43 protein-coding genes are annotated in these 52579 nt (G+C 38.7%); 29 read left to right on the top strand and 14 right to left on the bottom strand.

The annotated features are described in order from the left end of the window. Positions 1 to 247: 247 nt before the first annotated feature. The 6 genes from ung to ACRD69_RS22135 all read right to left on the bottom strand — a co-directional run bounded on the left by ung (position 248) and on the right by ACRD69_RS22135 (position 12158). On the bottom strand, positions 248 to 919 hold the full coding sequence (gene ung, locus ACRD69_RS22160) for a uracil-DNA glycosylase (protein ID WP_430817346.1): 672 nt from the start codon (positions 917 to 919) through the stop codon (positions 248 to 250). A gap of 128 nt (positions 920 to 1047) precedes the next feature. Then, a complete protein-coding gene (locus tag ACRD69_RS22155; protein WP_430817345.1) occupies positions 1048 to 1434 on the bottom strand; it encodes a VOC family protein in 387 nt (128 codons plus the stop codon). Between the two features lie 203 nt (positions 1435 to 1637). Next, complete coding sequence (locus ACRD69_RS22150; protein ID WP_430817344.1) at positions 1638 to 4310, bottom strand: alpha-L-rhamnosidase-related protein; 2673 nt, start codon at positions 4308 to 4310, stop codon at positions 1638 to 1640. A 381-nt stretch (positions 4311 to 4691) separates the two neighbouring features. After that, positions 4692 to 6677 (bottom strand): hypothetical protein, encoded by a 1986-nt coding sequence (locus ACRD69_RS22145; RefSeq protein ID WP_430817343.1) that lies wholly within the window; start codon positions 6675 to 6677, stop codon positions 4692 to 4694. A gap of 40 nt (positions 6678 to 6717) precedes the next feature. After that, positions 6718 to 9468: a TonB-dependent receptor gene (locus ACRD69_RS22140; RefSeq protein ID WP_430817342.1), complete on the bottom strand. Its 2751-nt coding sequence runs from the start codon at positions 9466 to 9468 to the stop codon at positions 6718 to 6720. Positions 9469 to 9875: 407 nt separating this feature from the next. Then, entirely contained in the window at positions 9876 to 12158 is a 2283-nt protein-coding gene (locus ACRD69_RS22135; RefSeq protein ID WP_430817341.1) for an inorganic phosphate transporter, read from the bottom strand. Positions 12159 to 12486: 328 nt separating this feature from the next. Here ACRD69_RS22135 and ACRD69_RS22130 point away from each other — a divergent pair, with 328 nt between their 5' ends. From ACRD69_RS22130 to ACRD69_RS22120, 3 genes are all read left to right on the top strand, one after another. Then, positions 12487 to 13524 (top strand): sensor histidine kinase, encoded by a 1038-nt coding sequence (locus ACRD69_RS22130; protein WP_430817340.1) that lies wholly within the window; start codon positions 12487 to 12489, stop codon positions 13522 to 13524. A 78-nt stretch (positions 13525 to 13602) separates the two neighbouring features. Continuing rightward, positions 13603 to 14301, top strand: a complete 699-nt coding sequence (locus tag ACRD69_RS22125) for a response regulator transcription factor (protein ID WP_430817339.1) — start codon at positions 13603 to 13605, stop codon at positions 14299 to 14301. A 112-nt stretch (positions 14302 to 14413) separates the two neighbouring features. Then, a complete protein-coding gene (locus ACRD69_RS22120) occupies positions 14414 to 14845 on the top strand; it encodes an SPOR domain-containing protein (protein ID WP_430817338.1) in 432 nt (143 codons plus the stop codon). A gap of 67 nt (positions 14846 to 14912) precedes the next feature. On the opposite strand, the gene purE is transcribed toward ACRD69_RS22120, so the two are convergent. Beyond that, positions 14913 to 15419 (bottom strand): 5-(carboxyamino)imidazole ribonucleotide mutase, encoded by a 507-nt coding sequence (purE, locus tag ACRD69_RS22115; protein ID WP_430817337.1) that lies wholly within the window; start codon positions 15417 to 15419, stop codon positions 14913 to 14915. Positions 15420 to 15658: 239 nt separating this feature from the next. Here purE and hpt point away from each other — a divergent pair, with 239 nt between their 5' ends. The 15 genes from hpt to ACRD69_RS22040 all read left to right on the top strand — a co-directional run bounded on the left by hpt (position 15659) and on the right by ACRD69_RS22040 (position 34805). Then, positions 15659 to 16195, top strand: coding sequence for a hypoxanthine phosphoribosyltransferase (gene hpt, locus ACRD69_RS22110; RefSeq protein ID WP_430817336.1), 537 nt, complete (start codon positions 15659 to 15661; stop codon positions 16193 to 16195). A gap of 35 nt (positions 16196 to 16230) precedes the next feature. Then, positions 16231 to 16803, top strand: coding sequence for an adenylate kinase (locus ACRD69_RS22105; protein ID WP_430817335.1), 573 nt, complete (start codon positions 16231 to 16233; stop codon positions 16801 to 16803). 232 nt (positions 16804 to 17035) lie between these two features. Then, on the top strand, positions 17036 to 18034 hold the full coding sequence (gene obgE / locus ACRD69_RS22100) for a GTPase ObgE (RefSeq protein WP_430817334.1): 999 nt from the start codon (positions 17036 to 17038) through the stop codon (positions 18032 to 18034). Then, positions 18004 to 19839, top strand: coding sequence for a MutS-related protein (locus tag ACRD69_RS22095; RefSeq protein ID WP_430817333.1), 1836 nt, complete (start codon positions 18004 to 18006; stop codon positions 19837 to 19839). The genes obgE and ACRD69_RS22095 overlap by 31 nt, the downstream gene beginning before the upstream one ends. A 123-nt stretch (positions 19840 to 19962) precedes the next feature. Then, positions 19963 to 21819, top strand: a complete 1857-nt coding sequence (locus ACRD69_RS22090) for a DNA topoisomerase IV subunit B (RefSeq protein WP_430817332.1) — start codon at positions 19963 to 19965, stop codon at positions 21817 to 21819. 14 nt (positions 21820 to 21833) lie between these two features. After that, entirely contained in the window at positions 21834 to 24470 is a 2637-nt protein-coding gene (locus tag ACRD69_RS22085; protein ID WP_430817331.1) for a DNA gyrase/topoisomerase IV subunit A, read from the top strand. A 6-nt stretch (positions 24471 to 24476) separates the two neighbouring features. Continuing rightward, positions 24477 to 25004: a shikimate kinase gene (locus ACRD69_RS22080; RefSeq protein WP_430817330.1), complete on the top strand. Its 528-nt coding sequence runs from the start codon at positions 24477 to 24479 to the stop codon at positions 25002 to 25004. 242 nt (positions 25005 to 25246) lie between these two features. Further along, on the top strand, positions 25247 to 26515 hold the full coding sequence (hemA, locus tag ACRD69_RS22075) for a glutamyl-tRNA reductase (RefSeq protein WP_430817329.1): 1269 nt from the start codon (positions 25247 to 25249) through the stop codon (positions 26513 to 26515). A gap of 56 nt (positions 26516 to 26571) precedes the next feature. Further along, on the top strand, positions 26572 to 27510 hold the full coding sequence (gene hemC / locus ACRD69_RS22070; protein WP_430817328.1) for a hydroxymethylbilane synthase: 939 nt from the start codon (positions 26572 to 26574) through the stop codon (positions 27508 to 27510). Between the two features lies 1 nt (position 27511). Next, positions 27512 to 28264, top strand: a complete 753-nt coding sequence (locus ACRD69_RS22065; protein WP_430817327.1) for a uroporphyrinogen-III synthase — start codon at positions 27512 to 27514, stop codon at positions 28262 to 28264. Positions 28265 to 28279: 15 nt separating this feature from the next. After that, on the top strand, positions 28280 to 29260 hold the full coding sequence (gene hemB / locus ACRD69_RS22060) for a porphobilinogen synthase (protein ID WP_430817326.1): 981 nt from the start codon (positions 28280 to 28282) through the stop codon (positions 29258 to 29260). Between the two features lie 92 nt (positions 29261 to 29352). Then, the gene (gene hemL / locus ACRD69_RS22055; protein ID WP_430817325.1) at positions 29353 to 30645 is read left to right on the top strand and encodes a glutamate-1-semialdehyde 2,1-aminomutase; all 1293 of its coding nucleotides are present in this window, start codon (positions 29353 to 29355) and stop codon (positions 30643 to 30645) included. An 83-nt stretch (positions 30646 to 30728) separates the two neighbouring features. Then, a complete protein-coding gene (gene hemE, locus ACRD69_RS22050; RefSeq protein WP_430817324.1) occupies positions 30729 to 31763 on the top strand; it encodes a uroporphyrinogen decarboxylase in 1035 nt (344 codons plus the stop codon). Positions 31764 to 31874: 111 nt separating this feature from the next. Beyond that, positions 31875 to 33254, top strand: coding sequence for an oxygen-independent coproporphyrinogen III oxidase (hemN, locus tag ACRD69_RS22045; protein ID WP_430817323.1), 1380 nt, complete (start codon positions 31875 to 31877; stop codon positions 33252 to 33254). A 315-nt stretch (positions 33255 to 33569) separates the two neighbouring features. Beyond that, on the top strand, positions 33570 to 34805 hold the full coding sequence (locus tag ACRD69_RS22040) for an OmpP1/FadL family transporter (protein WP_430817322.1): 1236 nt from the start codon (positions 33570 to 33572) through the stop codon (positions 34803 to 34805). A 124-nt stretch (positions 34806 to 34929) separates the two neighbouring features. Here the strand turns inward: ACRD69_RS22040 and ACRD69_RS22035 are convergent, their stop codons facing one another. Next, entirely contained in the window at positions 34930 to 35694 is a 765-nt protein-coding gene (locus ACRD69_RS22035) for a hypothetical protein (RefSeq protein WP_430817321.1), read from the bottom strand. Positions 35695 to 35923: 229 nt separating this feature from the next. Here ACRD69_RS22035 and hemH point away from each other — a divergent pair, with 229 nt between their 5' ends. The 5 genes from hemH (at position 35924) to ACRD69_RS22010 (ending at position 40695) form a co-directional block, all read left to right on the top strand. Continuing rightward, positions 35924 to 36841, top strand: coding sequence for a ferrochelatase (hemH, locus tag ACRD69_RS22030; protein WP_430817320.1), 918 nt, complete (start codon positions 35924 to 35926; stop codon positions 36839 to 36841). Beyond that, positions 36834 to 38204, top strand: a complete 1371-nt coding sequence (gene hemG, locus ACRD69_RS22025) for a protoporphyrinogen oxidase (protein ID WP_430817319.1) — start codon at positions 36834 to 36836, stop codon at positions 38202 to 38204. Before hemH ends, hemG begins: the two co-directional genes overlap by 8 nt. Continuing rightward, complete coding sequence (locus ACRD69_RS22020; protein ID WP_430817318.1) at positions 38201 to 38644, top strand: hypothetical protein; 444 nt, start codon at positions 38201 to 38203, stop codon at positions 38642 to 38644. The genes hemG and ACRD69_RS22020 overlap by 4 nt, the downstream gene beginning before the upstream one ends. Before the next feature lie 63 nt (positions 38645 to 38707). Continuing rightward, positions 38708 to 39382: a response regulator transcription factor gene (locus ACRD69_RS22015; RefSeq protein ID WP_430817316.1), complete on the top strand. Its 675-nt coding sequence runs from the start codon at positions 38708 to 38710 to the stop codon at positions 39380 to 39382. A 74-nt stretch (positions 39383 to 39456) separates the two neighbouring features. Further along, on the top strand, positions 39457 to 40695 hold the full coding sequence (locus ACRD69_RS22010) for a sensor histidine kinase (protein WP_430817315.1): 1239 nt from the start codon (positions 39457 to 39459) through the stop codon (positions 40693 to 40695). A 46-nt stretch (positions 40696 to 40741) separates the two neighbouring features. Here the strand turns inward: ACRD69_RS22010 and ACRD69_RS22005 are convergent, their stop codons facing one another. Further along, the gene (locus tag ACRD69_RS22005; protein ID WP_262325560.1) at positions 40742 to 41416 is read right to left on the bottom strand and encodes an inorganic pyrophosphatase; all 675 of its coding nucleotides are present in this window, start codon (positions 41414 to 41416) and stop codon (positions 40742 to 40744) included. Positions 41417 to 41544: 128 nt separating this feature from the next. Beyond that, complete coding sequence (locus ACRD69_RS22000) at positions 41545 to 42285, bottom strand: YifB family Mg chelatase-like AAA ATPase (RefSeq protein WP_430817313.1); 741 nt, start codon at positions 42283 to 42285, stop codon at positions 41545 to 41547. A 12-nt stretch (positions 42286 to 42297) separates the two neighbouring features. Between ACRD69_RS22000 and ACRD69_RS21995 the strand changes: the two genes are divergently transcribed. The 4 genes from ACRD69_RS21995 (at position 42298) to ACRD69_RS21980 (ending at position 47006) form a co-directional block, all read left to right on the top strand. Then, a complete protein-coding gene (locus tag ACRD69_RS21995; RefSeq protein ID WP_430817312.1) occupies positions 42298 to 43929 on the top strand; it encodes a recombinase family protein in 1632 nt (543 codons plus the stop codon). 386 nt (positions 43930 to 44315) lie between these two features. Further along, positions 44316 to 45677 (top strand): hypothetical protein, encoded by a 1362-nt coding sequence (locus ACRD69_RS21990; RefSeq protein WP_430817310.1) that lies wholly within the window; start codon positions 44316 to 44318, stop codon positions 45675 to 45677. Between the two features lie 65 nt (positions 45678 to 45742). Then, complete coding sequence (locus ACRD69_RS21985; protein ID WP_430817309.1) at positions 45743 to 46174, top strand: very short patch repair endonuclease; 432 nt, start codon at positions 45743 to 45745, stop codon at positions 46172 to 46174. Next, complete coding sequence (locus ACRD69_RS21980; RefSeq protein WP_430817308.1) at positions 46161 to 47006, top strand: Cfr10I/Bse634I family restriction endonuclease; 846 nt, start codon at positions 46161 to 46163, stop codon at positions 47004 to 47006. Before ACRD69_RS21985 ends, ACRD69_RS21980 begins: the two co-directional genes overlap by 14 nt. Here ACRD69_RS21980 and ACRD69_RS21975 read toward each other — a convergent pair. The 3 genes from ACRD69_RS21975 to ACRD69_RS21965 form a co-directional block, all read right to left on the bottom strand. Further along, positions 46949 to 48232 carry a DNA cytosine methyltransferase gene (locus ACRD69_RS21975; protein ID WP_430817307.1) on the bottom strand — a complete coding sequence of 428 codons (1284 nt, stop codon included), beginning with the start codon at positions 48230 to 48232 and terminating at the stop codon, positions 46949 to 46951. The two genes, ACRD69_RS21980 and ACRD69_RS21975, sit on opposite strands and share 58 nt — an antisense overlap. Before the next feature lies 1 nt (position 48233). Next, complete coding sequence (locus tag ACRD69_RS21970; protein WP_430817306.1) at positions 48234 to 48515, bottom strand: DUF6471 domain-containing protein; 282 nt, start codon at positions 48513 to 48515, stop codon at positions 48234 to 48236. Between the two features lie 281 nt (positions 48516 to 48796). Then, positions 48797 to 49009, bottom strand: a complete 213-nt coding sequence (locus ACRD69_RS21965; protein WP_430817304.1) for an ATP-binding protein — start codon at positions 49007 to 49009, stop codon at positions 48797 to 48799. Positions 49010 to 49072: 63 nt separating this feature from the next. Here ACRD69_RS21965 and ACRD69_RS21960 point away from each other — a divergent pair, with 63 nt between their 5' ends. Together ACRD69_RS21960 and ACRD69_RS21955 are read left to right on the top strand one after the other, a co-directional pair. After that, positions 49073 to 50695 (top strand): recombinase family protein, encoded by a 1623-nt coding sequence (locus tag ACRD69_RS21960; RefSeq protein ID WP_430817303.1) that lies wholly within the window; start codon positions 49073 to 49075, stop codon positions 50693 to 50695. A gap of 68 nt (positions 50696 to 50763) precedes the next feature. Next, positions 50764 to 51618: an LAPAL motif-containing putative phage structural protein gene (locus tag ACRD69_RS21955; protein ID WP_430817302.1), complete on the top strand. Its 855-nt coding sequence runs from the start codon at positions 50764 to 50766 to the stop codon at positions 51616 to 51618. Between the two features lie 55 nt (positions 51619 to 51673). Here the strand turns inward: ACRD69_RS21955 and ACRD69_RS21950 are convergent, their stop codons facing one another. After that, positions 51674 to 51982, bottom strand: coding sequence for a hypothetical protein (locus ACRD69_RS21950; RefSeq protein ID WP_430817301.1), 309 nt, complete (start codon positions 51980 to 51982; stop codon positions 51674 to 51676). Positions 51983 to 52579: the final 597 nt, after the last annotated feature.

Genomic DNA, 52579 nt, shown 5'->3' with positions numbered 1-52579 from the left:
AAAAGACTTAAAACCACCTCCCCTCTCCTTCGTCGAGGTACTCCTCCTTGCCAGGAGGAGAGCTGATTTACAGCTTGCAAAACACTATATATGTGAATGTTTGAATCTTTTCGAACACTCGTGGGCAATGTCCCCGGAAGTTTAGCCCATAATTGGGTGTGCAGTTAGTATTAAGCCAATGGCGGACATATTACAGTTCGATAAACCTGTTGTTTTGAATGCATCCCATCACATGGAATTTATCCAACTACTCAGTTCCCCAACTGATGGCTTCTTTTCCGCTGGCCTGCAAATACTCATTGGCCTTGCTAAAATGTTTAGTACCGAAAAAGCCACGGTGAGCCGAAAGTGGAGAAGGGTGAACTGATTTGAGCACCAAATGCTTGCTGCTGTCAATCAACTGTGCTTTCTTCTGGGCGTAGGCACCCCATAATAAAAACACCACATTTTCAGACTGATCAGCCACTGTTTTTATCACCGCGTCGGTAAACAGTTCCCATCCTTGCTTTTGGTGTGAACCTGCATTGTGGGCAACTACTGTTAAAGTCGCATTCAATAGCAATACACCTTGTTTAGCCCAATGCTCCAGGTTTCCATGATCGGGAATATCAATCCCAACATCGGTATGCAGTTCTTTGTAAATATTGACCAGCGATGGCGGCATCTTGATCCCCTTATTCACAGAGAAACACAGGCCATGAGCCTGATTAGGGCCATGATAGGGGTCCTGTCCAAGTATAACGACCTTGGTATTTTCAAAAGGACATAAGTCAAAGGCATTGAATATTTGTGAAGCAGGCGGATAAATGGTTTTACTCTGGTATTCTGACTTTACAAATTCGGTCAGCTTTTTAAAGTAATCTTTATCAAATTCAGGCTGTAGCACCTGTTTCCATCCGGCTTCTATTTTTACGTCCATTGCAGTGTATTAAAATTTATTGTGCGGGTAAAAATAGTAAAATTAATAAAGCATAAAATCCAGATGAAATAGCAGGTCAGACAGGTCGGTAATCGTGCGGCCACATCAATGGAACTATAGCAACAGGCTTATTCAGTAATTTCTATTAAGTTACCATCAGGGTCTGCTATTACACTTTCATAGTAACCATCACCTGTTGTACGGGGTTCTCCAACAACTGTATAGCCATCTTTTCTGAGTTGATCACTTAGCTTATCAACCTCATCCTTACCACCAACCGAGAGGGCTATATGTGTAAATCCCAAATGCTTGTCTGCTGGTGCATCGGTACTAATATGAATGCTGTGCATGATCTCCAGTCGTGCACCTCCTTCTTCTGAAGACAAAAAATAGGATGTAAAGCCCTTTGATTTATTCTCATACAACTCATTGGCTTTCAAACCAAAATACTGTGTGTAAAAGGTCTTTGAAAGCTCAAGGTCCTTTACCCAGATAGCTATGTGTTCTATTCTCATTTGTTTACAGATTTGTTTGAATACTTAATGTTTGTAAATTGCTATTTATAAGCAATATGAGGTTATATTTAATATCAAACTCAGGTTATTACAGACTCTCTTAGTACATAAAAGAAAAATGTCATTAGCTTAAGAGTATAAATATGTGAATTATATTTCTCACTCTTAAGCTAATGACATTACCAGGTATTAAACCCGACTAATTACTGCATCGGGATGATACTTAACTCATCAAGCAAAGCTGTATTAACCTCTCCATTCATATTTTGGTTATAGTCCATAAACTGAAGATTCAATTTATTGACTCCTTTCTTAAGCCTAACCTTAATCAGGTTGGTATAGCCCCAGTTTGACCACTCATCTTTTCCACGTTGTGGCATTACCATTACCCCGGCTTTATCGCCATTAACGAACAAGGTTCGTATAGCACATTTATTATCGGTGTTATCAGGACCTGAACCATTGCTGTAACGTGCCTTAAAGAGGTATATACCTGCCTTTTTAACCCTTACTTTTGCAGTAACAGATGTGTTATGTTCTTTTGATAATTCGATATAGCCTTTACCGCTATAACCATTGGCTTTGATCTTTCCTTTAGATCCGAATCCAGCAGCATCAATTACCATTGATGAGCCAGGTATAATAGCTATAACATTACTGACAAATGATTCGTTATTGTCTGAAATGGCTTTAACTGTCAACTCCTGGTAAAAACCATTTTCTTCTGCAATAAAATCAGTGTTTGGCGTGCTTGTTACAAGTTCACCGTTATTGTACACCTCATAACTTGTTGCCCCTTCAATGGCATCCCAGTTAAGTTTATTGCTGTTAGCGCTTACACGTGGTGTTTTTAACGAGAACTCATTGGGCACCGCTGTCTTTTCAACACTCAACTGCTGAGGGTTTTCCAGTTGAATTTCAATGACATGATGACCGCTTAATGATTTATCAACCATAGGTTCGGCTTTTTTACCGTCTATGGTAAATGATTTAATGACTGAGCCATTGCCTTTTATGGTGATATCAAGTATAGCATTGCGATATTTAAAATTGGTCAGGTTCATTTGTTGACCATAGGCCTCAGGAACAAATGGTTTGAAATACAAACCATCTAACTCAAACTGCATTCCCGCAAAAACCCGGTATACAGAACTTAAGTAACCGGCCACACTCCACAGCTGGCGGTTTGAATTAACCTCTGTATCTCTGAAATCGCCATTTTCTGCTACCATGTTTTCCTTATTGGTAAGGAATAAGGCCGCAGCGCGGTGCATGGCAGCCAATCCCTGTTCTACCGCCGATGCATTATCAGCTTTAGCACAGGCCCAGTTCCAGTAGGCCTGCACAAAAGGCCAGATACCATTGTTGTGATAGGGAGGAATTTCAGGTATTTGCGGATAAATACAAGGCACACCATAATCAACCACCGGCGTATTAGCCACCACCTGTTTTGCCCTGCTGACATCGGCAATATCAAATAGAACGGTAAAGGCTTCTCCCAAAGCTTCACTACGTGGTGAAAGCATTAGATTGTTACGCCCATATAAATACTGCGCATAATAGCCTTTCTCTTCAAGCCATAACTCATTATTAATGGCAGCCTGAAGCTCCTGCGATTCGTGCTGATACATCGATGCATCATCACCCATCAGGGCTGCCATTTCGGCTAATATGGCATAGGTTTGCGTATGCACAGCATTGGTTCCCAAACATCTTGATTCAAATATATCGACACCGTTCATCCAAACAGGGTAAGTTTGCTTGCGCCAGTCTAAAAATGATGACTCACCTTTAAGCAAGTTGGAACGTTCATCTTTTAAGGTTTGCAGATCATCTTCCACCGAATTTTTAACGATCTTATAAATGGTCTCCAACCATTGCTGATCACCTGTCACCTTATATATCTCCCAGGCTGCCAGGGTCCATGTGGTGCGGTCAGATGAGACAGGCCATGCACCTCCTGTTCCTGTATCCTGAATGATACGGTCGTTCTTTACTTTACGCATCAGGCTTGTTTTGGCCACCTCGGTATTGGTAAAGGCATAAGACAGCAAAATGGAGTAGCTCACATCGCGGGTCCATACACCTGGCCATTCTTCACCGGTGCGGAACGTACCGTCATTTTCAATGTTCATCTCCGTCTCATCCAAGGCCATGGTATATAGGGCATCTACCAGCGGAGTTGATGAACTAAATTGCGGATAACTACTTACATCGTTCTTAAGTACCCACTCTTTAGCTGTGAAATCATCTGGATTATAAGGATTAAGCGATAGGGTAATTTCGAAAATCCCGTCGCCATTATCATCTTTCAACCGGCGATCGCTGCGGCCATTCAAATTATCAAAATCCCATCCTAATGGCGCTAAGTTACCAGCTATATATATGCCGTTATAGTCTTCTTTATAGATTTTTTGCCCGTTATAAGTTTCGTAATAACCAAGATCATCCATTGACTTGATGATTTGACTGGCGTCGACCTTTATCAATAAAGGTGTGTTGGGCTCAATACTACCAGTAGGTGTAGCTGTAACTTCGTTGGCATGACGCTCACCAAAACTTAAGGTAGGTAATATGATCTTACCTTCATCATTGGCTTCTAGTAAAAAAGTATGATTAATACCTATCGGCAGCTCGTTGTCCTTACCATTGATGGCAAACTTAAACTCAATAAAATTGGGAAATGTCGCATTGGCCGGACTTTGGTAATCAGATGTTATATGCGTTGGAGACTGCACTTGTGCAATGTAATCGCCTTGCACCACCTTATCTTTATAAATGGTGTAATTGTCAGCCTTGTATAAGGGGGTTTCACTGGCTGGTTGACAGGCAAACAAGGTTGCAACGATCAACAATAGATAAAAAGCTCGCATCATGGTATTGTATTTGAATTTGACCATGCAAATTACAGAGTTGCAAAAGGATATGCAATAGCAAAAGTTCATTATACACAGTTAACCAAGAAGATAAGCTCACAAAAATACGCGAGTCCCTATCTGCAAACGATTGAGGAAACCCCTTTTTCAAGGCATGGCACCTTTAAAGCAAACCTGCGGGCTGGATTTAAAAGTTCGCGGCATGATGCTGCCCAATGGAAGTACGGTGATTGAGCATCACGTATCGCTCTACCTGGTGTAAGTATACGTTCCTGCAGACAGGTAAGAACCTGTTATTAGTCTCCCGCAATAAAAGTGTAGATATAAAAAAAGCGGTAAAGAATGTTCCTTACCGCTTTTGTATGTTGTTAGTCTGATAGCTTATAAACCAGCCTCAATCCAGGTCCAACCGGAGATATCAATTGGAGTTGCATCTTTACCTGAGTTAAGAGTGTAGTAATACTTGTCAGCTACATTTTGGTTAGTAGCATCTGGATCAGCACCGGCGATCTGCACGTTAGATAAGGCACCGTTGTCTTTCATATCAAGATCAACAGTGTAACCATCAAGGTGAAGGTTAGTGATCGTAGCACCCGAATCCTTTTTGAACTGAAGAGCAATACCACCGGCAGGAGCTGTACATATAGCAGTTACATTGGTGAATGTAGGATTGCCGTTGACTTTATCACCTTCAAAAGCTGTTGAGAATCCGTCAACGGTATGTGAGATGTAAGTATTTGTAATACTTCCACTCCATCCTTCTGTCCAGTCTACTGCATCATCTTCATTGTTCTCAAGGTAGATATTTTCAACAGAAACAGTTCCACCAAAGAACTCGATACCATCATCTGAACCGTTGATAACAGCCACATTGCCAATAGTGGTTCCAGAACCAACCGAGTAAAGAGAAATACCGTTATATTGTGATTCAGAGTTAATTTGAGCGCCTGTACCTTTAATTACAAGATAATCGATAGAACCTGAGTTATCAGTATCATCAGTTCCACCATACATGAATCCACCAACTTCAGCAGTAATGTCAATCCCGGCAGAAGTAGTTGCCTTACCACAAATAGTTAAACCACCCCAGTCTCCAGGTAGTGCCTGATCCGAAGCTATTACAACAGGAAGTTCAGCAGTACCGTCAATATCGATCATACCACCCATTAAAACAGCGATGTAAACATCAGTACCTCCAGCCTCAGCGTGAATTTTAGTACCGGCAGGTATCGTTAATTTAGCACCATCCTCTACAATATAGGCGCCGGTCAAACGATATGATTTAGAAGGATCTAAAGTAACATCACTTGTTACACTACCCTCTAATTCAATAATTTCAGCGATATCAGCATCAACCCATGTCCAACCTGAAGGATCAACAGTTGCAGGGTTGTTATAGCTCTCTGCAGGATCAGCAGTTACACCCTCGATAATTACATTAGCCAAAGGACCGTCATCTTTCATATCGATTGATGTTTCGTATCCGCTTAATGAAAGTCCGGTGATTGTAGCACCTGATTCCTTTTTGAACTGTAACGCAGTACCGCCAGTAGTAGATACAGCAGTTAAGTTAACAATCTTAGGATTAGCATTGTCTTTATCAGCTTCCACAACAGTAGAGAAATCTGCAATCGTATGCTCAACATAAGCATTTGTTACAGTCCCACTCCAACCTTCAGTCCAGTCAATAGCGTCATCTTCGTTATTCTGCAGGAAAAGATTGGTTACAGATACAGTTCCACCGAAGAACTCAACACCATCATCTGCACCATTGATAACTGCTACATTATTTACGCTTGTACCTGAACCTACCGAATAGAATGAGACTCCGTTATATTGAGACTCCGGATTAATTTGAGCACCAGTACCTTTAATTACCAGGTTACTGATTTTACCAGAGTTATCAGAATCATCGTTACCTCCGTAAAGGAATCCGCCTACTTCGGCTTTAATGTCAGTACCTGCGGTAGTTTTTGCTTTACCACAGATAGTTAAACCACCCCAATCGCCTGGGTTAGCACCCGATGAAGACATAACAACAGGGTTGTCTTCAGTTCCGTTGATGTTGATTTTACCGCCCATTAAAACAGCCACGTAAACATCAGTACCTCCATTATCAGCAATAACCTGAGTTCCTGCAGGAATAGTAAAAGTAACACCTTCACTAACAATGAATGAACCAGTAAGTCTGTACTGAGTAGATGCATTCAAAGTGTAATCTTCAAAAAGAGTACCGTTCATGGTACCATTGTCGAGAGCCTCGATTACATCGTGCCCTGGTTTTGGATCATCGTCATCGTCACAGCTTACTAGGAAAGGCATTGCTAAGATTGCAAGACCTAAAACTTTTAAAACTAATTTTTTCATTTTAAATTAATTTAGGATATTAATCAAGTAGTTAAATAATCTAGTTTAAATTGATACTTACTCCCATACTCAGGCTAAGGCCTTTTTTGTATGATTTAACAACCTCGTTAGTTTGTGAAGCAGCACCTCCTCCATTGAAAGGAACAATCAATTGAGTTTGCTCAATCTCTGGATTCAATAAGTTTTTACCGGTAAATTTCAATGAAACGCGTTCTGATATTTTTTTGCTGACAACAAGGTCAAGTGTAACAAATCCTTTCTCAATAATTTCACTGTTAAAATACTTGTCACTATTGTCAAAATCTTCTGGTGCACCCAGGGCGAATATTTTATCTGAAGAATAATTTCCTGTTAAGGTTGCCATTAATGCTTTGGGCTTATTATTAGAAAATGTCAATGAACCATTAGCGATAAAGTCTGCCGCACCCTGAAGATCTGTTTCGGTTTTGTTATTATACTGAAACTCTTCATGCAGATCCTGGTTAAACCACATCTTAGTTACATTGAAAGAAAGATCAAGGCTTGGCATCTCTTCCATTTCAGCTTTAATAAGTTTAAATCGTGACTCTAACTCAAGACCATAAACATTTGCTTTATCACCTGTATTAGCATATGAGAAATATCCCGATGAACCGTGTAACATACGTAAGTTGATCGGGTCATTGATCATCTTATAAAAACCGGTAAGCGATAATAACTGACCTGCACTTGGGAAAGTTTCCCATTTCAAATCGAAATTATAGTTCTCTGAACTTTGTAAATCAGGATTACCCGTTGTTACACGTCCGGTTGGTGATACATAATCAAATGGAGCCAACTCTTTAAATTCAGGAAGTGTAATGGTTTTGCTGGCAGAAAAACGCAGAGCACTCTTCTCTGTCATTTGATACTTAAGGTGTAATGCAGGCAAAATATTGTTATAGCTTTTGGAAGTACTTCCAACTCGTCCTACATAATTGTCCACATCCCATTCAATGTCAATTTCATCAACCTCATAACGGGCTCCAACATTGGCTGAAAACTTGTTAACATCATAGCCAAAATTCACAAATCCCGAATATACTAACAGATCTGCATCATAAGTATTTGGTCTTCCCTCGCGTATGATCAAAGTACCATCCTGATACAGGCTTTTATCCAGTAAAGCTTCATCTAAATTATCAATCGAAGCTACTTGTACTCCTTTAGCCCTGACACCCATGAAAAGAGATTCGAAGGCCCTGGTCTTAGAACGGAAATTAGCACCTACATCCAATTTGATTTTCTTGTTTTCCTCATCAACGAATTTGATCTCGTCTTTCAAATAACCATTGAATTCAGCATCTCTGATCTCTTGTAATGACTTTCTTTGCTGATAATCACCAACGTGTGCAAACTGAACCGTGTTGGCATCCAGAATATTGACCTCGTTACGAATACGGTTAGGCTCGTCGGCATTCACCATGTTATATGCCATCGCCCATTTTACATGTTGTTTATCATTGAGCTTATGAGAACCTAATAACTGATTTATAAATAAGGTCGTTTCTTTGAGGTTTTGATCGCGTACAAAAGCACCATCTTCCTGCGGGTCCTGATCGAATACATAGCCTTCACCATTACGTCCCTGCTCATACAACTCATCTTTTGTTGTATGAATAAACATACTGTTGAAATTGACAGAGTGGTTAATGTTAAAGTCATAAGCCAGATTTAAGAGACCGGTTGTATTATATTCTGTTATGTACTTTTCAACATCATTAAATGAGTTATCAAGTATATTGGAACGATAACTTTTAAAAATACCGGTCTGATATTCCGAAGAACCAGATTGAGAAAGTGTAGCGAATAAAGTTAATTTTTCACCAATTTTCTTACCTCCTAAAACAGATATACCATAGTTAACAGGCATGCCTTTTGTTTCGGTATTCCAACTCTGGTTATTGATAGCGGTTTTAGTATCATATGGTCGACTATAGAAACCTAAAGTCTGATCATTTATATTCTGTGTAGCTTTGAAATCACCGAAAATACCATCTTTAAGTACATTGGTATTAACACCTGCACTTAGACTTAAACTGATTTTTTCACTGTATGTTTTCGAACTAATATCTACAGCACCCGAACTTTGATCGGCATATGTGCTAACATCATAGGTTTTACTTATTCCGATGTTCTTAATAACATCAGTTGAAAACAAGTTAAGATCAATATTCTTCTTCTCAACATCGTCAGACGGGATAGGTAAACCATTCATTGTAGTTGTCAGATAACGATCACCTAAACCTCGAATATAAACATCACCTGAACCTTCATTTTTGGTAACTCCGGATATTTTTGATGTTGCATCGGCGGCATCAGAAACACCAAGACTTGACATGCGCTTCGCCCCAATACTTTCTTTAATCACTGAAGCCTTTTTTTGCTCTAACATCAAAAAGTTTTCTGATTCACGGTTGGCTTTGGCAACCACCTGTACTTCTGCAAGGTCTAGTTCCGATTCGCCCATTAAGAAGTTAAGAACGGTTTCTTCACCCGCTTTAATAACAACACCTTCTTTAACCTGTGCTTCATATGATATGTACTGGCAACGAATAGTGTAAGTACCTGGTTCTAAAGGAGGCATTGTGTAGTCGCCCATGAAATCGGTAGTTGTACCGGTAGTGGTTCCTTCAACAACAATAGCGGCTCCGATGAGCTCCTCTCCTGTTTTTCTGTCAGTTATTTTCCCTTTTAGTATCCCTGTTTGTGCAAATCCCTGTGTAAGACTTGTCAGACATAGAATTACAATTCCAATTACTTGTCTTTTCATCCGTTTGTAATTAATTTTTTATGGTCGGATGGAACTTACTGTGATTTTAAAACTGATATCGTTATGAGTTTATCATTATTAAAATTCACAGACGTTTCACTTTTCCCTCGCAATAATTCAAATATTTCGAGAGCAAATGTATGGCAAGGTCAAGGGATGCCTGATAAGAGAGAATTAATTGAACTTTAAATGTACGTTAAGCGCAAAACAGTCACATACACCTCTATTTCTGTACGTTATGGGTATAAGCGACAGTCATGGGAAAGTAAATTAGATAAGCGGTTAATGTTCGATTAACAGATGCTTAACATTGACTGATTTTAAGAGGAAATAGAGAAATAATTCTATAAATTTTAGTGGCAAAAAAGGTAAAAAATCAAGCCTCAAATGAAAACTTAATATTGGAATTAGTTATTTGAATTATACGAACTTATAAAATCACGATGCGCTTTAAGCAAATTGATGGAATACAAGAGCACATTCTTTGTTTCGGCTAACACATCCATAAACAGTATGCTAACACGTGTGCGACCTTCGCCTTTTTGAATACGCTTTATCTGGTTACGACGAATACTGTCCTGGAAACTGATCAGGAAGTTTTGCTTACTTATCATTTCATTGATCAGCTCAAACTTCTGCTCCTTTTCCACATGTATAATGTGATTAAAATAGCCCGACATCTCTTCTAATAAATCATGCAGGTCATTACGTTGTGACGCAGTCATACCCTTGTGCTGATTTTCGAGGTGCTCGAATAAAGGCTGTGTAATATTAGTGAGGCAGCCAACCAGTTCGGTCAGGTAATCAAAGGCTTGCACAAAATAGTGTCCTGAATCAATACCCTCTTCTGTAATTTTTGCATAAGCATAGAAGAATTTAGACTTACTGCTGCGGGTATACTTATCCAATAACAGAGCTTTATCATGTGCTTCGTGCAACTGCCTTATATCTTCATCGATGAAACCCTGCAGGCTTAAATAAAATACCTTTGATGCTTCCTGCAGGTGGCGGCGAATCTGTTCGCTGCCCGATTCTTTTAAATGGTCCAGGTTATTATCTATTTCATCCTGAAACTCTTCTTTTAACATGCGCTTTTCTTCCAGCTTTCGCGCATGATATTTACTTGTTAACATAAGTGTGGTTGCAACAGCAGCCGCTAATAGTATAGCAGCAATCCAACTGCCATACCATATAATATAGGTAAAAATAAAGGCGCCTATAAAAGCCATGCAAGCGGTAAAAAACCATCCGCCTAAAATGGATAGCACACCCGAGACCCTGTAAACGGCACTCTCGCGCCCCCATGCCTGATCGGCCAGCGAAGTTCCCATGGCAACCATAAACACGACAAAGGTTGTTGACAAAGGAAATTGCATGTATGTACCCAGAGAAATAAGAATACTGGCTACCACCAGGTTTACGGATGCTCTTACGGTATCAAAATAGATCACACCATCAACAGTACTGCCGTCTACACTTTCGGCCTTTTGATAGCGGCTATTAAAGAAAGTCATCACCTTTTTGGGTAAAATTCCAACAGCCAGGCTATGTATATGTAAAAAATTACGTACAACTACCCTTGATAAATAGGAAGGCTCAAACCGTTCGTACCCGCTTGATTGCCGTCCCAGATACACCTCGGTTTCTGTAACACTTCTGGCCTTCTTTGATTTAAAAAGCGTAATGGTCATAACAAGCGCTGACAATGCAAAAATCAAGGTATGTTCATAGTCACTAAATACATCTTTTTTGATAACATCGTCACTTATAAAAGCCATTGAGAAACCATCAGGAGTTGTTGAACCTGACGCTAAAAACGCCTTAAAACTTTCAACGGCCGTCAGGGGAATTCCAATGAAATTTACCAGGTCATTGGCCGCGAATGACATAGCCAGGGCAAAAGTTCCAAACAATACAACTACCCTCGGAATATCAACGTTAAAAGATAAACCCAGGAACAGGAATATAAAGGTTGAGAAAGCAAATACCCCAAATAATATCTCGGTTTGAAAACGAACGACATATTCAAAGCCAGGGTAAGAATCAAAAATACTGCCGCCACCTAAACCTTTCTTAAAAATCATAAATACAATTGCAGTTATGGCGACACCTCCCACTACAGCGAATAAATATTTAAAACGTCGTTGGTAATTAAAACTAAAAACTACACGTGTGATAAACTGCACCACAATTCCTACTATAAATGCCAGGAATATGGATAACAGAATACCGGCCAGAATAATAAAGGCCTTATCGGTATTGATCATCTGCTCAATTTCAATACCGTCAATTTTAGCCTCGCGATTTTTAATGATAGAAAGTGCCATAGCACCACCCAGCAACTCAAAAACAACAGCTATGGTAGTTGATGTGGGGAAACCAAGTGTATTAAATCCGTCAATAAGAATAACATCGACGAGCATGACCGCAACGAACACAACCATTATTTCGGCGAAAGAAAAGCTTGAGGGGTAAATAACTCCTTTTCGCGCCACTTCCATCATGTTGGCTGACAGTAATGAACCGATAAGTAATCCGATTGCAGCAACCCAATACACGAGTTTACGTCGTGCTGCACGTGACCCGATAGCAGCATTTAAAAAATTAACGGCATCGTTGGATACTCCAATTACAAGATCCACAACTGCCAATGCACCCAATAAAATAACTGCAATCCAAATAAACGTCATATTATTCTTTGTTAATCGCCAAAGATACGCGGATAGCCTCGCGTAACGAGAAAGCAAATGTTAAGTTTATGTTACCATCGCAAAACACGAACGTTATACAAATGTATCTAATATCAGTCATGTAACGAAATAAGCACTTAACATTGTGTTAACATGATCAATAATCCTGTAATTTGGTTATAAAGGCAATAATTACAATAACTTTGTTTGCATCTGAGTGCATGTTTATTGCTGCATTACCTTTTTTGTTTTACACTGGTTGGTCACATATACAATCAGTAAAACAGTTTAAAAATGTTTCAATTGAGCATTTAAAAGTATAATGACTATGAAATCACTGGAACCGCAAAAAATAGCTGGTTTTGTTGCCATCGGCTTTTTATTATTAGCCTTTGTTTTTTTTGGAGTTAATTACTACAGTCCTAATTTATATTATTCATTAGCCATATCCGTACCGGTATTTTTTGCTGTATCATTCGCATTGGTTAATTACTTTATCAATTCATTTATCTACAGTAAAATTAAACCCTTATATCAAACCATATACGGACACGACGATAAGGAGAACATTGAAATAGCGAGTTCAGATTCCGATGACATCTTAACAACAGTGAACCGTGAAGTGGTAAACTGGATGCATGACCGTACACAGGAGATACAGGAGTTAAAACAGATGGAGAAATACCGAAAGGAATACCTGGGTAACGTGTCACATGAATTAAAAACGCCAATTTTTAATATACAGGGCTACATTTTAACACTGCTCGACGGAGGCATCGAAGATCCAAATATCAATATGCGATATTTAACGCGTACCGAAAAAAGCATTGATCGAATGATCAGTATTATTGAAGATCTGGAAGCCATTTCCAAGCTGGAAGCAGGAGAATTACAACTACATCCTGAAATATTTGACCTGCATCAGTTAACTGATGATGTTATTGAACTGCAAGAGATAAGGGCAACTAAAAGAAAGATAAAACTAAGCTATGGAGAAGGTGCTGATAAACAACATTTTGTTATAGCCGATAAACAACGCATCTTTCAAGTTGTTAGTAATTTAGTAGTCAACTCAATCAATTATGGCAAAGATGGTGGAAAAACGGAGATAAGTTTCTTCAACATGGACAACCGGATATTGGTGGAAGTAAAAGACACAGGCATTGGAATAGCAGAGGAAAATCTGCCGAGGGTATTTGAGCGTTTTTACCGTGCTGATAAAAGCCGAAGTCGTGAACATGGCGGAACAGGTCTTGGTTTAGCTATTGTTAAACACTTGATCGAAGCGCATGGTCAGCGTATTAATGTAAGAAGTACATTGGGACAGGGAACGGTATTTTCCTTTACACTTGAAAAAGCAGATTAACATTTAATTAATGCAACTATAACCTATACGAAACTATTTGTTAAACTCATTACTTACTTTCGTGTAAAACTTTTTATAATGAACGTAGAAAATTACAAAGTTCTTTTAGTAGATGATGAGCCTGATATCCTTGATTTCATTAGTTATAATATGAAAAAAGAAGGCTTCCAGGTTTTAACCGCCACTAACGGACAGGAAGCCATTGGCATTGCCCAGGCAGAGGTTCCGGAATTGATCATTCTTGATGTAATGATGCCCGAAATGGATGGCATTGAAACATGCGAAGAAATTAAGAAGATTCCTGCCCTTAAAAATTCTATTGTAGCTTTTCTAACAGCCCGCGGTGAAGATTATTCTCAAATTGCCGGTTTTGAAGCTGGTGCCGATGACTACATTACCAAACCAATTAAACCTAAAGTTTTAATCTCAAGAGCTAAAGCTTTGTTGAAAAGATATCGTTCAGAAGGCGCGGTGGCAGAACCGGAAGAAAGCAATATCATTAAAATTGGTGACCTTGTTATTGACAGGGAAAGGTACCTGATCATTAATGCCGGAGAAGAGCTGATTCTTCCAAAGAAAGAATTTGAATTGCTTGTATTACTGGCCTCGAAGCCTGAAAAGGTATTTACCCGCGATGAAATTTACAATTCAGTATGGGGCGATAATATTATCGTAGGCGATCGTACAATTGATGTCCATATCAGAAAACTACGTGAAAAAATAGGACAGGATCATATCAAAACGATAAAAGGCGTAGGATATAAGTATGTAATATAATTAATATACTCGTCTTAAATATTGCTAAGCAGAACCAATTTCCTTACATTTATGCTTGCATTAAATAGTTGAACCCCTAAGTTGTTCATTATAATAACGCAAACTACTTTTTATGAGGAAATTAATTACTGCTCTGGCCATCGTTGCTCTTTTAATTGGAGCAGGATGTAAAAAGAAGCCAGCAAAAAAGCCACAGAAGCCTGTAAAAACAGAGGTGGTTCAGAAGAAAGTCGAGAAGGATACTGTAAAAAAAGAGGTTAAAACTCCAGAAGTTAAAGAGGTAATACCCGAGCCTCCTAAACCTGCTGATAAGTATTTTTTAATTGCAGGCAGCTTCGAAAACCAGCAAAATGCTGAGTTATTTAAGGCCAAATTAGTAGCTGACGGCTATGATGCCAGGGTGATTGAAAGACCTGCCGGCCCTAATGGTGAATTTTACAAGGTAGCCTACAAATCTTTTTACGATCGCAATGAAGCGTATGCTGAGCTGCGTACAGCGCGTAACAACGAAGGCCGTGATGACGTTTGGCTACTCGTTAAGTAATAAGTAATTAACACATAAAAAAAGAGCTTGCGTTGGCAAGCTCTTTTTTTATTCTTAGAATACAAGCTTAGTTAGTTTTAAACTCATATTTTACTTCTTTTAGCTCTTCGTTTGCCTTAACAATTTTGTCTTTCAGGCTCTCCTTGAATTCAGCCAACTTTTGAGAAGTCTCCGCATCACCTGTTGCAATCATTTGAGCAGCCAGAATACCTGCATTCTGAGCACCGTTGATACCAACTGTAGCCACTGGAATTCCCGGAGGCATTTGAGCGATAGACAATAAAGCATCCATTCCATCAAGACTGGCATTGATAGGCACACCAATAACTGGAATTTTTACCATTGAAGCAATAACACCTGGCAAGTGAGCAGCCATACCTGCAGCTGCTATAATTACCTTAACACCACGGTCTTCAGCACTTTTAGCAAAAGACTCCACCTGAGCTGGCGTTCTGTGAGCCGATAGAGCGTTTATTTCGAATGGAATCTTCAGATCATTTAAAAAATCAGCCGCCTTCTTCATCACTGGAAGATCAGACGTGCTACCCATGATAATACTAACTTTTGGTTGCATAGTTATTAATTTATTTTAGTTATGAAATTCTCTGTAAGAACCTTTCGTTAATTTTTTCCCGCCACAAAAATAGTTAAGAAAGCATTATAATCATGTGGTTATCTTTATTTTTTATACTTTTGCAGCTTAAAATCCAGATTTTTATTGATTTATTGAATAATTTGCAAATGTAATCATCTTTATTTCAGACGGTAACATAAGCAATTGGTATTTTCAAACCAAAATAAAAAAAAGAAGCAATGAGCCGAGTTAAGTTGTTAGATAGAGAATTTGAGTTGTCAATCCCTGAAGAAAAGCTTTTAAAGGCAGTTGACAAAGTGGCTGAACAGATGAATAAAGACCTTGAAGGAAAAAATCCTTTAATGGTATGTGTGTTGAATGGCTCTTTTATGTTCGCATCTGACTTAATGAAACGATTAACTATTCCATGTGAGATCAGTTTTGTAAAATTATCATCATACTCAGGAACTGGTTCAACAGGAACAGTAAAAGAACTAATTGGTTTGAATGAAGATATCTCAGGACGTACCATCGTATTATTGGAAGATATTGTTGATACAGGCCTGACAATCATCAATACAGTAGAACAGGTAAAACAAATGGGTCCTGCAGATGTTAAAGTAGCAACAATGTTATTTAAACCAGAGGCCTGCAAGCGTGATGTAAAATTAGATTACGTTGGCATGGATATCCCTAACGATTTTATCGTCGGTTACGGACTGGATTACGATGGATACGGAAGAAATCTGAAAGACATATATACAGTAGTAGAATAACATCTATTTTATTCATTTTTTAAGGAGTAATAAACATGCTCAATGTTGTCATCTTTGGCGCACCCGGATCTGGAAAGGGTACGCAAAGCAAATTAATTGCAGAAAAATTTAATTTAGCTCATGTTTCTACCGGGGAGTTATGTAGAAGAGCTATTCATAATAACACGCACGAAGGTGTAATTGCTAAAAGCTACATTGATAAAGGCGAGTTGGTTCCTGATGAAACCATTATCGATATGCTGGATGCCTTTTTGGAGAAATTGCCTATTGATCAGGGAATTATTTTTGATGGTTTTCCAAGAACAGTTGCTCAGGCTGAAGCTCTTATTGAGATTATGAAGGAACACGGCACAAAAGTGTCTGTCTTGTTAAATCTTGAAGTAGAGAAAGATGAGTTGATGACTCGTTTATTGAAACGTGCAGAAACAGAAGATCGCTCAGACGATAATATGGAAACGATTAAAAAGCGCCTGGAAGTATATGAAGAACAAACTCTTCCTGTAATTGAATTTTACAGAAAGAAACGTTTATACAAACCTATTAAAGGCGTTGGAGATATCGATGATATTTTTGGTCGTATTTCTGAAGTATTAAATAGTCTGAAGTAATATAAATTGACGATATTAGAGCCACGGTAATTATTTGCCGTGGCTTATTGTGTTTAAAACCTAAAATCTGTAAGAAACTTATCTATTGCGGGTCAAGATACTTTCAAATCAATCAGCGAGTCTCACTAACCATAGCAACAGCTATGCTTATCTTTTCTCTCCAATTGATTTCTTGTTACTTGCACTCTCATGACGATAATTCCTAACCGAATTTAGGTATAATGATTTAGGTATGGCGAGTTCAAACTTTGTTGATTACGTAAAAATATTCTGTCGCTCTGGAAAAGGTGGTGCAGGATCAACGCACTTGCGACGAGAAAAATTTGTTGCAATGGGCGGACCTGATGGCGGTGACGGCGGTCGTGGTGGACACATTATTATACGTGGCAACCGCAATACCTGGACTTTATTACACCTCAAATACAAACGACATGTCTTTGCCGGTCATGGTGCAAATGGGAGTAAACAACGATCTACAGGTGCCGATGGTGAAGATCGTTTAATTGAAGTTCCGTTAGGGACCATAGCCAAGGATGCCGAAACAGGAGAAGTTCTTTGTGAAATTACAGAACATGATCAGGAAGTTATTCTTGTAAAAGGTGGCCGTGGTGGCCTGGGTAACTGGAACTTTAAATCAGCGACCAACCAAACGCCGCGTTATGCTCAACCCGGTGAGGATGGAATTGAAATGGCTGCTATTTTAGAGCTTAAAGTATTAGCTGATGTAGGTCTGGTAGGCTTTCCAAATGCAGGTAAATCAACTTTATTATCTGTTGTATCTGCTGCTAAACCAGAAATTGCCGACTACCCTTTTACAACCCTTGTTCCTAACCTGGGTATTGTTTCCTATCGTGACCATCAGTCATTTGCAATGGCCGATATTCCGGGAATCATTGAAGGAGCAAGTGAAGGGAAAGGATTGGGAATTCGCTTTCTGCGACATATTGAGCGCAACTCCATCTTACTATTCCTGGTCCCTGCCGATGCGGAAGACATCAAAAAAGAATACCAGATATTGCTAAACGAACTCAAGCAATACAATCCTGAATTACTGGATAAAGGCCGCATGCTGGCTATTTCAAAATCAGACATGCTTGATGAGGAATTGATCGAGGAAATTAAAAAAGAATTACCCGATCTGCCTTATGTTTTTATATCTTCGGTTGCCAATAAAGGCATCACAGAACTGAAAGATATGATATGGGAGCAATTGATGGCAGCCAACGACTAAAAGAAATACAGAGAGAATACCAGGAAAGTAAAAAGCAATGGGAAGAAAAAGAGGATAAATTAAAAAAACGATTTATCCTGAACGCCTGGCTGCGTCTGATTGCTTTTACCTCTGCCTTTGCATTACCATTCACCTTTCTATCACATTGGTCTTACGAGTTTTTTGCTTGTTTTATCGCTTGTTTCTCATGTTTTCTATGGCTCGTATGGCGAGCAAACAATATTGCCTATAAACGGGCTTATATCAGTCATCGAATAAAACTACTCACTAAAGAGCTGAACTACAGCACTCAAAATTGGTTAAGCGAAACCGATGGCTCAGAGTTCATTGAACCTGATCACGATTACGCGCATGACCTGGACCTTTTTGGCAAGGGGTCGCTATTCCAGTTTATAAACCGGACATCTACTGTCGGTGGCTTAAAACAATTAGCACATAAACTCAAAAGCATTTCATTGTTTAAGAGTGATATCCTTTCAAAACAAAAGGCCATAAAAGAACTGGCCGAACAGAATGAATTCAGGCAACATTTTTATGCTCTTGGAGCACTGGTAGCTGCAGCTAATAAAAAAAATCGTAAGATTGACTTAAACAAGCAACCCGCTCTTAACTTTATCTCAAAGTCAAGCCAAATTGCGATGGCTGTATTTTGGATCGCTTTGCTCACAACAATTACCTTAATTTCCTTTGGTATTATCAACAGCATAGCTATTGTTTACTTGTTTTTCATTGGTCTGGGAATAGTGGGCGCACGTTTAAAAAACATCAACAAAGTGCATAACGAGGTCGCATCATTGGGCAACTACCTTCAACGATATGCAAAGATGATCAGGCATATCGAGGATAGCGACCTGCATGCGAATTACCTGCTTACACTAAAAAGCAAATTGCAGAGCGATGGTAAAACCGCCAGTGAAGTAACAGCACAATTAGCCGGTCTCATCAAACAGTTTGACCAGCGCTTAAACATGCTGTTGGGAGTTATTCTGAACGGTTTTTTTCTGTGGGATCTATTGATTTGCATTCGCCTGAAAGCATGGTATAATAAATATGGCAGACAGTTGCAGAAGTGGATCGATACCTTGCATGAATTTGAAGCACTAAACAGCCTTGCTACTTTTTCATACAACCATCCACATTATGTATATCCTCAAACATCAGATAAAATTATTTTTGAAGCCAATGAATTAGGTCACCCTTTAATTCCGGGAGAAGAAAGAGTTAGTAATAATTTTTCTTTTAGCGATCAACAACGAATATGCGTAGTAACCGGCGCCAATATGGCAGGTAAAAGCACCTTTTTGCGCACAGTTGGAGTAGCTCTTGTCCTTGCAGGCAATGGTTGTGCTGTTGCAGCCAAAAGTTTTCAATACAAACCATTGCCATTTATAACCAACATGCGGGCCATTGATAATTTACTTAAACACGAATCATACTTCTTTGCAGAGCTAAGTCGCTTGCAAATGATCCTGGAGCGATTAAAAGAGAAAGGCGAATTATTTTTCATCCTCGATGAGATATTAAAAGGCACCAATTCACTTGATAAATACCAGGGTTCAATGGCCTTAATTAAGCAATTACTAAAACACAATGGTTGCGGACTGGTTGCCACCCATGATTTAGAGCTGGGAGAATTAGCTAAACAAACCGATGGACAAGTTTTCAACAACTGCTTTGAAGTAAGCTTTAATGATGAGGGATTAAGTTTTGATTATAAACTCAGAACAGGCGTTACCGAAAGTCATAATGCAACCTATTTAATGGAACAAATGGGGCTTATACCTAGCGAAAACGTGAGGCTTTAAAGGCGTTTTGAACTGCAATTGTTGATAAAGAAATTACGAAACAATTCTTGTTTTATATATATTTGGATGGTTTTCCACGAGAAGGAAGCCTTCACTTTTCCGAATTTTTAGTTGATTTTAAGTATGAGTAGTCAAAATACACAGAACTATTCCGAAGATGCAATCCGAACGCTGGACTGGAAGGAGCACATCCGCCGACGTCCGGGAATGTATATTGGTAAGCTGGGAGATGGAACTTTTGCCGATGATGGTATTTACGTGTTACTCAAAGAAGTAATGGATAACTCCATCGATGAATTTATGATGGGTAACGGTAAGAAGATTGAAGTTACCGTGCAGGAAGGACGTGTGACGGTTCGAGATTACGGACGTGGTATTCCACTCGGAAAAGTGATTGATGTGGCATCAAAAATGAATACCGGTGCCAAGTATGATTCTAAAGCGTTTAAAAAATCGGTTGGATTAAACGGTGTTGGTATTAAAGCGGTAAATGCTTTAAGTACCGAATTTACGGTTCAGGCCTATCGTGAAGGCGAAACAAAATTGGTTGAGTTTAGTCGTGGTGAAGTAATTACCGATCATGAGTTGACTCAATCAGCTGATAGGAATGGTACTTTTATTGCATTTACACCAGACAGCACAATATTTGAAAACTATAAATTCAGGGAAGAGTACATAGAAACACTTCTCCGAAACTATACATACCTTAACAAGGGTCTGTCAATTGTTTACAATGGAAAAACATTCCAAAGTAAAAACGGTTTGCTTGACCTGCTAAATGAAAACATGGATACTGAAGGTTTGTATCCTATTATTCATCTTGAAGGCGAAGACCTGGAAGTAGCCATCACCCACGGCAATCAATATGGCGAAGATTATTACACCTTTGTCAATGGCCAACACACCACACAGGGTGGTACACACCAAGTTGCATTTCGTGAAGCATACGTCAAAACCATTCGTGACTTTTACAACAAGAGTTTTGATGTGTCTGACATAAGAACCGGTATAATTGCCGCTGTCAGCATCAAAGTGGAAGAACCGGTATTTGAATCTCAAACTAAGACTAAACTTGGCTCAAAGGACATAGGCCCGAACGGACCTTCGGTACGTAACTTCATCCTTGATTTTGTTACTGAGCATTTGGATAACTTCCTTCATAAGAATGCTGAAACAGCCGAGGCTCTTCAAAAGAAGATACTGGAGTCAGAAAAAGAGCGTAAAGCCATTTCAGGCATTAAAAAGCTGGCGCGCGAACGTGCTAAAAAAGTGAGCCTGCACAATAAGAAACTCCGTGACTGCCGTATCCACTATACCGACATTAAGAAAGATGATAATGGAGAAAGTTCTATTTTCATCACAGAGGGAGATTCGGCAAGTGGTTCTATTACAAAAGCCCGAAATGTTAATACACAGGCTGTATTTAGTTTAAAAGGTAAGCCGCTTAACAGCTATGGTTTAACCCGTAAAGTTGTATACGAAAACGAAGAATTCAACCTGCTGCAGGCTGCTCTTGATATTGAAGATGGTTTGGATACATTGCGTTATAACCATGTGATTATCGCAACCGACGCCGATGTGGATGGCATGCACATTCGATTGCTATTGCTGACATTCTTCTTACAGTTCTTCCCTGAATTGGTTAAGAATGGTCACTTATACATTTTACAGACTCCTCTTTTCCGTGTAAGAAATAAGAAGAAAACTTTTTATTGCTACTCTGACGAAGAGAAATTATCTGCCATTAAGAAATGCGGCCCAAAACCAGAGATTACACGCTTTAAGGGATTGGGTGAGATTTCACCTGATGAGTTTAAACACTTCATTGGTAAGGATGTGCGCCTTGAACCTGTGCGCTTAAAGAAAGATGTGCCGGTTAAAGATCTATTGGAATTTTACATGGGCAAAAACACTCCGGACCGACAGAATTTTATTATCGACAATCTGGTTATTGAAGAAGACCTTGTTACCCAGGAATAAATAATTAAGGAAGAATGAGTTTCGACGATACTAACACCCCAAATATACCGGAGGAAACACCTTCGGAATCATCAGAAAACCAACATAAGGAAGAACAGCACCTTTGGGATGCTGACTCTACCGCCATTAGTCATTTACCGGGTATGTACCGTGAATGGTTTCTTGATTATGCGTCATATGTAATTCTGGAACGTGCCGTCCCTCACATTAATGATGGTCTAAAGCCTGTGCAACGACGCATTCTTCATTCAATGCGTCGCATGGATGATGGTCGCTATAATAAAGTAGCCAACATCATTGGTAACACCATGCAGTTCCACCCCCATGGCGACGCTTCAATCGGGGATGCTTTGGTACAACTGGGACAAAAGGATTTATTAATAGATTGTCAGGGTAACTGGGGTAACGTTTATACTGGTGATAGTGCTGCCGCTCCCCGTTACATTGAGGCACGTCTGACTAAGTTTGCTCAGGAGGTTGTTTTTAATCCAAAAACAACTGAATGGAAACTGAGTTATGACGGGCGTAATAATGAACCTGTTACTTTACCGGTCAAATTTCCATTATTGCTGGCGCAGGGTGTTGAAGGGATTGCTGTAGGTCTGGCGTCAAAGCTATTACCTCATAACTTCAATGAGTTGATTGACGCTTCTATCTTATACCTTCAGGAAAAGCCATTTGAAATATATCCTGATTTTCCAACAGGTGGTATGATCGATGTATCAAGGTATAACGATGGATTGAGAGGCGGTGCAGTCAAAGTTAGGGCTAAAATAAGCAAGGTAGACAGTAAAACCTTAATGATATCAGATATCCCTTACGGCAAGAATACAACTTCATTAATTGAATCTATTCTAAAGGCCAACGACAAGGGTAAAATCAAGATTAAGAAGATTGATGACAATACGGCTGAGAATGTAGAGATACTAATCTACCTGCCGGCCGGTTCATCACCTGATAAAATGATTGATGCTCTGTATGCTTTTACCGATTGCGAAGTATCTATCTCTCCTAATGCCTGTGTCATTCAGGATAACAAACCTTACTTTATCGGTGTCAGCGAAATTCTGAAAGAAAACACAGATAACACTGTTAAGCTTCTAAAGCGCGAGCTGGAAATACGTAAAGGTGAGCTGGAAGAGGCCTGGCACATGTCTTCATTAGAGCGCATCTTTATCGAGAATAAGATTTATCAGCGCATGGAAGACTGTGAGACGATGGAAGCTGTTGTACAAACTATCGATCACGGTTTAGAGCCATTTAAGAACCTTTTAAGGCGTGAAGTAACGCGCGATGATATAGTAAAGCTAACTCAGATCAGAATGATTCGCATCTCTAAGTTTGATGCGAAAAAAGCAGATGAATATATTGCCTCTCTTGAAGAAGAAATGGAGCAGATCGCTTATCATCTGGCAAATCTGATTACCTATGCTATTGATTATTATAAACGAATTAAAAAGCAGTTTGGTAAAAACTTCCCTCGTAAAACAGAGATAAGAAGCTTTGCCAATATTGAAGCCTCCAAAGTAGTTGTCAAAAACGAAAAACTATACATCAACCGTGAAGATGGCTTTATAGGAACGTCACTTCGCAAAGATGAATACGTTTGTGATTGTTCTGATATTGATGATATTATCATCTTTTATAAAGATGGCAAATACATTATTACCAAGATTACTGACAAAGCCTTTGTGGGTAAGAATATCATTCATATTGCTGTATTCAAAAAGAATGACAAGCGCACAATTTACAACGCTGTTTACCGCGATGGTAAAGCAGGTAATGTATACATGAAACGCTTTGCTGTAACCGGTGTAACACGCGATAAAGAATACCATATAACTAAAGAAACCCCTGGATCGAAACTGATGTATTTCAGTGCAAACCCCAATGGTGAATCTGAAATATTAAAAGTTGTATTACGTCCAAAAGCACGTATTCGCAACCTTGTTTTTGATGTTAACCTGGGTGATCTGGCAATTAAAGGCCGGGCAGCCATGGGTAATATTCTTACGAAATATGAGGTTAAAACCATTTCATTAAAGAAAAAAGGTGAGTCGACACTTGGCGGACGTAAAATATGGTTTGAGCATGAAACATTGCGCTTAAACGCCGATGGTCGCGGACAATACTTAGGTGAATTCCATGGAGGTGATCAGGTATTAGTCATTACTAAAGATGGTCAGTACTACCTTACAACCTATGATTTAAGCAACCATTACGAAGACAATATCTTTTTGATAGAGAAATTCAGAAATGACATCGTCTGGTCAGCCGTTTATTTTGATGCAGACCAGGACTTTTACTATATAAAACGATTCCAGTTCGAGAATACGAGCAAAAAGCAATCGTTTATTGGCGATAACCCTAAGTCACACATGGTCAAAGTTATGCATGTTGATTATCCTCGCCTGGAAGTGAAGTTTGGAGGTGAAGATAAACTTCGCGAAAAACTGATCGTTGAGGTTGCCGAATTCATCGGAGTAAAAAGCATTAAGGCCAAAGGAAAGCGCTTAACGACTTATCAGGTTTCAAAGATTCATGAACTTGAACCAACCATTATTGATGAACCAAAACCGGATGGCATAGATCGCGAATCGGGCGAGCATCATGAGGAAGATGATAAGAACCAAATGTCACTTTTTGAGTAGCAGGTAATGGAAATAAAGCGCATTTTTCTGATCGGTTTTATGGGCAGCGGTAAATCCACGCTTGGCAGGCGTCTCAAAACAGAGCTTGGATGGGATTTTATAGACCTTGACGATTATTTTGAAATGCGCTATCAAACCACTATTAAGCAATACTTTGCTGAAAATGGAGAGAAGGCCTTTAGAGAAGCTGAACGCAAAATAATTACGGAGGTAGCCACCAGGGAAAAAACAATAATTGCAACCGGAGGTGGCGCCCCATGTTATTTTGATAACATCCAGGTAATGAATCAGCATGGTTTAACCATATATATAAAATTATCTGTTGAAACATTGGCCGCTCGATTGAGTAGCCCAAAACAAGTGAGGCCACTTATAGCAGGCAAAAGCGGGAATGAATTATTGAATTACATAGGCGAAAAACTCTCTGAAAGAGAACCGTTCTATGATCAGGCACAGGTAATTGCCGATGGTGATATACTTGGTGTAGATGGATTTGTACGTATCATTCAGGCATCCGGCCAATTAATGAAGTAAGAGTAATTAAGAAAGCTCTGTTTGACTTATTTCGTAAGCAGGAAAAGGTGATAGCATTGTTTTTGACATTTACATTTATTGTCGTCTTTTAACATTTGTTATCTAAAATCAGTCTAAACAGGTAAGCCGTTACCAAAATTATCAATTCTACAGATTTGCTACAGATTTGAATTCTATTTTTGATTCGTAGGCTGCAAGAGTGGCTTTAGCTAACAAATGAACAAGTAATTCTGAATTGAAATATGGTTGGTTTAATTGGAATTAGTCATCAAACTGCTTTACTGGAGATACGCGAACAACTCGTTATTACTAAAGAAGAAATTAACGGGCTGTACGAATACCTGAATCAAAAATGCGATGTTGAAGGTATTATGGCCCTTAGTACCTGTAATCGTACTGAACTATATTTTGAAGCCAATTCTGCCACAATAGAGGATCCCAACCAATACATTGATGATGTAACCAACGCCTACATTTCCTATTTTAAGAAAGACAACAGCGTAAAAAAATACTTATACACGCATAAAGGCTTAGACTGCGCCCGTCATCTATTTCGGGTAGCAACCGGATTAGATTCCCTTATTTTAGGTGAATATCAAATTGTTTCACAATTGAAAGAAGCTTTCTCATGGGTTGACAATACAGCATTGGTTGGTCCGGAGTTAACCCGTATGGTACACAAAGCTTTTGAAGCAGGTAAATTAGTCAGAACTAAAACTTCCCTTAACAAAGGAGCAGTTTCTGTTAGTTCGGCAGCTGTTGAATTAGCAAGCAACAAATTAGGCGAGTTCCCGAATATAAAAGCATTAACGGTCGGCGCAGGCGAAACTGGTACCATCGTAGCACTGAATATTTCTAAGAAAGGCTGTATCAATAACTGGATAACCAACCGTACTTTAGGAAAAGCAGAACAACTGGCTGACCGGGTACACGGCGTGGCCTTTCCATTTGAATCATACATAGAGCAACTATTGACTGTTGATATGGTTACCTATACGACTGGTTCTTCACGTGTATTGCTTACCAAAGAAATGGTTGAGGATATCATGCAAAAAAGAGATTACAAGCCTTTAATGATTCTTGATCTCTGCAGTCCTCGTAATGTAGAACCTGAGGTTTCTAAGGTAAAGGGAGTCAGCATCTATGATTTAGACCACCTTGAAGAAGTGGTTAAAGCCAATTTTGAAAAGCGAAAAGGTAAACTTCAGGAAGCAGAGGCTATTATTGAAGAGGTTCTGGCTGAATTTGACGACTGGTTAAGTGTTCGTCGCATGAGTTCTGCAATTGGAGCAATAACCACAACGTTTAAAGGAGTTCATGCACTCGAAGCTAAGAATTACAAGAAAGTAAAAGATGATGCAGATGCATCGAAAAAGATAAATGATTACGGCGATCACCTAAGCGCTAAATTAACGCGCATGTTAATTAAGCAAATGAAAAATGTGACGAATGATGGTCGTGATTCAGAAAAGGTTAAAATACTCGAAGAATTTTTTAACTTTAACTCATAGTCATTAATACAGATGTTTTTCATCTGTATTTTTATTTCTCAGCACCAAATAAACATATGAATAAATCCACCATAAGAATAGGAACACGAGGAAGCAAACTCGCCCTATATCAGGCTAATCTGGTTAAGTCTAAACTGGAAGAAGCATTTCCCGACAAAACATTTGAAATTGTTATCATATCAACTAAAGGAGATAAGATACTGGATGTTGCCTTGTCGAAAATTGGTGATAAAGGATTATTTACCAAAGAGCTGGAGCATGCTCTGTTTAATGACGAAGTAGATATGTGTGTTCATAGCCTGAAGGACTTACCTACTGTTTTTCCTGAAGGTGCGCAGCTTGGTGCAATTCTTAAGAGAGCTGAATACAAAGACGCCTGGGTTAGCAAAGATGGAATTTCGCTGGAAGACATGGATGAGTCACACACCGTGGCAACATCAAGCCTGCGACGTATTGCCCAGGTTCACCGCATAAACCCCAAAGTCAAAGTCGTTGATATACGTGGTAATGTAGATACACGCCTTAAAAAAATGAATGACGGACATTGCGATGCCATGGTAATGGCTGGCGCAGGTCTTATTCGCCTTGGCTATAATGATGCAATAACTCATCTTTTTGAGGCTGATTATTTTGTTTCAGCCTGCGGACAGGGAGCAATCGCTATTGAGATCAGAGAAAACGATAAGGCTATTGATTCCATTGTTAAGCAACTTCATTGCGAAACAAGTTACCAGCAGATTACTGCAGAACGCAGCTTCCTCAATGAGCTGGAGGGAGGTTGCCAGATTCCTATTGGTGCTTATGCACGGGTTGAAGGTGAGGAACTTCACTTACTTGGGCTGGTGGCAATGCCCGACGGCACTAAAGAATTACGAGCAGAATTGAGTGGAAAAGCTTGCGAGTCAGAGGAAATTGGTCGTAAATTGGCTCAACAAATTGCCCAATCGGGCGGAGTTGAAATTCTGGAAAAAGTTCGGACCTTAAATAATCAGTAGCATGGACCCTTACTCACGACAAACAGCAGTTGTACTAACCCACCCGATGGGTAACGATGATTTACTGTACAAAGGGTTGATGAGTGAAGGAGTCGAAGTTGTATGTGACCCAATGATTGATACTGAGCAGGTAAAGCTCGAAGATGAATGCAAACAGTACCTTTTCCAAAGCCGACGGATAATATTCACGAGTAAACGAGGAGTTGAATACTTCTTTCAGCAAGTAAAACCAGCTGACGTTCTGGATAAGAGCTTTATTTGCATTGGCAAAAAAACAGCCCAGGTACTTGAGAAGCATGGCATGAAACCGTGGTGGGTTTCCGGAGGTCGCACAGCTTCTGATCTCGTTAAAGAACTTCAGCAGGCACATATTCGTCCTGGTGAAAAATGGGTTGGCATGCTGGGAGAACTGGCTGAAAACACATTGGCCGATGGACTGAAAGACGTTTGTGATTTCAAACGCTTCAATGTCTATCGCACCATCATTGCAGAAAAACAAAACGACAAAACTATAACATTGCTTAAATCGCAAAAACCCATGTTGGTTGTTTGCACAAGCCCCTCTTGCTTTACAGGATTTATGAATTTGTATGGCCAATATCTTCATGGTGAAGTTGGCTTTGCATCCATCGGCCCAGCCACTACTAAATCCATGAAGAAAAGAGATATAATACCGGCAGTTATTGCGAGGCTGTCTACTTACGAAGGATTATGGCAAGAAATTAAATTACAATTAAAACCTCAATATCGTTAACTTAAAAAATAGAATATGGCATTTCCTGATACCCGCCTCAGAAGATTAAGATACAACAAGATATTACGTAACATGGTAACCGAAACACACTTACGTGTTGAAGATTTGGTTTACCCTTTATTTGTATGTCCTGGTGAGAATGTTAAGAACCCCATAAGTTCAATGCCAGGCAACTACCAAATGTCAGTTGATGTATTGGTCGAAGAATGTAAAAAAGCTGTTGCCAAAGGCGTTAAAAGTGTTTTGCTTTTTGGTATTCCAGAGCATAAGGATGAGCATGGACATGTAGCCTGCCAGAGCAATGGTATCGTTCAAAAGGCCATTCGCGCTATCAAGGCTGAAATAGATGATATCTTAATTATTGCTGATGTGTGTAACTGCGAATACACTACACACGGACATTGTGGAACAATCATAGACGGTGATGTGGATAACGACAGCACCTTAAAAACTTTGGCCGATCAATCGGTATCCTTAGCTGAGGCAGGTGCTGATGTAATTGCCCCAAGTGATATGATGGATGGCCGTGTTCTTCGCATTCGTAAAGCATTGGATCTGGCTAATTTCGAGAAGATTCCAATCATGTCATATGCCGCTAAATATGCATCCGGATTCTACGGTCCATTCCGCGAGGCAGCTGAAAGTGCTCCCCAGTTTGGTGACAGAAGCACTTACCAGATGAATCCTGCCAACAGCGACGAAGCCATGCGTGAGATCGCTGCTGACATTGAAGAAGGTGCCGATATGGTTATGGTTAAGCCGGCATTAAGCTACCTGGATATTATTTATCGAACCAAGACTGAATTTGAAATGCCAACTGCAGCGTATAATGTGAGTGGTGAGTTCAGTATGGTTAAAGCCGCAGGAGCCAAGGATTGGATCGATGAACAGCGGGTAATGATGGAAGTTCTGCTTTCCATTAAACGTGCTGGTGCCGATATCATTATAACGTATCATGCACTTGATGCTGCCGATATCTTAAACGCGCAGAAATAATCAACAGCAATTTGTCATATACAAAAAGCGATTGATGGACATAAGATGATCAATCTAAGGTCTTGTGTCTGCAATCTTTTATCTGAAAAACAATGAACAATAATAATAGTAAAAACGCCTTCACAAAAGCACAACAAGTAATTCCAGGTGGTGTTAACTCACCGGTACGTGCCTTTAAAAGTGTTGGAATCGATCCAATTTTCGTAAAGAAAGCCAAAGGAACAAGCATCTGGGATATTGACGATAATGAATATACCGACTTTGTTGCTTCATGGGGACCGCTTATTCTCGGTCATGCACATGATGACGTTCTGGCAGCAGTAAGCAATGCTGCGGCCAACGGTACAAGTTATGGCGCTCCTACCGAGATTGAAACTGAAATGGCAGAGCAAATTGTTAAAATGGTGCCTTCCGTTGAGAAAGTTCGCATGGTTAACTCAGGAACAGAAGCTACCATGAGTGCGATCCGACTTGCCCGTGGTTATACTAAACGTGAATTGATCATCAAATTTGCCGGTTGTTACCACGGACATGGTGACAGCTTTTTAATAAAAGCCGGTTCAGGTGCCATAACACTAGGCTTACCTGATAGTCCAGGTGTGACCAAAAGTACTGCAAAAGATACGCTAACTGCTGATTACAACAACATCGAATCAGTGTGCAAACTTTTTGAAGAACATCCTGAGCAAATTGCAGCTGTTATTGTTGAACCTGTAGCAGGTAATATGGGTGTTGTACCTCCGGCTGAAGGATTTTTACAAGGCCTGAGAGAATTGACTCAAAAGAATGGTGCACTGCTAATTTTTGATGAAGTTATTACAGGTTTCCGTTTGGCTAAAGGTGGAGCCCAGGAATACTTTAATGTTATGCCTGACCTGACAACCATGGGTAAAATAATTGGTGGCGGATTACCGGTAGGTGCATATGGAGGTCGTAAAGAGATCATGGACATGCTGGCCCCTATTGGTCCGGTATACCAGGCAGGTACTTTATCGGGTAATCCTTTAGCAATGGCAGCTGGTTTAACTGCCTTAAAAAAACTGGATGAAACACCTAATGCCTATGAAGATCTTGAGAAAAAGGCTGCCTTTGTAGAAGCTGGCTTACGTCTAAACGCTAAAGAATTGGGTATGAACGTGGTATTAAACCGCGTCGGATCAATGATGACAGCATTTTTTACTGATGCTAACCAGGTAAGTTCATTTGATGAAGCTATGACTTCTGATACTTCACAGTATGCAGAATATTTCAAAAGCATGGTTGAGAATGGTTTATACATCGCTCCATCGCAATTTGAGTGTTTGTTTATATCCATAGCACATACGGAAGAGGATTTAGAAAAGCTGATCAAAGGAAACCGTAAAGCATTAGAGGCAATAAAATAATAATTGTGTCCGGTGCTCAGTGACCGGTGCCTGATGAATGCAGGTACTATACACTAAGCACCAAGCACTGAGCACGAATAACTATGAATAATATTTTTCTGGATACAATACACGGCAAAAAAACTGAACGTCCACCTGTATGGTTTATGCGACAGGCAGGACGCGTTTTGCCAAACTACCGAGCACTTAAAGAAAACTACACTTTCTCTGAGTTGATGGAAGATCCTAAACTGGCTGCAGAGGTAACGCTAATGCCCATTTATGATCTTGGTGTAGACGCTGCAATTCTGTTCTCAGACATCCTTGTTGTTCCTGAGGCACTCGGCATGAAACTTAAGTTTACTGAGGCAGGTCCTGAATTTGGTGCTCCACTGCATACCTTTGATGATCCGGTAAAGCAGTTAAGCAAAGACATGAGTAAGCTGACACATGTTTATGCTGCCATTGACAAGATTATAGAGACCCGACCGGAAGGAAAACCTTTAATTGGTTTTTGCGGTGGTTTACTGACAACTTTCTGTTTTATGTTCCGCGACAATGTAAGGGACATCACCTTTAAGAATGCTACTGAGTTTCTTTACAAAGACAGAAAAACGAGTCAGAAGATAATTGATGCTCTGGCGGAGGTATCTGTTGAATATGCCTTAACACAAGTTGAGCATGGCGTTGAAGCATTCCAGTTATTCGAGACATACGGAGGTTTATTACCTGAAGATCTATACCTGGAGCTGTTTCTACCAGCCTCAAAGAAGATATTGAACGCTGTCCGTGACAAAGGAGTACCTACCATATACTTCCCTAAAGATCTGGGCAATGGCATTAAGGAAATCAATAAAGATGTTGCAGACTTTGTTGGTATTGACTGGCGCATGAACCTTGATCATGCGCGTGAGATCGTTGATCCTGAAGTAGGCTTACAGGGTAATCTTGATCCACGCCTGCTTTATGCTTCTCAGCCAGAGATTGAAAAAGTACTGAATGAGAAATATCTGCCCTTCGGACGAGATAATCAGAAATGGATCTTCAACCTTGGTCATGGCATTTTACCTGATCTTCCTGTTGAAAATGTGAAGTTTGTTATTGACTGGGTACAATCAGTTGATTGGGGAAGAAAATAAATTCGAATGATTAGTAATAAATAGTTACTGCATAATGAGCAAAATGCAGTAACTGTTGTTTACCTATTACAATCACTGATCATTTACCACTAACAATTAATCTTTATAACAATGTTAGAATTTGATAGAAATCTGCTGGAAAAATATAATATAGCCGGACCTCGATACACGAGCTATCCGCCTGCAACATTTTTTCATGAGGAGTATGGCAATGAGAATTACAAAGAGAGTGTGATTCTATCAAATGATGAAAAACCGGAGAGTGTATCCGTTTATGTGCACATCCCTTTTTGCCCGCAGTTATGTACTTTTTGCGGATGCACCACATATACAGGCATGGGACAAAGTACTATTGAGAAGTACATTGATGTGCTGATCAAAGAAATTGAACTGGTATCGAAGGATGTATCAAAAGACCGTAAGCTGACACAGGTTCACTGGGGCGGTGGAACTCCTAATGCTATTTCAGCTGATTTGATCAGAAAGGTAACCGATACAATCAAAGCCAACTTTAATTTTGCCGACGAATATGAAATGGCCATGGAATGCAGTCCCGCTTACCTCGACTACAACATGGTAGATCAATTACGCGACATGGGCTTTAACCGCATCAGCCTGGGTATTCAGGACTTCAAAAAGGAAGTATTGACAGCCATTAATCGACGTCCGGCCAAAGTACCGGTTAAAGACATGATAGCTTATCTTAAGAAAATCGGGTTTTCAGGAATTAACCTTGACCTGGTTTATGGCTTGCCTTTTCAGACACGCGATAGTTTTAAGGAAACTGTAGCGGAAGCATTGGAAGCCAATCCTGATCGTTTGGTTACATTCTCATATGCCCACATCCCGCAGGTAATAAGCCGACAGCGAATGCTTGAGCAATATGGTTTGCCAACACCTGATGAAAAGATATCGATGCTTGAAGATGCCTACAACATGGCCATAGAAGCCGGTTATGTGGCCATTGGAATGGATCATTTTGCAAGGCCTGATGATGAGTTTGCCATTGCCCTCGAAGAAAAGAAATTACATCGTAATTTCCAGGGATATTGCACCCGTGAAACAACCGGACAGGTATATGGCTTTGGAACATCAAGCATCAGTCAGTTATTCAACGCCTATAGCCAGAACGAAAAGACAATCAAAAAATACATGGAGCGTGTTGAAGCCGATGGAAGAGCAGTTGTCCGTGGGTATCGACTAAATCAAAAGGAGCAAATTGTACGCCAGGTAATTAATGAATTAATGTGTAATTACTACGCAGACTTCAAACAAATTGCCAGAGACTTCTCTGTAAGTATTGACGATGTATATACGGCTGTTGAGTTTGCCGAAGAAAAAGTGCAGTCATTTATAAGTGATGGCTTATTAACAATTAAAAACGATGCGTTTACTGTTGTTGGACAGGGACGTTACGTTATACGGAATATTGCAATGGCTTTTGACCCGGCTTTGAAAAAAGGTAAGGGACAATATTCAAAAACCGTATAAAGAACAAGACAATTAGATATTGAAAGCTCTCCATTTTTGCGAGAGCTTTTTTTATGCACTTACTATAATTCTAATCCTCTAGCCTAAACCTTTTTATTTACATATCATAAACCATTATTCGCCATGTTACATCGAGCTGAACAGAAATACTTTAGTTCTCTAACATTCAGCCACTATGCAAAAATTAATAAATAAAGCCATATTATTACAAACCATTTAAGCAATTATCCGTAGAGGTCTTCTGAAACTTTAATTAATATATCATTCTATTATGTTATTTCTTATATAATAACATAATAAACAGAAGCAAATACTATGAATAAATTAAGATTACTGACCTTAGTCTTTATAAGCGCGCTTACATTATCAGTTGCTGCCACTAATGGTTATTACTTTATTGGCTTTGGAACCCTCAGTAAAGGAATGGGAGGCACTGGTGTTGCCTACTATAAAACATCACTTATTGGAAACAACCCTGCAGGCCGTGTACACCTTGGTAAACAATTTAATGTGTCAGGAACCCTGCTATTTCCAACAACGAGTTACAATGTTATTGGTAACCCAAGTGGTATTGACGGCACCTTGCCACTTGCTCCGGGTAAAGTGGAGAGTGATATAAAATTACTATTTATTCCAAACCTTGGTGCCAACTGGCAACTGAACGAGAAAAGTGCATTCGGTGTATCAGTTTATGGAAACGGACTCTCGTGCGAATACCCGACTCAAACATACTGGGACCCAAGCAGTGAAACAACAGATATCACTTACTACCAGATCTATATAGACCCGTCGTATTCATACAAGATCAATGAGAAGCATTCGATTGGTTTTTCGGCCATGATATTAAGTCAGATGTTCGAAATCAACGGCATGAACACTTTTGCAGCTCTTTCCTCTTCTCCTGAGAATGTATCGGGAAATGGAGCTGATCTGAGCTTTGGCATTGGCGCCAAAATTGGTTACCTGGGCGAGTTATTTGACGGGTTTTACCTGGGTGCGACTTACCAGACACGTGCGTATTCAAGCAAACTTGACAAATACGAAGGACTGCTGGCTGAGCAGGGAAGCATGGATGCACCATCGACCTGGACCATTGGAATAAACTATGAGATTAGCGACAAGTGGAGAGCCCTCTTTGATGTTCAGCAGATCAATTACAGCGAGGTTAAATCACTGAGTAATAAATTTCTTTCACAAGGAGCATTAGGCGCAGATAATGGACCGGGTTTTGGCTGGGAAGACATGACCGTGTTCAAGTTTGGTACTGAATACCAGGTTAACGAAGGCCTGGCTTTAAGAGCCGGATATGCCTTTGGTGAAGAGCCGGTGCGTGAATCGGAAGTGTTCTTTAATATTATGGCCCCCATGGTACATAATCAACACTTCACAATTGGCGCAACTAAAGGAGTGGGCAATAACGGTAATGCCATTAATATGGCGCTTACCTATGCCCCGTCAAATTCCATGAAAGCTGCCAGTCCAATGGACCCGGCTCAACAAATTGAGCTTGATCTGGAATTATTTGAGTTAGAACTGAGTTTTACATTCTAGGCTATAAAGAATAGTTCGAGTCATTATATACGTTGATCAGCTTATGCTGATTCTTGCCAGGTATCATTTGCATGTATGGATACCTGGCATTTTTATTCCACATCATCAATAGCGTTAAGCATATTTAGCGTCCAAATCTGAGCCGCACACCACAATTAAAGAACCAGAACTCATCCTCATTAAAATAGTTTTGATAAGTCACGCCAATAATCGGCGATAAATGAAAATTACCCTTTTGCATCATCAGATAATCAGCCGTAAACTTAAATTCCTGGCGGTAACGCTCACTGTTTCTCCTAAAGGTCCATCGATAATTAGCTGTGAGCTTAAGCTTCCGTTCTAAAAGACACAGGTCAAAGCCAGTTGAACTCTCGGCATAAGTTGTTTGGGGTGAAAAAAGCGAAGTAAAACCAATACCATAATTCGCTTTAAAATTCCTGATGGGCACCCTTAGTATTAACACTTGCCAGTCAAGCGATTCTAAACTGCCGGTATAGTCATGCAAAACATGATAGCGCAATTCACTCGCATAGATTCCCCAATTTCCTCTTAGAGTAGGATTTAAAGTTAATTCGCTCAGGTTAGTGCCATAATCTAAAATAGCTTCAAGAGATACTGTATTAGGATATCTATTTTCATTTTGCAGTACATTTCTCTGAGCTTCTATACTGGCCCAGGCCACACAACTGGCAATACCGTTGGCAATTTCGGTCATTAGGTAATCATCATCAGAACTCCTGTTATAAGATGTCCGGCTTTGTGTGGAATAAGATGAGCTTTTGGTATCACTCCTGACCTTGCGTTTTATATCACTTACCTGAGCATTAGAGAGCCCGGATATAAGAATGATAACCAACAGAATAGTTGGCTTTAAAAAATTAAGATTCATAAGTATAGGTTAAAGTTGAATTCAATAGTATGACAAATAACTTGTTCACAACACGGTTATTTTGTTACAATCATCTGATGCTTAAAGGCTGATAAGAAATTAAAGCTTCGCCATTTTAAAGGGGCTTGCAAGTGGAAAAAAACCACTCTTCGACCTAATTTCTCAACCATTCTGCCTATCTTGTGTTTAATCTTTTGACAGAAAAGAATAACTAATTCGCACAGTTTATATGAAGGGGATTTTATTAGTGAATATGGGTGGGCCTCAGTCCTTGAGCCAAATGCGCCTGTTCCTTAAAAATATGTTTAGTGATAAATATATACTGCCATTGCCTTTTGGCTTAAGGCAATTTGTAGCCAATATGATTGCTAAAAAGCGCCATCCTGAGTCGTGGAAAAAATATCAGCTAATTGGTGGAACGCCTATTATCAGACACACCGAATCGGCGGGTAAAGCGTTGGCAGAAAGCACTGAACTGCCGGTATATACAGCATATTCATACACACCTCCCTTCATTGCAGATGTTTTGAAGAAAATGTCAGACGATGGCATCTCAGAGATAGATGTACTGACAATGTATCCTCAGGCGAGTGATACTACCACCACATCGGTTTTTTCCGATGTTAAAAAAGCAATGAAGCATTTGAACGGAATTAAAATACGCGAAATATGCGATTACAGTGTTCATCCAACCTTTTTAGAATATTGGAAAACACTTATTGAAGAGCACATCAGTAAGCAAGGTATTGAAAATCCCCTGCTTCTGTTTACGGCACATGCCATCCCTATGTATGGTGTTAAGCGTGGCGATAAATATCCCGACACGGTACGCCATATGGCCAAACGACTGGCCGATATATTGAACCGTCCTTATGAAGTGGCTTTTCAGTCTAGGGTGGGTCCTGTTAAGTGGGTTGGTCCTGACACCGACGACTATTTAGAGGAACTGGTAGCTGCAGGGCAAAAGAACGTGGTGCTTATACCTGTTAGCTTTACCACCGAATGCCTTGAAACGGTTTATGACCTAAACATAAAACTGGTTGATATTTATAAGAAGGATAAACGTGTGGAACATATCTCAAGAGTAGAGATACCGGTGGCACATCCATTATTTATTGAAACTCTCAAACGCATTGTTCATGAGTAGGAATCACTATCCTGTTATTATACTTGGGGCCGGTGTAACAGGATTAACACTGGCTCACCACCTCAATAAAGAGGGTATCGGATTTAAGGTAATTGAAAAGAATGACCGTCCAGGAGGTGTTGTACACACCCAAAGCGAGAAAGGTTTTGTTTATGAATCAGGACCCAACTCAGGCATAATATCGCACCCAGAAGTGGTAGCGCTTTTTGATGAACTTGGCGATGCCATTAAAATTGAAAAAGGCAATGACCTGGTGAAGATTCGTTACGTTTTAAAAAATGGGGAATGGCATGCACTTCCACATAGTCCCAAATCGGCCATTTCAACTCCCCTTTTTACGCTTAAGGATAAATTCAGAATACTGGGCGAACCCTTTAGAAAGAAAGGCAATAACCCTGATGAGACATTGGCGGAACTTGTGAAGCGCCGTATGGGAGACAGCTTTTTAGATTATGCCATCGACCCTTTCATTCTGGGCATATATGCAGGTGACCCTGCCCAATTGGTCACGCGTTATGCCATGCCGAAACTTTACAACCTGGAACAGAACTATGGCAGTTTTATTGGTGGTGCACGCAAAAAAGCTAAAGAACCTAAAACTGACCTGGAAAAACGAACCGATCGTTCAGTGTTTTCTATTGAAGGCGGCTTAAGTAACCTGACTGCAGCTTTGCTGGAAAGTGCAGGAGCTGAACATTTCTTGTTTGGAGCCGATAATGTAACTGTTGAACTTCTTGATCAAGGCTATAAAGTATCCTACTCTGTTAATGGCAATAACGAAAGCATAACGAGCGACAAGATCGTGACGACCTTTGGCTCCGTTGGCCTTAAGGATACACTGCCGTTCATTAATCAGCAACAAATGGATCACCTCACCAATCTTAAGTATGCAAGAGTGGTTGAAGTGTCCCTGGGTTTTGACCAATGGAATGGTCGTGCTCTGGATGGTTTTGGAGGTCTGATACCTCACAAAGAAAAGCGTGATCTGTTGGGCGTTTTGTTTATGTCATCGTTGTTCAAAGGCCGTGCCCCTGAAGGAGGAGCTTTACTCACCATATTCATGGGAGGTATTCGTAATGAAAAGCTCTGCGACTTAAACGATGAAGATCTAATGCAGGTATTGGAAAAGGAATTTACAGATCTGATGAAAGTACCCGATTTTAATCCGTCAATGGTTAAGATCAAACGTTATTCGCACGCCATCCCACAGTATGGAGCCAATACCGGTGAGCGCTACAAAGCCATTGAAGAGGTGCAAAAGCAATACCAGGGTTTGATCGTAGCCGGCAACCTGCGCGATGGAATTGGAATGGCCGACCGCATTAAGCAGGCAAGCCTTATTGCCAAAGAAATAAGCGAATGAGAGAGCTGATACTGATACTGCATATTATCACCAGTGTGGTGGCTTGTATTTTAACAGGCGTTATTCTTGTGCGCGGTATCGGAGGCTTATACTTTAAGTTCAAGCTAAAAAAACTTGATGTACAACTGCCTTTCTACGCTACAATGCTGCTTTATCTGCAATTTGTTTTAGGAACTATCTTATTCGTCATGTATATGATCGAGTTCTCAAGTGGTGAGATAAATGTATACCAGAATCAGGTGGTAAAAGGTCGCTTTTGGGCTGTTGAACATTTTATACTGATGGTATTTACACTGGTCATAAGCCATATTGGCTGGGTATTTGCCAAAAGTAATCACACACCTAAGCTTATCTTTAAAAAGAATTTTCTTTATTTTGGTATCGCCTGTACAATGATCATGGTATCCATGGTGATGAATATAATCAGGTATGCTTTTTAGTTTCAGAATCCGGACTATTGACATGACCCCGTTCAGTGCTCTTTAGTCGTCGAGCTTTAAGAAATGAAAATACTAATTGTAGAAGACGAACCTCAACTGGCCAATAGTGTTCAGCAATTCATTGTTTCTGAAGGACACACTTGTGAGATAGCTGTCGATCTGGCTTCAGCACTTGATCTTGTGGACAGCTTGTTTGACATCATTATTCTGGACCTCAACCTGCCCGATGGCAATGGTTTGGAAGTAGTTAAAAAAGTGAAGGGAGAAGGAATGCAAACAGGCATTATAATACTTTCGGCACGCGATAGCCTTGAAAACAAAATTGAAGGACTGGAACTTGGGGCTGATGACTACCTGACCAAACCTTTTCAAATGGCTGAGCTCAATGCCCGCCTAAAGTCCCTTGTAAGACGAGTTCATTTCAAAGGTGAAGAGATCATTGAGTTTAATGAGCTAGAGATAACACCCAGCGAACTTTTGGTGAAAGTAAATGGCACACCACTGGACCTCACAAAAAAAGAATTTGATTTACTGGTTTATTTTATTGCCAATAAAAACCGCGTATTAACTAAAACAGGCATTGGCGAGCATATGTCAAAAGACTTCATGGACTATGGCTTTACCGATGATCTGATCTATTCACATATTAAGAATTTGCGTAAGAAACTGATCAAAGCCGGATGCGAAGACTACATTAAAAACGTTTACGGAGTGGGCTATAAGTTTACAGATGCATGATAGGTTATTAGGTCGACAGATAGAATTATAAATGGAAATATAAAAAGCAAACATCATAAATCATAAGTCCAAACATGAAACTATTAACCAAAACCGGATTGAATTTTATCTCAGCCAGTATCTTCTTCTTTTTCATCGGAAGCCTGGGTGGTTACTATTTTATTCGATATGCGGTTAATAAAATGTTTAACAATGAGCTGCTTGAAGCACAGCAACAGGTTGAAAACAACCTTGACCAGGGACTTACTTATGCCGACGTTCGTATTGACACTTTGCAGCTAAGAACTGATGAAACACAACATGCTTTTACCGATACCATTATTCAAAATAAATCAACCGGCAAGTATGAGTTTTACCGAAAACTAAGCTACCTCAAACCTGCACACACACATACCATCCAATATACCGTCATACGCTCTACTGCTCCATCTGATCTAATGGTTATGAAGTTTACCCTGATGCTAACCGTATTTCCGATTCTTTTCTTCCTGATATTATACATGGTCAACAGGGCATCAACAAGGTATTCTCTGACTGTTTTTTACGACACAATCAATAAACTTAAAGCTTTCGATGTTAACAAAGACAATCGTTTAGACCTGATGACTTCGGATATTGATGAGTTTGAACAGCTCAACGAGGTGTTTAATGCCATGGACAAAAAAATAAAAGAAGACTACATTCGTTTGAAAGAGTACACTGGCAACACATCGCACGAGTTACAAACACCACTGGCTATTATTAATGCCAAATTAGATGAGCTGATACAGGCGGATAATTTAACTGAAGAACAAATCAAAACCATTGCCGGCTTAATTGAAACAACCAATCGACTGTCGAAGACCAACCAGGCATTAATATTTCTGGCAAAACTTGACAATCGCGTCTTTTCTGATGCGGTACCGGTTAATTTTAATGAGTTAATACGCCAACAATTAGAAAACCTCGAACCATTGATTGATGAAGCAGGTCTGCAGGTTGAAGTCATTTCATCAAGCCAGCTAAGCTCGACCATGAATATGTCCCTTGCTCATACCTTAACGCTCAATTTATTAAAGAATGCGATCAGGCATAATGTCAGCGATGGCTTCATCAAAATACGATTTGATCAAAACATTCTACAAATAACAAATAGTGGACTTCCGGTGACCTATGAGCCTGAGAAACTATTCGGCAGGTTTCAAAAAAACAGCCAACACCCGCAATCGCTGGGCATTGGCCTTTCTATTGTAAAACGCATCTGCGATATTTCCGCTATTTCCATCAGTTACCACCAACATGCTAATGAGCACATTTTTGAACTGACATTCTAAATCAAATTGCACCTATTGATACCAAGGGCAACAACATGCACAGTTATTAATAAGTCGATAATGCTTTTCGTAATCCCTCAAAGCGGTTCTCGTAATCTTTAATGGAAAGTTTAATCACTTCCTTAGCTTCTTCGGCACCATAAACATGTGTTATCTCTGAGTCATTGCTTAGTCCTGGCATATCTTTATAAGTCAGGAAATAGTGCTTTAATCGCTTAATCACCATTTCAGGCATATCATTAATGTCCTTGTATTCGCCGTAAACCACATCATTTTTAAGGACCGATATAATTTTATCATCGGCCTGATTACCATCCAGCATTCGAAATCCACCGATCGGGATCGCCTGCGCCAATACATCACCGTGGGGAATATCTTTCTCGGTCAACACAAGAATATCCAAGGGATCGCCATCACCTATGATATCTTTCTTGCCCGATTTTTCGGCACAATACTTACCTACCAGTTTTCCACAATATGTCTGAGGAATAAAGCCGTAAGGTGCAGGTACAACATTGGAATACTTCTGCGGCCTGTCTATACGCAGGTATCCACTTTCCTTATCTACCTCATACTTAATTGTATCTGTTGGCACCACTTCAATAAAGCAGGTTAGTATTTCGGGGCACTTATCGCCTATGTCAACCCCATGCCACGGGTGCGATTTATATCTTAATCCCATCAGGCGTCCTATAGGGTCCATTAAGCTATTTGATGTCATAAGTTTCTTTTTTTAGTTGATTTTGGATTAGTAATACAACAACACGAAGTAAAAGAATGTTTTAACCAGTGTTGATGATTATTGTCAACTCTACCCATGATAGTTGATGCTTCATCGTTAGGCAACAATCAAGCACCCCAGTTAGACCTGTCCAAACTTCTGTATTGAACAGCCTCGGCAACATGATGCGATTGTATTGTATCGCTTTCTTCCAAATCGGCTATTGTTCGCGATACTTTTAAAATACGGTCATAGGCACGGGCCGACAGATCAAGCTTTTCCATGGCGCTTTTCAGTATTCGCATGCCTGCCTCATCGGGCATGGCATATTGGCTAAACAGGCGACTGCTCATTTGCGCATTACAGTGGACGCTTTCATTGTCCTTAAAGCGGTCAACCTGAATGCGGCGTGCTTTCATGACACGGTCACGTACGCTAATGCTGTTCTCTGACGGAGGCGCCTCTGCCAGTTTATTGAAAGGAACAGGCACGACTTCAATATGCAGATCGATACGATCCAATAAAGGACCTGATATTTTGCTCAGGTACTTTTGCACAACGCCGGGACTGCAAACGCATTTCTTTTCAGGATGATTAAAGTAACCACATGGGCAGGGATTCATTGATGAAACCAGCATAAAACTGGCGGGATAATCAATTGTAAAACGGGCACGTGATATACTAATACGCCTGTCTTCCAAAGGCTGACGCATCACTTCAAGTACTGTTCGCTTAAACTCAGGCAACTCATCGAGAAACAGCACACCATTGTGAGCCAATGATATTTCACCGGGTTGCGGAAATGAGCCTCCACCAACCAAAGCCACGTCAGTGTAACTATTTTTATATGCGGACGTATAATTAATCAAAATTAATTTAATATGAAATCCTGTGTAATTTATTCAAGAGTATCAACGGAAGTACAAAATAATAAATCTCAAATTCAGGACCTAAGGGATTATGCTAAGTATATGAAATTTAAAATCCTTGGTGTATATGAAGAGAAGGTTTCAGGCACAACTAATGCTACTGAAAGACTTGCGTTTAAAGAATTGATGGATTACGCAAAGGGTGGACAGGTTGATAATATTCTAATATGGGAACTTAGTCGCTTAGGTCGCAACCTTAAAGATATCCTCAAAACCGTAGATATACTGACAGAGAAGCGAATTAATGTTTACGCTAAGAAAGAAAACATTAATACTCTCAATGATGATAAATCGGTAAATAATACTGCGCAAATGCTTTTGGGTATTATGGGAAGTGTTGCCCAATACGAAAGAACAACAATTACTGAACGAAGTAAAAGGGGGTTGCACTACCATTTAAAGTCCGGAGGTTCATTTAGTTTACCACCTTATGGATATAAGAGTGAATCGGGTAAGTTGTGTATAGATAAGAATGAATCTGAGGTGGTTAAGGATATCTATGATTATTTTATAAATGGCATGGCGTCACCTTCAATAGCTAGACGCCTCAATAACGATAATATCCCAACGAAAAAAGGGGTTAAATGGAGTGATACCCAAATACGTGAAATACTTCATAATTCAGCTTATCATGGAAAGAGAAAGTATGTTTTTGGTGTTGTTGACATACCCGCCATTATCGATGAGGTGACATATATAAGAGCGAAACAAATTTTTGATAAGAATTTAAATTTAAATAATGATAAAGCTATTTTTGTTAACTACCTGAAGGGACTTGTTAAGTGTGGTAAGTGCGGGTTAAGTTATTATCAGCATGCAAGAGCATCGAAGAGGGACTTCGCATATAAATGTATGTCCAATCGATATAAAGTAACAGGGCAAACATCCAAAGTTTGTGGAAATTATGGTATCAACATAAATCTGTTAAACAGTTTTGTTTACTTGTCAATTTGGTCACTACTAATTGAATATTCAGAGAAGGTAACAGTTGGGGATGTAATGATTCCTAAGATGAAACAGAATACCATTAAGGTTGATTCAATAAAAAAGGATATCAAAACATTCAAGAAGCACATTAACAGCAGTAGTAAGAAATTAACAAAGTTAACAGACCTATTATTGAGAAGTGTAATTAGGGAGGACCAATATGTTGAACAAAAAATTGCGATTGAAGAGGCAATCGATAGAGACACGAAAAATTTACATGACTCAATGATTGTATTGGAGAAGTTGAAGAGTGATAGTAGAAGTGCCACGTATATTACGGGATTAGGTGAGTACCTTGAGAAAATGAATAAAAATGGCACTCAATCAGTTACAAATTGTCATTCTATGAAAACTCAAGAGTATGAAACATTTATAGATACTTTAATAACTGATATTTATATTCATGGGAATAACAAAGATACTTGCATTATGGAACAAGTTCCTACTATTCACCATGAGAAAATAACAAAGGTTGTAGTTAGGAATATATACAAGGAATACACATACTATACAGTGAAGGGAATTAAGCAATACAGCTATGAACTAATTAATGGTAAACTTCATAAAGTGTCCTTAGTTAAGGATGTAATGCAGTAGTTGTGGCGTTACCCCCTCCCCCCTATCTTTGAATAACACATCCCGGTGAGGGTGGTGGGTATCCTGATTTACTGTGAACATGATAAGGACCAGTACTATAGTAACAGGGGTGATATGTAGAAAACTATTTAAGTAAAATAATATTACTTAAATTAAAAATTATAAAAAAATATAATACCGGAAAGTGATTTTAACGGTATTTATTATAGGATTCGGTTTATGATTATGGGTGCATTTTGTTTTGACAGGTGCATCCATAATTTAACAGTAATCCATAAAAATAACTTAAAGGCTGAGAAGAAACTAAAATAATATCGAAGAACAGCCAAAATTGCCGAATACCATGTTTAATAAACAAAAAATACTGGCTCATAGGAGGTCAGTAAGTGAAAACTAAATTAGAAAATGACCTATTAAAAGTCAGAGATAAAACAATCTTTCATCATTTAGGGATTAAGGATTGTAAGAATAAGTTGACATCGTACCCAAAAAACCTATATAACAATACGTTTTTAGTATACGATAAAGATGCTGTATATGGTGTAGATAAATTACATCTTACTTTCAAAATTACTAATCGCACTAATTTCCGATTTCAAGAGGTTTTTGTTTCGAATACACCTTATGCCGTAAATGATGAAATTACTCTTATACCAAATCACAAAGGAGGCGTTAGTTACTATTATTCATTCTCAATATTCATTGATGATGTTCACGTTGGTTATCTACACACCTCTCATACTAGAAGCAGGAGAAACTGCTTAATGGAGGTTGATAATCAAATCTTATATGAGCAATCGAGCATATGGATACTTTCCTCAATTCTAAAGGTTTCGAGAGTGTTAAGGCTTAACTTTAACAATGTCTCACGATACGAAATTTATAGAGACGCCAATGATGGTGCTTATGAAAGGTTATCTGATGTATTTTATCAATCAGACCAATGTAATAATGCTGTGCATAAAATTAGCGGTAAAGACATTAGGTACAAGTTAGCGAGTAAAGCTTCAATTTGGGATTTTCCGAACGAATTTGATAAGAATACAGGCGAATTTATAAGTGGGAAAAAAGATAGTGATATACGGTTAACGGTTTACCCGAAATCATTAGAAATACGAGAGCATAAGATGAGAAAACAGTATATCGACAAAATGCATCACTCCACATTCAACACAACCAATTGCAAAGTAGATAGAGTTGAGGTTAAGGTTTCGTCAGGTGCGTTTTCAAAAACGGGTATAATTGGGAAAAACGGATTAGACCTATTCGATTTATTGAATCCTAACGAACTTCCACAGTTATTTCACCAGTTATTAGGTGACAGGTTAACTTTCAATGATGTTACAACACGCCATTATAACAAGTCTAGAAATTTAAAATACGACAAAATTCGCATAGTGCCGGAATTAAATAGTGGTGATGTTAAACTAAACACTGTTAAGGTTAAGAGTATCGATAAAAGATTTTCACACGATAAGAACGTTAACCAACTTAAATTCATGATAAATAATTTCCTAGATGGAAATGTTGAATTCAGTGCGCTAATATATTTCGTATGGAAGAATTCAAGGAGTGGAAAACTACAAATCGAAAATTTAGATAAAGCAATAAACACTGTTAAAAGAAATCACAAGAACTTAATAACTGAATCAGAATGGGAGAAGTTATCCAAGTTGAAGGATTTCATTGGGGTTGGATTGTTTCAATTTAATTTTCTTAAATTCATGTGTTACCTAGGTGTTGCCTAACTATAGTATCGTTTGTTATGGTCTGTGGCGGAGCCACAGGCCAACAAACACTAAATCTTCATCTAATGGATAATAAGACTCTAGACCAGCGAAGAAGGAATATGCAAGCGATAAAATCTTCTCACACGGTGATTGAAGAACTACTTGCTAAGGAACTTTGGAGAAGAGGATATCGGTATCGAAGAAATAATAAAAAAATCTTTGGCAAGCCGGACTTTACGTTTACAAAATACAAAGTTGCAATATTTGCAGATAGCGAATTCTTTCATGGTAAAGATTGGGAAACAGCAAAGCACAAAATCAAAACAAATAAAGAGTTTTGGCATAAAAAAATTGAGTCGAATATTAGAAGAGATGATGAAGTTAATCAGTACCTAACAAATCAAGGATGGAAAGTTTTGCGCTTTTGGGGGTGTGATATTAAGAATAATTTACAATTTTGTGTAAATGACATAATCGAAGTTATAAATTCCCAAAAAGCAAATGGCACTACTTAGTTATATTCGAAGAAACCGAAAGCTTGTACCACAAATAAATAAGGATGAAGCTTTATGTGAGATGTTGAACGGTAATTTACCGGAAGGTGACACCTCATTAATTACACTTTTCAAAGAACTTGACAATACTATTAAGGCAGAAGATGCCAACGTAAAAGATGGTGCACTTAATAATGCTCATGGCGATTGGTATGAATATCTATTAGGAATAGCATCTTGGAATTTATTCGTAAGTGGAGACGCAGCTAATTTGGCGCTAATTCTCCCAAACATTAGGCAATTCGATGTAGCGACCTTATATAATGAAGAATTTTGTAATATTATTTATGACTTGCGTGAGAAAATTGTAGCTAGTACCGATGTTGAACTAATAACTTCAAATCCTGATTTTGTAATTGTTAGCGGTGATGTAGTAAGGCAAAGAGTTTCAGAATTTGAACCAATAACGGAACTTACAACTGAGAACCTGAATTTCATTTCGTCATTGTATCAAAGTTTCGTTAATAGTTGTGGTTTTGACGATATCATAGGTTATATCGGTGTTAAGGCTTCTTTACGTCCTGATAGAAGGTTGCAATTACCACATGAGGGTAGTTTAATGAAAGCAATTTATGTACACCTTCAAACACGAAACTGGATTATAGACCCTAAAGGATTGAAATACTACGCAATTTCACGCAGTATCAATGACTCTGATAGGAAAGCGCTAAGAACAGTTGCAACACATTCCATTACAACTGTCCACAATGAACCACAAGCGGCAGTTGATGAGGTTTATGCAGTTGATTCGCTTAACTCTGCAACAGATGTTTTGTCAAGAATACTAAACTGATTCACATTGTTTAGTTGAAGTAATAGCGCCTTACCAATTGCCTCTGCTAGTAACGGGGGGACTGCATTACCTATTTGTCGTCCTCCACTTGCTAATGTTATATCTTTCTTTGGGTTAGCAACTTTAAATGTCCACTCATAAGGAAATGATTGTAATGCCGCCAGTTCGATAGTATCCAATCCTCTGTTCTCATTAGGGTGTATGTATCGACCTTTAGAAGGATTATATGCCGCAGTTCTAATTGTAACTGAAGGTGCGTCTGATTTTAATCTACCAAACGTATCATCGCCTTGATGTTTTCCGTTCTTCCAACAATTTGGGCGAAGGTCCAAAGGGATTGACTTAAAATTCTCACCTTGCTGCACATATTTCATTCTGTCCTGCACTGGTTGTGATATATTCATCACCGTATAATCTTTCCTCTTCTTATAGTTCTTAGGAAGCTTCTTAAATGCACGTTCAACAGTTACCCACTTCGATAACGTTTTAACGTCCACAGTGCTCTTATTTACACCTATATAATCATTTATAGAGTTTAGATTACCTGAAAAATGGGTAGGTAATGGAAAAGCCGGGTTATCGACACCTTGCAAACCAATAAGGAAGAATCTTTTTCTGGTTTGAGGAACGCCATAGTCGGCAGAATTGAGAATTGCATATGAAATACCGTAACCAAGACCTTTGAAGTTTTCTAACATGTAATTAATTACATCAGAATGCTTTTTTTGAGTAATTCCTGAAACGTTCTCAAAAATAAAACCTTTAGGTCTTAAATCCCTAACGAACCTAACAAACTCAAGAAATAAATCGCCATTCTTTTTGTCGTTTTTTCCTTCTTTCTTGCCAATGTTTGAAAAAGGTTGACACGGTGCACCTCCAACCACTAAAGATAAATTGTCAGCAGATTCTCCTAAAATATCCTTTACTTCCTGTGTAGTAACTTCTCTAATGTTTCCGGCTTCACGCTGTGTAAGTTCATTATTAACTTTTAATTCAGTACTTTCAATAACATGCCAATCTGGACGATTATGTTTTAATGTTTCTCTACAGTGACTGTCATTTTCAATACATACACTAGTGCTAAATCCAGCGTCTTCCAAACCGATATCCATACCTCCTGCCCCTGTAAATAAACTAACTACGGGGAATGATTTATTGTCTTTTACTGGGTTAAAACCATTAATATCGATAAAAGTAGCGTTTGTACCTTTCTTTGTGTAAATCATCTTATCCATGTTTCTGTACGGCATTATTCAGTTCAAGAGGTTCTGTTACTAAGTCTGGTGAAATATCTGGTACGAAATGCTTGCAACCGATAGCATTTAAGCACTGAATTAAGAAAGTAGCACTAAATGTACCTCGACTAATTTTAGAATCGATACTTGATTTAGTCTCTGTAACTCCCACTCTATCAAGAAGTACAACAAGTTGTTCGTTCGAAATTCCTCGCCTAACTAGTTCAGATTTCAATAATCTCTTAGCTTTGTTATTCCAATAGGCATTACTCATGACAGCGTAAAAGTGCAATTATATTTGCATATATGCAAATTAATTGGCGTTAATGATGAATAATTTGTGATTTATGCGAATGGTATTGTGAGTGTTTACGAATGTTATCGTGCGTGGTTTTAATTGCACCTTATGTAGTCTTTAAACGTACCATAACTACCCCTTAAAGCTTACAGAGATAGGGTAGTTAGTTATTTGTAATTATATTAATCATTGATTATCTGCGAATTAAAAAATAAACGCATGGGGTACACGGCAATTTCTTAGCAATTTTTGTATATTTATGCCGCATTTAAAAATATTGCTACTTCACTTATCGTATGATGCGGACTCCTGAAGGGACGTTGGGTAATTAGTGCCGTATCATTACCGGTCTTTCCCGCCACCGAATGTATCTTGGTAGTTTCTAAAGCCTCATCCAAAGTTAAGGGCGGCAGAATACTTGCCAGCCGCTTGGCCAACATGGACTTCCCCGCTCCGGGAGGTCCTATCATTATTATGATATAAATTTTAATTACTACGCCTATTATTCATACATTTAAGAAAACTTTTAAGGTATGAATGATTGTATTCTTTATCTCCGTGTCTCTACAGATTCCCAAGATTATACCTCACAAGAGGAATCTTTAAGACAATATGCAACTGCCCTTAACTATAATGTAGTTAATGTATTTGCAGAGAAGGTATCAGGATATTCACCTGATGCAGAACGTATACAGTATGAAGAAATGAAAGACTTTGTACTAGAGAATAATATCAAAAATATTCTTGTTTGGGAACTATCCCGATTCTCTAGGTCTGCCCTACGTTCCTTAAATGAAATAGAGGACTTCACCAAGAAGGGTATCAATATCTACTTCAAGAAGGATAATCTAAATACTTTGGAAGGCGGTCTAATGAATCAGATGGTAATTACCATACTTTCATTTATGGCTGAGTATGAAAGGAACACCTATATAGACCGAAGTATAAGAGGTAGAAGATATTCAGCAAGTCAAGGTAAATGGTCTGGTCTTGGTGTAGCTCCTTATGGTATTGAAAGAACCAAAGATGGATATATCGGTATCAATGAAGAAGAAGCTAAATGGGTTATCCAAATGTATGAATGGAGAAAGGAAGGTAAATCTACTAGATGGATAGCCAACCAATTAGATTCATTAGGGGTTGAAACAAGGAACAGTAAAAGAGGTAGAAAAAGAACTACTGTTAATGGTGATATATCAATCCAATGGGGTAAGAATACGATTACTAAAATACTTAAGTCACCACTTTATAAAGGAGAAAGACATTATTCAGGTCAAGTCATTAAGATACCTTCAATAGTAAATGAATCATTATGGGATGAAGTTCAAAATACATTTAAGGAGAATGAAGGATATTTCAATAAGGAATCTAAATACAAGTATCTAGTAAAGGGTAAAATATCTTGTGGCTGTTGTGGTCTATCTTACTTATCAAGAACTGATATGAGGAATGGTAATCCTAGTTCATATTATTTCTGTTCAGGTAGAAAGGATAAACAAATCAAATGTAAGAATGGTCAATTCAGTTCTAAGGTGATTGATAGAGTGACAAGATTTGTTTTTATGGGTGTACCTGAATTCATTGATGAATATTGGGATAGAAAGAAAGAATCATTTGATTTAGATAGTAAACTTTCACAGATTGAATACTTCAAATCTCAGGTTGAAGAAAAGGAATCATTAAGAAAGAAGTTACTTGGATTTTTTACCAAAGGATTAATTCAAGAATCTGAGTTTGAAGAACAAATAGGGTCTGCCAATATGTCAATAAAGGAATTTAAATCTGATATTGATAAGATTGAAAATGAGATAAAAGTTTTCAATGATGGTATGAACACAGAAATTGAATTAGTTGGTTCTAAAGAAGACCAGGAGGAAGTAATAAAATCAATGATTGAAAGAATCAAAATATGGAGAATTTCAGATTTTGATTTTGACAAAGAGGTGAAGAGAATCAAAAAGTTAGAGTTGAAAAATAGGGTTGGTGATAAGAAAGATGATTACTCAAATTGGAAGGAACCAATCCCAACCAATGGTAATGATAAATTGGGGTATATGGAAATCAAGTTAAAGGGAATAGACACTCCGTTTAAGACCGTATTCTCAACCGTAACTGATAATATAATCGTTTCACATTACTTGGATATAAATAACTAAGAGTACGTGTTTAAAATCTTGTTTGTCTATTTACAATAATTATATTTGTTATAACCTAAACAAAACAGATGAACAACGAAATTACTATTAGATTTGGTGGAGATAACCACATTAAATTACAGACTCTCACTGAATTTCTTGAACATTACAATAACATTCTGTATAAAATCAACGAGGAAGTTGGGTGTGCAAAAGATGATTTAGTAATTCAAGTATTCCCTCCAGAGGCTGGTAGTTTTAAGATAAAGATATCGCCAGAGTATCAAACAGCTATTTTAAATACATTAAGTGCGATTGTATCAGGTTCATTCGTTGTTCTGTTTACCCTTTGGGTAACCAAGAAAGATGGTAAGACTTTTACTTTTGACGAGGTAAAAGAAATTGTCAAGATGGTACAAAAGGAAGATGAAGAAAAAGTTACCCCTATCGTATATAATACGTACAACAACATCGAGGTTAAGCAATCAATTAATCAATCCTTCAAGGTGGTTTCAAATGACGGCACTATTCAGAGTATAGATATTACTAAAGAGGGTACTACTATAATCGATGTTTCAAGAAATGAGTTCGAGGATTTGGTTATTGACGACATTGAGTTACAAGAAATTGAAGCTATTCCAGAAGAAATTATGGAAGATGAAGAAGTAATTATTGTAATTAAAACGATTCATTTTGAAGGAGGTGCAAAATGGGGTTTTATTTGGAGGGGTTATGAAATAAAAGCATATGTCAGAGATGAAAATTTCCTGAATAGACTAAACAATGAACCATTCAGGAGAGGTGACCAATTAAGAGTTAAATTAAGAAAAAGAAAAACATTTGATGAAGGTCTAAATACCTATGTTGTAGACCAAAAGAGTTATCAAATATTAGAAGTAATTGAACACATTTCTAAACCAAACCAAGGCAAGTTAGAATTATAATATGTATGACACAACAAACCCTCTATTTAAGGAGGGTTTGTTATTTATGAGGGTATTATTTTTCTTCTTCCTTAGACTCTTCCTTCTTCTCCTTTTTGGGAGGAATGATAGCAGTAAGTTTTTTTATTTCAGCCTTAATAGAATTTACCTTACTCTTATAATCATCACCAAGCTTAAGACCTGATTCCTTCATCTTCTTACCAAGCCCCATTAACCTATTGAGTTCGATATTTCTTTCTCTTAATTCTAGTCTTGCCTTAGAGATTTGAGAACGGTTAATGTAGTTTAATACTCTCTCTACTGTTTCCTGAGAAGGGTTAGACTTTGCAAATTCCTCGATTGTTTTAAAAATTTTGGTTACCATCTTGTAATTGTTTAAATGAATAATTGATTGTTTTTAAATACATAGCTAATGAACAGAATCCCTTTTAGTTACATACGCTATCAATCAAGAGAAATAAAATCTTTAACGGTAGTTGATGATTAAGAAATAAGAAACCCTGTTCCATAAGGCACAGGGTTCTTTTCAATAGATTGCTATTCGTTGTTTTAAGACGATTCGATAATGTTCCTTTATCTTATCATCTAACATCCTTATAGCTTTCCACTTGTTTTGGTCACTTACAGCTATTTTAATTGATTTGGATATCAACCATTTTAGATAGCTTATCCCAACTAACTTTATGCTTATCATACTTCGATGGGTCTTTATAAATGTTATACAGTTTCATTAACTCAGTGAGTTGTAAATCAACTAATGTCACTCCTTTCCACATCATATGGGCAGGCATATCATCTTCATCTTTATGTGATGTTTTATACCAAGGATGAATAATTGTTTGACGTCAAAACTTATTGGACAAATTGAAGCTTAAAATTAAGAGATACTTTTAGTTCTACAAACAGCTAAATCATGATGATAATGATGAGCTGTTGGAACTGTTGTAAACTCAAAGAGTTT

This window comes from Carboxylicivirga agarovorans (genome assembly GCF_050589845.1).
GTDB lineage: Bacteria > Bacteroidota > Bacteroidia > Bacteroidales > Marinilabiliaceae > Carboxylicivirga > Carboxylicivirga agarovorans.
Note: the sequence above shows the minus strand (reverse complement) of the source record. Positions and strands in the feature narration are given on the sequence as shown.

What these genes read in the sequence shown, in the direction of transcription:
- ung (WP_430817346.1), bottom strand. Translation starts at nt 919, where the DNA reads ATGGACGTAAAAATAGAAGCCGGATGGAAACAGGTGCTACAGCCTGAA.
- ACRD69_RS22155 (WP_430817345.1), bottom strand. Translation starts at nt 1,434, where the DNA reads ATGAGAATAGAACACATAGCTATCTGGGTAAAGGACCTTGAGCTTTCA.
- ACRD69_RS22150 (WP_430817344.1), bottom strand. Translation starts at nt 4,310, where the DNA reads ATGATGCGAGCTTTTTATCTATTGTTGATCGTTGCAACCTTGTTTGCC.
- ACRD69_RS22145 (WP_430817343.1), bottom strand. Translation starts at nt 6,677, where the DNA reads ATGAAAAAATTAGTTTTAAAAGTTTTAGGTCTTGCAATCTTAGCAATG.
- ACRD69_RS22140 (WP_430817342.1), bottom strand. Translation starts at nt 9,468, where the DNA reads ATGAAAAGACAAGTAATTGGAATTGTAATTCTATGTCTGACAAGTCTT.
- ACRD69_RS22135 (WP_430817341.1), bottom strand. Translation starts at nt 12,158, where the DNA reads ATGACGTTTATTTGGATTGCAGTTATTTTATTGGGTGCATTGGCAGTT.
- ACRD69_RS22130 (WP_430817340.1), top strand. Translation starts at nt 12,487, where the DNA reads ATGAAATCACTGGAACCGCAAAAAATAGCTGGTTTTGTTGCCATCGGC.
- ACRD69_RS22125 (WP_430817339.1), top strand. Translation starts at nt 13,603, where the DNA reads ATGAACGTAGAAAATTACAAAGTTCTTTTAGTAGATGATGAGCCTGAT.
- ACRD69_RS22120 (WP_430817338.1), top strand. Translation starts at nt 14,414, where the DNA reads ATGAGGAAATTAATTACTGCTCTGGCCATCGTTGCTCTTTTAATTGGA.
- purE (WP_430817337.1), bottom strand. Translation starts at nt 15,419, where the DNA reads ATGCAACCAAAAGTTAGTATTATCATGGGTAGCACGTCTGATCTTCCA.
- hpt (WP_430817336.1), top strand. Translation starts at nt 15,659, where the DNA reads ATGAGCCGAGTTAAGTTGTTAGATAGAGAATTTGAGTTGTCAATCCCT.
- ACRD69_RS22105 (WP_430817335.1), top strand. Translation starts at nt 16,231, where the DNA reads ATGCTCAATGTTGTCATCTTTGGCGCACCCGGATCTGGAAAGGGTACG.
- obgE (WP_430817334.1), top strand. Translation starts at nt 17,036, where the DNA reads ATGGCGAGTTCAAACTTTGTTGATTACGTAAAAATATTCTGTCGCTCT.
- ACRD69_RS22095 (WP_430817333.1), top strand. Translation starts at nt 18,004, where the DNA reads ATGGGAGCAATTGATGGCAGCCAACGACTAAAAGAAATACAGAGAGAA.
- ACRD69_RS22090 (WP_430817332.1), top strand. Translation starts at nt 19,963, where the DNA reads ATGAGTAGTCAAAATACACAGAACTATTCCGAAGATGCAATCCGAACG.
- ACRD69_RS22085 (WP_430817331.1), top strand. Translation starts at nt 21,834, where the DNA reads ATGAGTTTCGACGATACTAACACCCCAAATATACCGGAGGAAACACCT.
- ACRD69_RS22080 (WP_430817330.1), top strand. Translation starts at nt 24,477, where the DNA reads ATGGAAATAAAGCGCATTTTTCTGATCGGTTTTATGGGCAGCGGTAAA.
- hemA (WP_430817329.1), top strand. Translation starts at nt 25,247, where the DNA reads ATGGTTGGTTTAATTGGAATTAGTCATCAAACTGCTTTACTGGAGATA.
- hemC (WP_430817328.1), top strand. Translation starts at nt 26,572, where the DNA reads ATGAATAAATCCACCATAAGAATAGGAACACGAGGAAGCAAACTCGCC.
- ACRD69_RS22065 (WP_430817327.1), top strand. Translation starts at nt 27,512, where the DNA reads ATGGACCCTTACTCACGACAAACAGCAGTTGTACTAACCCACCCGATG.
- hemB (WP_430817326.1), top strand. Translation starts at nt 28,280, where the DNA reads ATGGCATTTCCTGATACCCGCCTCAGAAGATTAAGATACAACAAGATA.
- hemL (WP_430817325.1), top strand. Translation starts at nt 29,353, where the DNA reads ATGAACAATAATAATAGTAAAAACGCCTTCACAAAAGCACAACAAGTA.
- hemE (WP_430817324.1), top strand. Translation starts at nt 30,729, where the DNA reads ATGAATAATATTTTTCTGGATACAATACACGGCAAAAAAACTGAACGT.
- hemN (WP_430817323.1), top strand. Translation starts at nt 31,875, where the DNA reads ATGTTAGAATTTGATAGAAATCTGCTGGAAAAATATAATATAGCCGGA.
- ACRD69_RS22040 (WP_430817322.1), top strand. Translation starts at nt 33,570, where the DNA reads ATGAATAAATTAAGATTACTGACCTTAGTCTTTATAAGCGCGCTTACA.
- ACRD69_RS22035 (WP_430817321.1), bottom strand. Translation starts at nt 35,694, where the DNA reads ATGAATCTTAATTTTTTAAAGCCAACTATTCTGTTGGTTATCATTCTT.
- hemH (WP_430817320.1), top strand. Translation starts at nt 35,924, where the DNA reads ATGAAGGGGATTTTATTAGTGAATATGGGTGGGCCTCAGTCCTTGAGC.
- hemG (WP_430817319.1), top strand. Translation starts at nt 36,834, where the DNA reads ATGAGTAGGAATCACTATCCTGTTATTATACTTGGGGCCGGTGTAACA.
- ACRD69_RS22020 (WP_430817318.1), top strand. Translation starts at nt 38,201, where the DNA reads ATGAGAGAGCTGATACTGATACTGCATATTATCACCAGTGTGGTGGCT.
- ACRD69_RS22015 (WP_430817316.1), top strand. Translation starts at nt 38,708, where the DNA reads ATGAAAATACTAATTGTAGAAGACGAACCTCAACTGGCCAATAGTGTT.
- ACRD69_RS22010 (WP_430817315.1), top strand. Translation starts at nt 39,457, where the DNA reads ATGAAACTATTAACCAAAACCGGATTGAATTTTATCTCAGCCAGTATC.
- ACRD69_RS22005 (WP_262325560.1), bottom strand. Translation starts at nt 41,416, where the DNA reads ATGACATCAAATAGCTTAATGGACCCTATAGGACGCCTGATGGGATTA.
- ACRD69_RS21995 (WP_430817312.1), top strand. Translation starts at nt 42,298, where the DNA reads ATGAAATCCTGTGTAATTTATTCAAGAGTATCAACGGAAGTACAAAAT.
- ACRD69_RS21985 (WP_430817309.1), top strand. Translation starts at nt 45,743, where the DNA reads ATGGATAATAAGACTCTAGACCAGCGAAGAAGGAATATGCAAGCGATA.
- ACRD69_RS21980 (WP_430817308.1), top strand. Translation starts at nt 46,161, where the DNA reads ATGGCACTACTTAGTTATATTCGAAGAAACCGAAAGCTTGTACCACAA.
- ACRD69_RS21975 (WP_430817307.1), bottom strand. Translation starts at nt 48,232, where the DNA reads ATGATTTACACAAAGAAAGGTACAAACGCTACTTTTATCGATATTAAT.
- ACRD69_RS21970 (WP_430817306.1), bottom strand. Translation starts at nt 48,515, where the DNA reads ATGAGTAATGCCTATTGGAATAACAAAGCTAAGAGATTATTGAAATCT.
- ACRD69_RS21965 (WP_430817304.1), bottom strand. Translation starts at nt 49,009, where the DNA reads ATGATAGGACCTCCCGGAGCGGGGAAGTCCATGTTGGCCAAGCGGCTG.
- ACRD69_RS21960 (WP_430817303.1), top strand. Translation starts at nt 49,073, where the DNA reads ATGAATGATTGTATTCTTTATCTCCGTGTCTCTACAGATTCCCAAGAT.
- ACRD69_RS21955 (WP_430817302.1), top strand. Translation starts at nt 50,764, where the DNA reads ATGAACAACGAAATTACTATTAGATTTGGTGGAGATAACCACATTAAA.
- ACRD69_RS21950 (WP_430817301.1), bottom strand. Translation starts at nt 51,982, where the DNA reads ATGGTAACCAAAATTTTTAAAACAATCGAGGAATTTGCAAAGTCTAAC.